This window comes from Ruegeria sp. N11, assembly GCF_056531525.1.
On sequence record NZ_JBQFLX010000027.1, the window covers coordinates 1 to 56,247 of the forward strand.

Here is a 56,247-nt window from a genome sequence, read left to right on the forward strand (position 1 = left end):
GCCACATCATGCTCTGAACATGCGCCCACCTGTGCCTGAAACCTTATTAGAGAAACCTCAATTTAGTGGTGCCGAACGAGGGGGCTAGACAGCCGAATGATAGTCATATTTTGGATCTTGTCGGTATCACCGCCATCATGGCCAACGCCCCGGATCTTGCGGCCGAGGCTAGCGATCCAGAAAGACTAAGGTCAGGATCGGGTCGCTTTGGCGCACGAAATATTTGGGGTGTATCGCAACTGATGCTCGGGAATTACGAAAAGGTTGTCGAAGCTTTTAAAGGAGCGCCCGCTGCCGGTGCGCCTGTAAGTGCTCCTGCTCTCCTATTCCAAGCCGTTGCGCACGATCAGTTGGGACATACCGAAGAAGCTCAACGACTAGTCACTGAAATGCGTAAAACGTGGCCGGAGTTTCCATCTGAGTTTCTCACCGGCAGGATTTTCCACAATGATGACGCAACACGGCAAGCGATACTGGATACTCTGATCAGATACTGATGAAACGCATCGCATCGTTGCCGATGCAAAATTTTCTAGTTTCAGTCGCAGCGCTTTGCTGCGTTGGAAGCCATCGCAGAATGCAAGAGTTGGCAGATCCAGACACACAGTCTGCTTACTACGTATTTCTGTAGTTCGGGCAACGCGCGGCATCGGCCAAAGTGGGCTCTTTACAGACATTCTTCGAATTTTGCTGAGTGTCTGCTCTGCGGACAAAGTCGCCATCGAAGGCTGAACAATCAAGGACTATTTGCAGCCCAGAGGAGACAATCAAAACCGAGTTTTTTCGCTAACCAAATGCTGGAGGTAACCGCGCTTTGCAGTTGCACTTGATGCCGGCGTAGATCGACCTTAGTGCGATCAAGCAAATGTCCCCGAGCCGTGGTCAGACTAGCGACAGAGTTGACGCAGCGCGAGTTTCCGGCCCTGTTCGTTTCTTATGGAACTTGTTTCACGCCCATTCGTTAGAAAAAGTACTTGATTCCAATGTATGGACCATGCTGGTCGACATCATAGGCGAATTCACCGGAACTCAAAGTGTCACTATAGTCTACGCTAAAGTAACGATATCCGAATGTGAGCGCAGCTTTCTCCCACGGCTGATAGTCGAAACCAACGTTTGCGCCAACCTGGAGATCATTTCCACCGGCACCGAACCCGCCAAGTTCCAAAGACGCAATCCCAGTCCATTTCTGGTTTAGCCGCCACATTCCGCGTATTCCGACTACTGGTTCGATCCAGCCCTGATCTCCGCCCAATGTAGGTGGATTTCTCGGTCCCGGGGTAGTTAGGTCAATTTCCTGACGAATGGAGTTGTACCTCAGACCGCCTTGGAGATCGATTGCATATCGCTGGCTCCTGCTACCGTACACGCCATTTGCAACACGGTAAGCCCCCAGCACACCAAACCATTTTTGACGAACGTCGACGTTAATCCCGGCACCGAGAGGGCCAGGCAATGTGGTATCCTGTTCGATCCCCACATAATTCGCATCAACGATGATCCCAAGATCCCCGTTCCAAGCCTCGTACCGGCCGGCTGCCGCGAAATCGAGCACATCCAGGACGTCACCAAGGTCCAGATCCAATTCCGCGGATTGTCCAGCCACGGTTGACGTACCTGTGGTTCTTAGGGGTGTGAACAGATAGAATGAGGCTTCATGCCGCCAGCCTGTTTCGTTTTGACCTGGCGCAGGTAGAGACTGAGCGCGGGAATGCCCGGGCATAGATAATACGCCGGACAGAAATACGAGTGCGCTAATTAATCTGAGATGGAGCATCGGAGTTTCCTTGCATATTGGCGGCGGTTAGTAGTTGAATCTGAGACCTATGCCGGCACCTTGGTCGTAGGGTCTGTCAGCACCAATACCGACCAACACATCTGCGTAGAGGGCAATTCCAGGGCTGAGGTTCTTACCGATCTGGAATTCTGCGGTCGCGGGCCACGCATCATTATCCCAATCGTATGGAGCTTTGATATCTGCTTTGACCCAATACCCGTCACCAAATGGCTGAAGCGCAATAAGGCGCATCGCAGTCTGGCTGACATCGGTCGAACCGTTATATGAAGCAAAGTGCTGGACCAGAGGGATCAGAGTCAGCCCAGTATTAGTGTTTGCAAATGCGAACCCACCAAATGGGGCTATCTGATCCGACCCGGTGCCGATGCCTTCGTCAGGGTCACCAAAATCGAGGATCCACTCCAAACCAAGTGCGGACTTCACGCTCCAGGTGTCATTCAAGGGTTTCTGTGAGGGAAAGTAGATCAGCTTGAAGCTTGTCTTTTCGAACCCGTTGAACCTTTCGCCAGTAGCATTCGTTGAATTGTAGTGGAGCTCGTATTTTAGTTTTAGATCGGGGCGTAACATGTATGCACCATCGACAAAGGCATCCTGACGGTCTGCACCCCGTGCCAAATCGAAGTACTGATATCGAATGTCGGTGTTGTTAACCGCAGCCAATGGATTTGACGCGTTTTCCTCAGCTTCGGAAGCAGAGCCTACCACGACCAGTGCATAGATCAGAGGAACAAGACAATGGAAGTTGCGTAACATCATACACCTGGGAGAAGTTGGATGGTCAGGTTAGACGGCGACAGGTTCTCGCCGCCGTCTACCTTCATCATTGCCAGCTGGAGAAGACTTCTCGGGTCAACTCGCTTTCGGGACGAAGGTTCTCAATACCTTCATACGGCACACCCTTGCCCAGCGGCAGATGCGGGTGTTTTGCAATGGTTTTCTCATGCCGCTTCACCATGTCTTGGAATGATGCACCGGACCATAATGAATACCCGACAAGCGGATGTTCTTCACGTGGGTCGCGATAGACATTGAACACGGGGGCCGCAGCTCCGGGCTGACCGGGGGCCGGCAAATGCATTTTGAACTCTTGCTTCACGACTGAACGCAACACGGGCCCTTCGTACACATAGACGTAGTCGCGACGCGAGTTGCCTTCACCTTCAAGTAGCAGCGCAGTCTGGTCAATGCCGTCGATCACGCGGTCGCGCGGGATGCGGTCAGTTGCGCCTGCGATCCGCGCGAAGGTGGTGAACAGGTCAGATACATGCACGATGTCACCTGCTGCACTACCTGGCTCAATAGCGCCGGGCCAGCGGATGAACGCGTCAGTTCGCACACCGCCTTCAAGGTGCTGCGTCTTGCCGCCGCGATAAATCAACTGGTTCAGACCGGACGTTCCTTCGTAGTGATACATCAAGCCATTGTCAGCCATGATCATGACGACGGTGTTGTTCGCCTTGCCAGTTTCATCCAGCTTAGCCAGAACCTCACCGATCCAGCCGTCCAGAACCTGCAACTTGTCGGCATGAAAGCCACCATTGCGGGAAACGGCTTGATCCGGATAAGCAAAATTCAGCGGATAGAGTGGCCAGTATTGCATAAAGAATGGGTCGTCCTGCGAGGCGAGGCGGTCTAGCTGTTCCAGTGCCTGTCGCTGATAGCGCAGGTTCATTTCTTCGTATTTGGCCTGTGTCCATTCTTCGCCCGGCGCCATGTCGACTTCGCGAGCCAAGCCGCCTACTTCCCCTTCAACGCCGGTTACCAGACCGTAGGGCTTGAATCGCTCATCCAGCTGGAATTGGTTGGACTGACCGGATGGATGGAAGCCAAGCATGTTGTTGGCAACCATAGCATCCCGGGTCATCAGGCTGAGTTGAACCTGCTGATGCAAGGGGAATGCGGCCCAATCAAACCCTTGGTTGTGCGGATAGGCCTGCTCAATATCGCCCTGGTGCCATTTCCCAACATGCGCAGTGTTGTATCCTTCTTCCTTCAGGATCTCGGCAATCGTGACTTCTTCAGCTGCAAGACCTTCGCCAACCAGCGCAACTTTGACCTCTTCAACGCCGGCGCGCACCGGATGACGACCGGTCAACATGGCCGTTCGTGTCGGTGTGCAGGATGGCTCAGTATACATCCTCATCAAGGACATACCTTCGGTGGCAAAGTCGTTGATGTTGGGCGTATCGAAACCGGTGACGTAGTTCATCGTCCGGTTACCCATTTGACCGAAGCTGACATCGTCGATCAGGATATACAGGATATTGGGCGGCTGGCCGCCATTGGCGTCGCGGATCTCGGCAAGTTTCGCCTCAATCTCGGTGTCCTGCGCATCCCATTGCTCTCCAAACTGTGCGCGCAAGAACTCAAACTCTCCATCATGGATGATGGGCGCATCCTGGGCAAAACCCGCGCCAGCCATCAGCACCATGGCTGAGGCATGTTTCAATAATGATCTCATCGGTATCCCTTCCCCTATGGATTACATCTTTCCTGCGCGCCGCAGCGATTGGAGGATTTCATCCCGAAGACCATCCAGGGTATCGCGGATATCGCAGGCGAATTGGTACGAGTGGCTTCCCGGCTCCGAGTTCATTGACAGAAACTCGTCACATAGAAGCTGATAGTCGCGGCAGATCTCATCGAATTCCGTATCCGCGCGCCGTAAATCCGCAATTGCGGTTTGGTGATCGGGAAACAGGGTATCAAAGGCGTAACGTTCCAATTGCGATGACTCATTCGATGGATCAGCAGACTGCCCTGAGTTTTCGCCGAATTCACTTCTCACAAAAGGTTTATCGGGGCATAATACGGTGTAATCTAATGCGTAACTTACTGAAAATATGGATTTAACCAAAGACACATCTACTGCACTGAATGAGGGCGGGTCACCTGTGCCCAAAGATGTTCGGGCGGCACTTCAGCGGCTTGTCAAATCTTCGACCTTCGCGGGTTCGCAGCGATTGCAGGACTTTTTGGTGTATGTGGTCGAAGAATCGCTCAACGGTCGGGCCGATGATATTCGTGCCAAGACCATCGCCATGGATGTTTATGGTGGGACCCCGTCAGAGATGTCGCGCCGTGAAAACGTGGTTCGGGTCGATGCTGGTCGACTGCGTCGCAAGCTTGCCGAATACTATGCCAAAGACGGTCTCGAAGAAGGCACGATATTCGACCTGCCAAAGGGCGGCTATGCACCTGAGATTCTGGTCAGGTCGCCCGAGACGTTTCAGCCTCCTCCGGCTGGGTCGGAAATCAGAGCAAACACTTGGCGTCGCCCGTTCGTTGGAGTTGCCGGCCTCTTCGTTCTAGCCTGTTTTGTCGTTGCTGTTGTGGTGCTATCGAAAAAACTGGCGGATCCAGTCGGTTCGCCAGCCGACGGACTGAGTCGTGACGAGCGCAGCGCCATATTTGATGCATCCCCTATGCGCCTTCAGGCTGTAAATCTGGCCAATACTGGTCGTGATCTAATCTTTCCGGCCTTGGAACCTGCGCGTCTTGACGCGGCCTTAACCATATTCAAGGGGGCAATTGAAAACGACGAAAGCTACTTCGGCGGTCATGCAGGCGCTGCGCAGGTCGCTGCGACAATTGCTGTGCTTACATCAGATGCCGACCTAGCTAAGGAAATGTTGAACTACGCCGACGCTCAGGCAAACAGGGCCATCGAGTTGGCCCCGGAAACGGGGTGGAGTCAGTCCGCAATGGCCTGGGTCAAGTTTGCCAAGGGAAACTGGCCTGAGGCCATAGAATTTGCGCAAAGAGCACGGCGTTTGGCACCGCACGACGTACATGTTTTGGAGTTCGTCTCGCTGGTTCTTCTCTATTCCGGTTCATTTGAACAAGTCGTAGAAATTAGCGAGGACGCACTTTCAAAAATCAAACTAGAGCGGGGTTATGTGTTTCAGAACGCGATGGGGTCAGCAAAGTTCCATATGAAGGACTATGAAGGCGCTGTGTCAGCCTTTGAACGAGTAACGGAAAAAGGCGGCCCTGTCGGACCTGTAACCGTTGCTTACCTAATGGCGTCACATCAGATGTTGGGGAATAAGGCTGAAGCTCAGACTCTATCTGAACAACTGTCACGCGAGTGGCCTGACAGTCGCGTGGGTGCGCTGTTTGAGAAGCTTTTTGCAAATCCGCAATACGGGGAAGACCTTGGTAACGCAATGAGACAGGCCAATTGGAAGCCACCAAGTTAGGAGTTTGAATTCGAATTGCGGCCGCTATTTCTCGCAATGCGGTCGTTCGCTACAACTTGCTTGAACGTCTAATTTGCGGACTTTGCCGCCATTGGCATTATTGCTCCAAAGGGCCGCAGACAGCCCAAAACGGACATTGAAATTCGAGCGTCACAAATCCGGCAGTTCGGACAAATATCCCTTTTAGTTGACTGGTTTGCACGACAACTACCAAAAATTGAACGAGCTCTTTCAACAGTGCAAAGTTATGGGCAATTCGTGCAATCTTATGCGCAAATACCGCGCAAAATTATAGGTGAGCACACACGAATTTCCTGAATGAAATCAAGGGAAGGAATGCAGTGTTATGCGCGTCCCTACATTAGGTGTATACTCGCGCCCAGGGCAACATTGCCCGCAAATTGCCGTTAGGGGTTAAGTGTAGCGATGGTCTGTACCCAGCCCAGAATGGGCAGCTAAATACGGAATATAGCAATTCAGAAAAATTGTGACTTCCAACCAGCGGCTACTCAATTGCAGTGCGAAATGTTGAGGTAAGCCGTTTGTTCAAACCGTAATGAGGTTCGGCTGAAGAACCGTAGTGCAATTCCGCCAATGCAGCGATGTCATTGAAAATCACTACGGAGCCGCCTTCTTCATTCGCGTAAACTAGTAGTTTTTGGCAAAAGGCATCCAAACCAATTGCCGGAAAGCCCGCCATAGCTACGCCACCGGGTGCTGGTCCGCCGAACAGTAAAAGTACCGCCTCCGGCAGGTCCACCCCCAGTTGGGACGCTTCGGTCGCAAAATCGATTTCCCCAAACCACACAGTATCGTCCTGCCCCATCACAGCTGTCCTGAGACGTTCTACTGCCTCTGGTACGCTGAGCAGAGTTTGCAGTTCGATGACCCCATAGTCGGCAAACAATCCGCTGGTTGGCGCTGGTGTTGCATCCAAGTCGTTTAGAACTTCGAGCATCTTGCTCTCAAATGCATTTAACGCTTGGGTGTCATTCAGACCATGCCGCACTTTGAGAAATTGAGAGTCTGTGTAAGCGATCTGTGGGTTACCATCCTGATCGAAGGAAAGTACGCGAAAAGGAAGGTCCAGACCTGCTCGCACGGTCTCTTCCAGAATTGGCGTGTTTATCTCAGGATCAGAAAAAATGAGTACACGAGACGCTGGCATTTCTACGCCTTCGGCTTTGGCCAGTCGCGCGTGATCTATCGATGCGATTGGAGTATCTCCCGCTTTGGCAACGACAGTCTCAACCGCTAAGAAGTTTTCGTCCACCGCAGTCTGGATGGTTGACGATTGTGCCAGAGCGGATGTCGACACAGATGAAGTCGCAACCATCGAGAGAACGAAGAAAAACCTCAGCATTTTACCACTTCCTGTTTCATCGTACTTTTTTCAGCGAAACCGCCGCCAGGGCTGCAAAAGCTATCTCGGCCGCAAGATAAAATAGAAGTATCCCGTTCGGAACTCCATCGATAAGAATGCTTAGTATGCGTCCAACGGCCAGTCCCGACATAAACAAAAATAGAACCCACAGCGCGGGGCGTTGTAATTCTGGTTTCGAAGCGGCCGCCAACCAGAACAATGCGTTTGCCAGGTAAAGACCCATAATCGCTCGGAACACGTGGGTTTGGTTCGTCCCTTCCACCGGAAATCCCAGCAAAACTGGGATCGAACTGCCGGGCATCAGACCGTATGACAACGCAATTGGCACGAGGCCAACGGCAGCAAGCAGAAGGACCAATCTAGCACTCATGGAGGACTCCTTCTCGTAGAGGATTCGCTTTTTTGCGAAATTCCTAGTCGGTTTTTTGGGGCATCCGATGATCCGAGCCGGATGCCCAAACAGCACTCAGAAAGGCATATTTTATGCCTCATTAACCTTCTGAGCGATGACACCTTCGGTTGATGTCTATTCTTCAGCTTAACCTTGGTCGGAAACCAGCTTCCCACTCGGAAGAATTCCTCTAAGGTTTCAAGATGTGCCTTTACCAGACTGGCGCTACTGCTGCTTTCGTTTGACCGAAATAATGCAGCCAGAGTGTTTTGGATGTCGTGCCGGTACATCGCGTGCCATTGCGTCCACGTTTCCGAGGTGCCGCAACGCTCCGTTGTTCAGCAACACGCCTCGCCCAGCATCATACCGGCGCTGTCCAAATCCGCTGGCAACGCATTCCCAGTCTTCCTTGGCCGCCGCGTTGCGGAACCTCGGTAGGTCGTGCGGGTCATGTCGTCCAGGTGTTGCTGCGACGTGATCGTGTTTCTTCGCATTACTTTGGTGGGTTAAATGGTGGGTCACTTGTGTTGTGCCAGGTTGTTGGACAGTACCGGTTGTCGGCCTCGGCTTTGGGCGCATGATTGTCACGACGCCTTGTGGTTTCGGATGTCCTGGGACGGCCACGTGAGTTGCCGTCGGTTTTGGTGTCAACTGTGGAACCTGACCAGGAACCGCCGTGGGAACCTGATTGGGGGTTGCGGTTGGGACAAGCGGTGGTGTCGCTGTAGTACCGCTGGGTTGCGGAACACGGCCGGGCACTGCGACCGGAATCTGGTTTGGTGTTGCAGTCGGGACGAGCGGTGGCACAGCAATTTGACCGGTGGGCTGAGGTGGGACCTGACCAGGAACTGCGACTGGTATTTGGTTTGGTGTTGCGGTGGGCACAAGTGGTGGCACCGCTGTTGGGCCGGTAGGTTGAGGTGGAACCTGGCCAGGGATAGCTATCGGAACTTGATTGGGAGTTGCAGTCGGAACTTGCGGCGGCACCGCGGTAGGACCGGTAGCCAATGGCGGAACCTGATTTGGAACAGCTGTCGGAACCCGGTTTGGTGTCGCGTTTGGTGCCAAAGGCGGAGTTAGGGTCGGCGCTACTACCGGCGTGGGAACCTGACCAGGAACCGCTATTGGTGTCGCAATAGGAACCTGACCGGGAATTGCGTTCGGGACCGCGCCCGGCGCTAGGACTGGAACAGTAACGGAAGTGGGCGTTTGCTGCGTTCCCTTAGGCGGCAACTGATTTGCCACCGGCTGAGTTGGGCCAGTAACTTGATTACCTGCCCCTTGCCCACCAGCCTGCCCGCACCCTTGGCTCGACTGATGTGGGTTCCCTACGCCTCGGCACCATCCGTAGTGATTTCCGCGCGCAACGACCTGCGTGGCGGCCAGTTCAGCAATCAAACAAGCTGCGGTAAGTAAAGCAATGCGGTTCAGTTTCATAACATTCTCACCAACTTGTTGTCAGAGCAAGATATGCGCCAGGATCGCCAGAGTCGGTCAAAGGGCCGTCTCTCAAAGGAACACCGACGTATCCGGATAGGAATAGGTTTTGCTTAAACTCAATGTCCAACCCCAGACCTGTCGATGCCAGTGTAGCATTATCAACTTCAAAACTCGCAGGGTCATTGTTCGAGATGTAACCCACGTCAAAAAAGGCAAAGGGCGTTAGGCGATGAATGCTTTGGGAACTTGGAAAATAGGAGTGAGACACTTCGAAAATCGCGGAAATCCCGGAATCACCATCCACTTCGTCAAAACGATATCCGCGCAAAGCATAACGATCACCAAGGAAGTACTCTTCGACAGAGGGCAGCCGATCTTTTGTGTACTGCCCCCAAATCTCGGCGCGCCAAGCTGTGTTGGGCGACAAGCCCGTTAATGGGCTTTCGTATCCGACGCCGCCTCGTAGATGCCAGAACGAGGAGTCTCCGTCGTCAAAATTCGCGTCTGTCGTGTCGTTGTCATTGTCACCAAAAGATAAGGTTAGCCCCGCTTCCAGAGCTTGTCCCTTTGGATAGTTTTGCCCGTAAAGATATGTAAGGCCAACGACACTTGCGTCACTGGATAGTGGAACGCCACCACTGACGGAATCCGCTTTTGAAAGGCGATAGTCCAGAAGAAGGTATCCGTAGCGGGCCACATCGCGGATCACGGGGTAACCCATCGCGACGGTGAAGTTCTCGCCGTCTATATCGGTTCTTGCAAAGTCCCCCGAGAGGTCGCGCTTCGCGTTTATGTTCCCATAAAAAATCTCGCCGTACAGACCATTACTGTTCAGCGGCGTGCGATAGGTAAGAGCGCCCCATAAAGAGTGTTCATCGTCTTTGTCCCAGTTGTAATTGCCGGAACCTTCAAATCGCAGCAAATCCCCGACGGTCAGCGTTGAATAAAACTCTTGTACGACATAGAAACTGAGCGCTTCTCCAAGCTCACGCGGAGGGTTGTCGAGTGTCGCACTACCGGCTTGTTTTCGCAGGGGCTCTCCCAATACTCTCAGCCGAGCACCAGCCTGATCCGGGTAATCAAGTTCGGTCGACAATTCCAAGTCAGGTATGTCCTCGGCCAGCATCACTGCCCGCTCAAATCGTTTCAGCGTTATGGGATAGGAGGTGGTGAGGGGCTGAAAAATCTTCTCTAGTGTTTGGAACGTGCGAGTATCTACGCCTTCAATTTCGATGGTTTGAATGCGCCCTTCATCAACAATTATGCTCTGCCCATCGGGACCGGGCCAGGCCTCAGCCAAGAAATAACCGTCTTCTCGGTAGATCTGAGTGATCGCTGAGGCGACCTCCAACGCTGTGATGCGCCCTGACCGATTGAAGGCCAACTGACCGGCAAAAGTTAACAGCTCATCCGCATCATACACCGTTACGCCGCTGACCGAGTGCTGGGACGCGATGTCCCAGGTTTGGGCAATGCTACTTCTTGGAACTGATGCAGTGGCCACAAGAGTGCAAATGATCGCAAAAACAACTGAGCTGAATACGCGCATTTTTGACAACCTTAAAGTGACTGAGCATGTTGAAGGCTAATGTTATTATGTGGTTCGCATGTGTGAACCTGACGCTACTCGAATGTATTGATGGGTGATGTTTTTAAGAAACACAGTGAACAGAACGCAGATTTACTTAATATGCCGCACATACGACGGCGCTCAATTACACAACCCGGCTTTTCAACAAGTTAGAGTAGAGAACTAGTAGAACAATCCTCACAATTCCGGTTGCTCAAAAACATAAAGCCGCGATTTCTTGGCATCGTCTGTCAGGATATAGAGAAGCCCTCTGGTCTCATCGAGGGCGATCCCTTCGGGATGTTTAACTTCTTTTTGTTTTCCATCTTCTGTGAACGTCAAACTGATAGACTTTACGGACTTGGACACTGGATTGTAGACGAAGATCTGACGGCTTTTGTCACTCACAATCCAAAGAGAACGCGAGGACCGGGACCATGCCAGGCCACTCAAATCCAGTTCATCATCATCTACACGCTCGGAGATAAAACCTGCATCGCGGGCTAAAGGAATGATCTCAATAATTTCGTCTAGCTCTGGCGATAACACCATTAACAACCTTGGTTGTCCCTCAATGCCAACGAAGACCCGCCCGGATTCCGGGTCAACGGCGATGCCTTCGGGTCCCTTGTTCAATGGGTTGCCGACGAGTAATGCAGCGGCGGTCGGGTAACCTTTAAGAGATGCGAGAGGTATTGTCGTCAGTTGAATGGGGTCAGTTGGGTGAACGACTAGGATTGATCGGTCAGTTTCTTGAAGCACCAAAACAGACCCATCCTTTCGAGGTGCAACACCCTCCAAATCTGATCCTGCCAATGCTGGCAACTTGAAAGAGTTTCCTAATACCCCGTCGACTCCGAGTAGGTGCAGTTTAGGTTCGGCATCACTTACAGACCACAAGAAGCCTTCAGCGTTAGACATTGCCAAACCGGAAGGCTCTGAAAATCCCTCTGATTTGTCTGCCACCTTGAATTTATCGACCAGAACCAAACCAGCACTTTCGGCGTAGGCAAAATCGGTCCAAGGCAAGAAGGCTGCCGCAAACAAGCTGGCCGTAAAAGCGAGTCGTCTAAGTTTGCAGAAACACCGTGAAATTTCAGCTTTTGACGAAAACACTCTGTTTTCTGTCATTGGATTCTCTCGCGCTTGGACCACATCCCTGTATCAGCGTTCGTATCACAGTCCGGATACGATGTCCGAAGAATGCACTGTAATCTCTTTACCTGATCCCGCCTGTTGCGATTGAATTGAATAGGGCACGATGTGCTTTTGTTAAGCGTAAGCCTTTGGCTTGAGCAGGAAGGAAGACAAGTTGAATACGACCCTCACACTTGTGACCGTGTTGTTGATGCTGCTGTTGCCAGGTGCTGCGGTGTCACAAGTCGACCCTGCGACGATGCTGGCCGGGGCTTCGGGGTCAGAAATCGTTATCGAACGCCGGTGGACGCAGTTTCGTGGCAAACAGGAACTGTATTTCTTTACTCTCGATGTGATCGTCACGATCATTCTGGCTGGCTTGATCGTCTATCATCCGGTGAGACGTAAAGCCCGTAGAAGCGTCCGCGACATAGTTATGCCAAGGCTTTTCTTCCTGTATGCGCTTATCGGCATGGCGGTTGGTTTTCTGGTGGTTCAGCACGGGTCAATGATCGGTTTTGTCATATTTGGAATCGGAGCGTTGCTCAGGTTCCGCTCCAATCTCGATGATCCGGTGGACACTGTCGAAATGATAATCGTGACTGTTCTTGGTCTTGCGGTCGGTTTGGGCTTGCCGCTGATGGCCACACTGGTGGCGGTTGTATGTTGGTGTTTCATTTGGCTCGGTGGACGAAACAAGGGTGTGGAAATTTCGCTCAAAGCTTCAGACGAAGAACACTCATTGAACGTCAGCGGCGCCATTGAAGCTATGGCCGCAGACGCTGGCTGGAAGCTGGTCAGAAAACACCACGTCCCCGGAAAGTCTCGCGTCTCATTGCTTTTCATCACCTCGGGAGGGCTTTCAGAAGCCCGGATCGAAGAGATGGTAAACGATCTGGTCCCAGAAAAAGTCGAACTGAAACTCAACCTTTAGTCATTTAACAAGGTCCAAACGTTTCAACACCGCGTTCGGGGATCTGATCTCTTTCGGAAGCGACTTGAAGTTAACCGACCTTTCGAAATCGGGTCCTCGATATACTGCTATCCCAAACTCTCCGTTCGGCTGGAACGTAACATGAGTGAAGCTGTGAGGTGATCTGGCGCTATCGCCAATAAGCCGCCGCGGACCACCTCCCAAACAAGCTTGGGAGACGTAAGCTACACCGTCTTTCCAACCGGGATAGAAGGCATGATGGTGGCCTGACAGATGCAGAACGACACCGCTTTCCAAATAGATTTTTTCAAGTGTCGGATCACCGATGATTTCGCGCTCGCGCTGGATCGCGAAGGGCCAAAGTGGGAGGTGACTGAAAGTGACAATCGGGTCCCCGTCTGCACCCAGTTCCTGTAGCCGGTCCTGCTGATCACCGGATAGCGGGCCCAGTGTCGTTGCATCCAGAGACGCAAACGTAATGCCCTGCATCTCAAATGCGTAGAAGAACGGGTAGTCATCTGAAACCAGGAAATCAACGTCTGGTTTTCTCGGAGTCCATTCCTCTGCGTATATTTTTCTTTCACGCTCGAACCCACGGTAGGCGGAGGCATCATGGTTTCCAGGCGTGACCGCAAATGGAATGCCGGCAGCCTCTAAGGGATCTGATACCGCCTCGTGAAACGCCTTCCACATCTCCCTCACCTGTTTGTCGGACAAGTTGGGAATGCGCTGTCCCGCGACCATATCGCCCGTCGAAATCACCAAATCGGGATCAATCTCGACTATCCGCTTAATCGCCTTGTCGACGCGGGCATCGTATTTCACCGAACCATAGCTGCCGTTCAGATCCGATATGACGATAACATCCAATGCCGCCGCTTTGCAGGCGATCAGAGTGGTCCAAATGAACGCCGCGAAAAGCGTAGAAAGCCTACGGGTCATTACAATCCACTGTCTCTACCTCGGTGTTGTTTCTCAAAAAGAATGCGACAGGATCCAAGTCGAACATCAAATCACCATTAGAACAATTGTCCTGGAGAATGGACGTTGCCAGCTCGGTGTTTTTTACAACTTGTGCAATCTGCCTATCTGACAACCCAAGGCTTTGCGATAGCCAGCCGTAGACGGGACCTTGAGATTGAAGATCACTATTCAAAGCGACCAAGCGCCGATACACGCTTGGAGAGAAGTGCCGCATTTTCTCCAGCATTTGAGTGGATTTCGCGAAGTTGGCATACTCGACACGCCCGCCAGCATCGTTGTCGTTTAGATTGCTGCGACGGATCAATAACGCGTCGGCGGGAACGTCTCCATCGTTTGGCTCATGGTGCTTGGCTTTCTTATGCTTCAGCTTTCCGTCTTCGACCCAATACCAATAGGGTGTGAAGTCTATGTTTCCTACGCGGTCCTGCTGGCTAAAGATGAAATCGAGGAGTACAATCTCGGTAAGTTCTTGCATCCAAAATGCCATCTGTTGGTCGCTGACATCGGGACCGAGATCCTTGTTGATCATCCGGTCTCTTCGACCTTCTCCGACGCCCTCTACAATGGCCTCTGGCAAGGGTTTTGAAGAACGCAAAGCCAAGAAAGCAGGAGTTTCCTGAAAATCGCGGTTCTGACCTTTTCCCCAACCAGATTTACGGGTGCCGTTGATTTCCGAGCCGTATCGATGCCCAGGGCTATCAAGCAGCACACCGAATATTTGCGTTCGATCTGCGGTGAACAGATCGTCGGTTGGCTGGTATGAGTTCGGGTCAGCATCCGCAGCTGCGAAGACCCGCCAGCCTTCGTGGTTCATGCGCCCGCCATGAGAGCCACCAGAAATCGCAAGGCCAGGCTCGGCGACCTCGGAAAAATGCGCCTGGGCGTCCATGCTACGCCAAACGGCGACTGGAACTTTTACAGTCGCGTCGAAATATCTGGAGAAATGATAGTAAAGCAGTGAAGACGTGGAAAAGGTTCCACTGGTGCCTTTTTGGTTCATGGTGGACTTGAATTTAGCCACCCTGTCCTTAGCCAGATCTTTTGCCGCCTTCCCCTCTTTGCAAGCGTTTCTCTCGAATTCAGAACGGTTCCCCACGTAAGGTCCTTCCGAAATATCGTAGACTGCCATTCCTGGGCTGGTGCTCCAGGTTTTTGGGCAAATAGCAATTTCGGAGGCATAGAAATCAATCTCGCAATAGGCCGTTTCTTCCTCAAGATCGCTTTTCTTATACTCGCCCGTTGGAACTTTTTCGATCCGAATACAGCGTTCAGTAACGCCGTTGGGACTATCAAATGTCGTGGCTTCACCGAGAACATCGTCGTTCGCCCACAAGACAGTGGGTGCAATTAAAGCAAATGACCCCAGAAGATTGAACTTCATTTTGATAGTCCTCCCAATATCATTTGGGGCAAATCGCTGCCTGTTGCTCGTTGGAGATCTTCAATTTTGGGTCGACACTGAAGTTGGAAAATTTTGAGTCAATCCACTGGTCGCACCCGCCTGAACAAGGGGCTCCGTTTCGGGCATCATTCCAATATTCCTTGGCCCTTTCTTCTGTCCAACCGCAAAACTGAACGAGCGCCATCGCCGACAATGCACCTGAGGAATGAACGCCCCACATGCAGTGCACCAGAACAGGGCCCTTTCCAGGGTTTTTAATCACCTCGTGTATGGACGCCATGACAGCATCGGGTCGAGAGGATCTGGCGCTCTGATAGTCAAAGGATCCGTTTCCGCAGCTGGTGCGACCGTATTCAGTGTTTTTGCCGAAGTCGGCATAAAACCCGGTTGAAAACCCTTCGCCGCACAGAGTTTCGCGTTGACCTTCACTTAGGCCAGTTCGATCCTTGTCGCCGCCCTTGAAACCGGATCGATACAACACTCCGCTTAAGACTGGGCGAAAGAAAGCGACACCATCAATGCCTCCGTCACCACCCTTTGAAAGCATTTGACTGTTGCTTGGACCGCCATTTCGACTGGTCACGTCAGAATTCGCAGCGGTTGCGAGAACACCAATGAATATGAGGGACGCCAAAAACCGCATGCCAAATCCTTTCTATTCTTGAACCTTTAATGCTCAAACTCTTGCGACCTGATAGTCTCTCGGAAAGGCTAGTTCATGACAACCATATCAAGTGGGCAAATAGCTTTCCGCTGTGAAACTTTAGATGGGCCACACGAGATTGATGATAACGACGACTACGAAGTAGGCTAGAACAACTTTCCAGTTCCATTGGTGCTTGTTTTCTTCGTTGATCACGCCAGCCGATTTCAATGCCAGGTTAGTGATGATTAAGGCGACAACGATGACCGCCGCGTGTGCCAGGTCGAATTGCAAGTTTGGGCTCCTTCTCTTGGATTTGGGATTGATGGAAATTTGTCAGCAGTCACCTGATGGCAGCATAGCTACATCTGAGTACCTTCCCTCAGACGTCGTGATCTGAGCACATGCACCTGTATCCTTGTTAAACCAGTACGAGGTCAGCCCTTCGCTTCGGATGAGTTCAAATCCGAGACTTTGGATGCCCATTTCAGCTTGGCCCGCTCTTGCCCCTTCAAATGGCGAAAGATCGCTAGAGCTGCCCACAGTTGGTGCACTTGCATCCACCGATCCGCCACTCTCTTCGCATGCTGCAAGTGCAGAAATACATACCGCGCCGATCACCATTAGGACATTGGTTCTCATGTGTTTTTCCTGGCTGTTTTGGGAACGTGTTCAAGGGCTTCTGGTCGATCACCTATTCAATTCCGAAAATTACGTTGTAGCCGACGGAAGAGTTGCTGCGATTGATAACCTCCACAACATGATCACCAGATTGCCAAAGCTGCCCTCGATACTCCTTGTCCGCCGACATTAATCCCAACAGTTCAGAACCATCGGGGTTACGAATAACGTAGTCTAAGGAGCCATTTCGCGGAGCAACGCGGACGTAAAGAAACTGTTCGTTTTTTGCCCCGAGAACATATTGCTGTGACGCTCCGGGCGCGAGTTCACCAACGAGTTCGGCGCCGGTGGAACCAGCATCGAATTTGACACGTTGGCTACCAGTAGACCCGGCGGCGCCTGCCATGGCTCCACCGCCATCATCCATCGCTTCGACAACCGACATCTCGCCGATGCTACCATCCTTGTACGCGATGCAGCGCCAAAGTGTTCCGCCTGCGTCTCGTAGCATGACGAGCGTGCCCGCTTCTGAGAACTCTGAGCTTTCAATCGTACCTGATTGACCGTCTGGTCCTCCAACCTGTCGCAAATGATCGATACACGCGTCGTCTGCTTCAGACATTGCAAAAGAAGCCGTGCCTGCGATTGCGAACATCGGTGCGAGGAATTTGAGTACAGGGAATTTCATCAGATGGTCCCTTGCTGGCTGATCCTTAGAGTTTTGTTCCGTACAAAGCGGAACCTCACTTCGCGTCTCGTAACTTTGACAGAAATTCATCGCATGCCTGCGCGCTGCCGACGATCTCGTCCGTCGTTTCAATTCCTTGCAGTGACGCCATTTCGGAATTTACGCGGTTGAGGATCTGATCCGCTTGCTCGGCGGTGATAAGGTTCTCAGCTTGTGCTCCTTTCAATGTGGTGCAGACACCGGCGGACAAGCCTGTCGCAACGCCGACACCCACCGCGGCCCCGCCACCCAAGGTCATCGCCCCAACCACGCCGAGGACGAGCCCGATCACAATTCCCAAGATTACTTTTCCCATGTTTTCCTCCCTTTTGGTGAGAAAGAGTTCAGCCACCACTACTGGCGCAATCTGCGTGCCCATCTGCAAATCAAAACCAGCGCTAACAGGTTGAGCGCCGGAGCAATCGCCGCGAACCACGGCTTGGCGGAATCCGAAAATAAGTCCGCCACAAGTATCCAAGGTAGTCCCAACGGCAGCAGGAACACTCCGGACAAAGGGTCTCGTTCCTGTCCCAACCAGCCAAATGTGCCCGTCAAGAATGCAACCAACGCCAACAGGTACATGACCGCGAATACGATGATGGTGGTTCTACAAACCAAGTCGAGCCTCAGCAGATCAAGCCAGTGCTGCGCAGCCGTTTTCAGCTACGCAGCAGACTGCTCACAATGCGCCTTCGTCGCCAAGGAACTCGATACCAGCTGTCGCGCCATCACTGTAAGCAATGCAATTCCACGGAGCGCGATCCTCGCCAACGCCGACTGTGACCTGTGTTCCCGCCTCGCTAAACGCGGATGAGAGCACCACGACTTGTGAATTGTTCGTTGTGCTGGCTACATCTCGCAAACACGCCTGCTGAGCCGGCGTGAGTTCGGCGGACGCACTGGATGTACTCGTCTCGTCGCAGGCTGCAAGCAATGCGAAACAAGTTGCGCCTGCAATCATCACCATCTTGTTGGACATTTTCTTCTCCCTCTTGTTCCCTTGAAATTAGTGAAATTGGATGGGCTTGTTTGAAGTTCTCGCGTCAGAGCAGGCTATGGAACATACTTCGACCCTGTGATTTCCCTTCCCAACAACTTGTCGCGGGGGGCTTGGTCGGCGGGACGATATTTCGTTGACTATCGGGGCCGACAATAACGTGTGAAGGCCGAATGACGTCACTAGCAAATGCTAGAGCAAACTCTGGACAGAGGGCGAGTACGTTTAGTCTGAGCATCGCGTCCTCCCAGCGCTCAATCATTGTAAAGTGCCTTCCGACCGCCAGCACTCACTCCAGCAGTCGGAAGGGCTCGGCACAGCGAGCAGCAACGACAACAACGGAGGTAAAATAAAGTTGTGTCGAATTCGCATGTTTGAATCTAATTTTTAATAAATCAATATTTTTCCTGCGCGTAAATTTCTCTACGCTCTCGTACGATAGGCCTCTGCGTTCAAACAAAAAAGTAAGTGGGAGCTGCGAGTGTGTTCCCCCGAGCGGCGAAGCAATTTGAGGCCGCACAGAAACAATGAAGGGATTGAAAGATGGGATTTGGTGAAGCCGTTAAGACGTGTTTCTCGAAATACTTCCAGTTTTCCGGTCGGGCGAAACGTTCAGAATACTGGTGGTTCTTCTTGTTTGTAGTTCTCGTGAGTGCTGCTTTAGCTGTGCTGGATACAATCATATTTGGGACTGACCCTGAAACAGGGCAAGGATCTCGGGTCCTGTCCTCTGTTTTCCAACTGACTGTTCTCATACCTATGCTGGCTGCCGGTTGGAGACGGCTGCATGATACAGGACGACCTGGCTGGTACTTGCTGCTGCCGATGGCGCTCAGCATTACAACGCTTTTTGTTATGCTGGGTGGGGTGGCGTTCTTCTCGGTATTGGAGCAAGGGACGGAAAACCCCGATGCATTGCGAGGACCCGCGGCAGTCCTGGGCATGACCGGTATTGTTGTTGTCTCAATACTTCAATTGGTTCTGTCCATTCTGATGATCTGGTGGTTGACACGACCTTCCCAAGAAGGCGCAAACGAATACGGCGCATCTGTTTCTTGACCTGGCTACCCGGGCAATTGGCTGGAATCTCTGCTGAACGACAGTGCGAACTACAACACCATGGAGAGAGAAAATGAGTTTCAAAACGATTTCCACTGGGACGCTGATGGTGGTTATGGCGACTACAGCATCAGCGGAGTGGTCGTTTAGTTCCGGGCCCAATCCCAATGCATTTATTCAATCTGGAAACATGACGCTGGAACTTCAGTGTAACCGTATCCGCTTTGCGCCGGCTGGATATGAGGACAGCCAGGACATTGTGGAGAAGCAGGGGCTTTCCATTCGATTTTTGAAGAACGGCACCACCGAAGTTGGGGCATTTCAAGTTGGCGCAGAAAACGCGGCTTTGCAGATCGTCGACAATTTTCCTGTCGAGGTCAGTTTCAATAGTCAGCAAGACTATGGTTTTGTGCTGGACCAGCTTGCGGTCAATGCATCGGTTAATTTGTCGATGATTGATCAAGATGTCAGCTACGGAATCTTTGACTTGAAGGGTTCCAGCGCGGCAATTCGGTCCCTTCGTTCTGCCTGCGACTCGGATGCTAGCCAAGAGGCCTCATACGAAGCACCCGAAGGCATCGTCTATTGCGGTGGCGGAGGCATAAAACGCGTGATTGAACCCGTAATATTGGATAATCCGGAGGGGGAGTGGGACGCACGTGTAACGGTCAACGGTGAGGCGATAAGAGCTATGACTGCCTACAGTTACTTCGGAAACTCAGAACCACCGGCCGGATTTGTCGTCGCCCTGCTTGGGGAAGACAGGTCCGAGTTTCTGATTTTTAGCGAAGGCTCGGTAAACTGGATGGAGTACGGAGATTACAGATATGATCAATGCAATTGACGCCGCTTTCCAACCGGCTTCCCAAAAAGTGCGCCAGTTAAAAGGTGTGGTTTCCTGGCTTGTTCTGGTTTCGGGTCTAGTTTGGACCTCACCAGCTATCGCGGCTGACGTTTCGCAACTTCCCACCGGTTTGCGGGCAAAGGTTGATCTGGCGGCACAGGCCTGCGCGGATTTCAACGACGGTCAGTTTGACTTAGATTGGGGTGCGGTTGAAAGGGTTGATCTCGACGGAGATCTAAAACGCGACTGGGTTCTGAATGAATCTGGCTTTGCGTGTTCGAGCGCCGCATCTCTTTACTGCGGCACTGGCGGATGCATGTCGCACTTTTGGGTTAGTGAAGAGGTGCACTCCTTGCTAAACCAAGGCTGGACGGTTGTTGACTTTGGACGCCAACGCGTTGTCCTTGCGGACGTCCATGGATCCAATTGCGACGGTATAAACCCGACGCCTTGCGTCACGGCTAGTGTTTGGGATGCCGAAGCCAAGACTTGGCGCTCGTCTGCTGGCGATTGGGAATAAGTTGCATTTGAGAATTGCAGATAAGCCATAGGAACTGGTTTGTTAGATGGGTTCTCTGTGGCACGCAAACTTATGGGCAAATCGTGCAAAGTTATGCGCAAATACCGCGCAGAGTTATGGGCAATCTTCCAAGATTTTCTTCAATGAAATCAATGTTGGGAATGCAGCGTTATGAGCGCACCTACATCATGTGTACACGCGCAGCAGCTTTTGCAGTCATTGGTTTTGATTTTCTCATAACATCTTCCTTGTTGCGTTGCAGATGACCAATATTTGGCAAGCACCAAGAAACAAATCGAGAGACATACTCGGGACACCAATCTTCATTTTTAGGGAGGGTCGGGTTGAGGCTGCGCGTCCAACGGACTCAGCTACTCCTTTTTCGCATACTACCCAGTGAAGCCGTCAAACTTCTTATAAGTACCAATGACACTGCAACACGTTGTCTGCTCGTCTTCGCCCTCTGTAATCAAGACCCGATATTCGAGACCTCGAAGTAGGTATTCACCACACGCAACAAGTGCTCATAATCCCCCTGGACGGCGTCCTCCAGAAAATTCTGAGTTCTGGCTTTCTCGGCTCCGGCTCTTTCGGCTGCGGACTGGCAGCGCGCCAGCACTTGAAAGGCGTTTGCGTTTGTTTTGGGTAGGTCGATGGTTGCCAGTTTTTTCATGTCAAATCCTCATTTAGAATACCGGGCCATCTTTGCAGGTCGAAATTAATCTCAGGTATAAGAATTGCGGATATTGCCCCGATCCAGAGACTGATTGGGATTTAACATAAGTCGCGATTATGCTGCGTTTTCGCTCTCGTCAGCCAATCTCCGCTGCCTTCGGACATCAGTCAGTCGTGAAATCTAGATCAGTTCTAGCGTTGAGCCGAGAACACAAAGTGCTTCTCCGTTCCGTAAGGTCAGCGATGCGCAGGAATCCGGACTTTGCTGTCGGACGTCTAAAATCAGATCCCCTTCTTGTCGGGAATCAAACACAGGTCCAAAAGCAAGATTAACAAATGGGCGGGCGTCGCGCTATTCAGCCACTGCCGCGACCGAGGCGATCCATGCATTTGGCACAAAGGCATCATCCAACGCGGTTTCCGCCACATGGTTCGTATAGTTCGACAGGGTTTTCAACGCTGTGCCGAGGATGACTTCCAGCATAGATCGGCGTGTGTAACCAGCCGTCAGAAACGCCTCGACCTGTGCGTCGCTGGGCCAGCCTCGGCTTTCGTTGATCACGATGGCGAATTTGCGCAGCGCTTCCAATTTGGGGTCGGCGATAGGGCTGCCATCGCGTAACGCTGCGATCACGTCTTCGGGGACACCGGCCATCTGTGAAAGAGTGGTATGGGCGGCCATGCAGTACTTGCACCCGTTCAACCGGTTGTTAGTCATAAGGATGATCTGGCGCTCAGTCTCTGACAGGCTGGTCTTTCCAAAGATGCTGGAAAGTGTCGTATAGCCTTCCAAAATTGCGGGCGCTTCGGCCATGGCCGCATAAAGGTTGGGTACAAAACCATATCCTTTCAGCGATGCTTCCAGAATTGGTTTCGCGGCATCAGGGGCTGAGGCGATTGTATATGTCTCAAAATCAGTCATGTCTGGTTTCCTTTGGGAAGAGTTTTCGACACACGCGAATTGTCATTGCGGACAGGGTGTCTTGGAGAAATGCCGGCCTTTTGGGGAGGGGAGAGGCAGCGGTGGCTCCGACCGGCAAAAGCCACCAAATTCCTCGATCAAAGGCTGCCGACAGGCGTGTGGTGGATGTCTGCCCACTTGGCATGGGCGCCTTGGATCACGGTCTCTTTGTCCTCAAGGTACTTCTTGAAGATTTCCTCATTCACAAAGAGATAGAGCTTGTCGTCCACGATATCGGCATACCGAACATCGCCATCAAGCTTCTTGCCTACATAGACGCCAAAGGCGCAGAACCCGCCGAATTGAGGCAGATGTGCCGTCGGATCCGCCTCGAATGTGGCTTTCGCTGCCTGCGACGCAAAATAGTAGTCCACTCCATCATGGGCCGATGTAAAAGTGGCGTTGCCCATTTCGGGTATTTCGGCTTCAAACATCGATACAGGATCGACGCCATGCATGCCGAGGGGCTGCCCAGTCAAGGTAAGACTGTTCGAAACGTTGTATTCATCGTCAGCCAATGCCGCCGCCGCCAGGGCGAGAGTCAACGCTGTTGTAAGCGCGGGAAATGTAAAGATGCGTGTCATGATATGTCCTTTCAGGATGCTAGGATCAAATTTGAAGATCGATTTGGGTCAGGCCGATTGGCCAATGCGCTCAACCGCGTCGTCGGTCCACCAGACGCCGTTGGCGACCATGCGGAAGTTGATGATGGCGGCGAGATACCCGTCACCTTCAGGCACCTTGGCCCCGGCTGTGGCATCGCGAACGACAGCGACTTCGTAGCCCAGCTCCAGCAGCTCGTAGAGATGCGCCTGCGTACACAGGTTCGCCGACATCCCCGCGAGGATCACCTTGTCGATCTTGCGTTTACGCAATTGCAGGTTCAGGTCATTCTGAGCAGGGCTGTAAACCTTGTGTGGCGAGCAAATGATGGTTTCGCCATCCTCGATGTACTTCTTGTATTGCGGCATCCAGTCGGCACCTGAGCCCTCGAAGTTGTCCAAATTGAGCGGTCCCAGGCGGTCAAACATGCCGATGCTGTGCATCGTCGCTTCCAGAGTGCCCTCGAACTCCCATTTGTGGTCATGTGGGTAGTAATAGTGGGGCGAGATGAAGACCGGCATCCCCGCAGCCTTGGCGGCAATGAAAAGCCGTTCGATATTGTCGACCGTGCCCTGTTCGGTCACGCTTTCGCCAACGACGCCCCACGTCACACCGTCCTCTGACAAAAAATCAATCTGGGGGTCGGTCACCACAAGCGCAGTACGCCCCGGCTCGATGGTCATGTCGATTTGGGGAAGGCCTGGATTTTCCGGGTCAGCATAGTAGGCGCGTGCTTCGTCGGTCGCGGCAAGGGCCTGCCCGCCAGCCACTATTGTTGTACCTGCCGCGGCCGCACCGGCGGCTTGTTGCAAGAGTCGCCGGCGCGCCATATCAACGCGTTCGGGCGTGACGTCGCAAGCGCAGCTTGCTCCATGTTTGTGGTCATGATTGCTCATTGCAAATTTCCTTTGTCTGAGAGGGGCAAATGGGTTTGCTTTACTCGGCAGCGCCCCAGGTGGATCTGACAAAGAAGAAGTTATGCACCACATCGATTGAGGTATCGGCCCGCCCTGCCAAGGTTTTGGCCGAACCTGCCATGTGGTCTTGAGGTGTGTGCCTAGTCGGAGGTCGCTTGCTGCCTGAATCGTGCCGGAGCCTGGCCAACCCAGCGCTTGAAGGCGCGGCTGAACGTGCTCTGTTCCGAAAACCCGGTCATAAAGGCGATCTCGGCTATGGAAGCCTTACCGTCACGGAGCAGGTCACGAGCGAGTGCAACTTGTGCCTGACCAAGAACGTCGCGATAGGTCAGCCCTTCTTCGGCCAACCTGCGGTAAAGAGTGCGCTCGCTCATTCCCATCTCTTGGGCGACATGCGCCGCCTGCGGTGCGCCGTTACTTAGGGCTGGCGTAAGCCGGTGGACAATTGCTTGGCTCAGTGAGGTGTCGTCATCGCGAGAGTTGAACTCCTCATCCAGGTGCTTCGTCATGAAATCTGACAAGCCCGGATCGCCAAGACGATTTTCGCTTTCCAGCATAGCAGGGCGCATAGCAATGGCGTTGTGGTCAGTACCAAATTGCACGGGACAAGCAAAATGCTGGGCGTAACGTTCATGCTCTTGTCGGCACGCATGTTTGAACGCGACATATTCGAGCGACAATCCAGCACCCACAAACCGATACATATTCCGTGCAAAGGCGGCAAGCGCGCATTCGTTGCGCAATTCCAAGGCGGCGCGATGTGGCGTTTGCCCTTCAAATATCCAAAGGACCGGATCGCCGGTTTCGTCAAGTCTGTAAACTGCGGTGTCCGTGACGAGACGAAAGTAACGTTCGATCCGTTGCAAAGATTCCCGCAAGGTGGGAGCTGTCTTTACAGCCAGGCCAAGGACGCCGAGATCATCGGTCGCAATCGCGTTCGCATAGGCCTCAACCAACGCAACCTCATCCGCTTGTTGCGCACGAATCCAATCTATCAAATCGAAATACGCATCATCCGCCAATTGGCCGTCTTGAGCTTCTGGTAAACGCAGCACGACAGCGCCATTCGAAATCAGGGCGCCATCGTCGTTTAGCGTCATCCCGGCGGCGTTGGCCATCGCGCGGGCGAATGCGTAAGTTACACTTGCCATACAGTGAGATTAGCACTGGAAAGCTCTTTCACGCCAGATCGTCCAACCCTGTGATAGGTATAATAAATAGAGACAGCCTCGATCTTCGGGCGCTTGAGGATAAATGCGCCAAACTGATAACACTCGTCATCAGGTTTTCTGAACGGTATCGTCCGAAAGCGAGCGGAAGCATGCAGCCATAGAGGTCATGGTAGATGGGCGAAATTTTCATATCTGTGCTGCTGCCGCTCGCAGTTGTTGTCATCATGTTCTGCCTTGGCCTCGGACTCACAGCGGCTGACTTTCAACGCATTGGACGACGTCCACGGGCCTTTTGCGTCGGCGCTCTCAACCAGATCATTTTGCTGCCTTGCATCGCTTTGATGGTGACTTTTATCTTTGGGATTTCCGCTGAGGCAGCCGTTGGCATCATGATTTTAGCGGCCTGTCCGGGCGGGGCGATCAGTAACATCGTGACCAAGCTTTCGAATTGGGATGTCGCTTTGTCCGTTACTCTTACAGCAGTCTTCAGTCTGACTTGTGTCGTTACCGTACCGCTCATCCTGGGGTTTTCGATGCAGATGTTCATGGGGGCAACTGCGCCCGCTATCGACATTTCTTCGACGGCTTTAGCAATGTTTTTTTTAACAGCTTCACCGATCCTAGCCGGGGTGATCGCGCGATCCTTGGCGCCGCGAATTGTAGCTGCGGTCGAACCAATCTTTAGCAAGGTCTCTATGCTACTTTTTGCGATGGTCATCGGAGGCGCTATCATTTCAAACTGGGTGGTGGTCGCGGATAACTTCCTTAGGCTTGGACCCGCACTTTTTGTTGTAGGTGCGTCACTCACGTTTATTGGCATCATGAGTTCAGGGATGCTCGGATGCACAGACATCGAGGCGAAGACGATTTCAATTGAGACCGGCGTTCAAAACGGAGCTTTGGGAATCGCAATTGCCACTTTGCTGTTGCCTAACACCAATGGGTTAAGCGAATATGCCATACCATCCGCAATTTATAGCGTGGTCTGGATCGTAACGATGTTGCCTGTCTTCGCCCTACTTGCGCGAAGAAGCCCAATTTCATGATCCTGACGCCTATTCTCTAGCTTTGGTTATGCGCTGAGCCAAGCCCCTTCGTTTCCATGCCAGAGCGCCGTCTGGTCAAAGAGCGATCAAGGAGCTCCAAAGCCCGTTGTGGAACGGCCGCTTTGGCGATTTTCCCTGTTGAAGGGAAGAGCTGTTGCTGCCAGTGCGGTGGATCCTGCGTCAGCGAAGGTGTAGACGCCAAGGTCAGTTTTGTCCGCAAGTCGGAATTGCAAAGTCTTGGATTAAGTGTCCGGATTGGGCTGGACCTGCCAAACATGCAAGCCGCGGAGAATGGCCGCATCGAGCCCACTTTGGCCGATGCCGCGCGTTGCCCGAATTACAGAAATGCGCAGAAAGCGAACTTTGCAAAATTCGAAGAACGATCATTGCGAGTCTTTGCCGAGACCTTTTGGAGCAACCGCTATGAAGAACGGGCTGGACAGGCTATTGATCATAACTTGTTGTTCTGTCGAAATCTCGCGCCAGTTGCAGGTCGCGTTGATTTCTAAGTCAGGTGAAGGTTACTGTCCCGAATTGGTTTTCGCGATACTGCAAAGCAGATCAACATGTTGATCCAACCAGTCTTCGTCCAGGGCCTCGTGACGTATGAGCTTGCGAAAATAAGGGGCAGCGACTGCTAGTTCTATAAGCTGTTCAACCGGAACATCCGCGGCGATCTCACCGCGGTCTATTGCGGCTGCAAACACTGCTTCAACACTTGCGAACCTGTCTTTCATGAATTCAGTGATCACCAACCGCGCTTCTTCGTCGGTGGACGCAGCAGCGACCACCTGAGGCGCGATTTGGCCCCATGGTGTGTCATTCAAGGCTCCCATCAGTACGCTGAGTAACCAGCGCAGGTCAGATCGCAGCGGGCCATCGGTTTTGGGCGGTATGTTCGGCGGTGTTGCGACGCGCCTGAATGCTGCATCACGCAGACTGCGCGCATCTGGCCAGTGCCTGTAAAGTGTGCTCCGCGAAATACCCGTTGCCTTTGAAACCGCGCCATGAGTTACGTGCAGTACGCCCTCATCCCTCAGTATCCTTTGCGCCGCATCAAGCGCGGCCTGCCGTGTGGCGATCAGCCTGGGATCTTCTTTCAATCGCCCCTCCTGTAGAACACTTTGTTGCGCTATAGAACATTTTGTTCTATTAATATGATCAGCTAAAAACTAAAGCTCAATACTCAATTCCGCAAACAAGTCTTGTCAAAATGGGAGCGTATCAATGTTCAATGTGGCAGCAACCCCGCTGGCGGTACTCTTATCGATGGGCGCGACAACCGCATTGTCCGAGAGTGGCACCTACGAGCTGGATCCTGGACACAGCCAGGTATTGTTCAGCTACGACCACATCGGGTTCTCAGAAACATTTGGAATGTTCTCAGGTTTTAGTGGCGAGATAGAGTTCAACGAAGATGATCCGTCTGCGTCATCTGTCACAGTGTCTATGCCTGTAAAATCCATGATCACGGGCTGGGATGCCCGTTTGCAACACTTCATGTCCGATGACTTTTTCAGCGCGAGTGACGGTGACGTGGTCATATTCGCCTCAACCAGCATTGAAGTGACCGGGGAAAACACCGCGGATATTTCTGGCGACCTGACCATGAATGGCGTCACCAAACCTGTTGTTCTGGAAACAACGCTTAACAAGTCAGCGCCATACCCGTTTGGTCCAAAAGAGGGCACGCCGACCTTGGGGCTGGCAGCAACGGCGACTATCGTGCGGTCTGAATTCGGACTTGGGGCCTTTGCACCAGCGGTGAGCGACGAAATAGATCTCTTGATCAATATCGAAGCATTAAAGGCTGAGTAATGTGTGCAAGGGCGCTGATACTGCGCTGAGCGCTCATTCTAAACTTTTGACGGGCTGGCAACAAAATGAATGTGTTCTTTAGACTACTGGCGGTTGCTGCGATAGCGGTGGCGTTGACGTGCCCGTTGGCATTCGCACAAGAGCGCTCCTTGCCGGAGCGTACCTCGCCCCGTCCCGAAACGACAAGCGGCGTACCGCATACTCAGATTGGTGTCGAAATTGATGCCGATTTGGCCCGGCTATTGCTGGAGCGAGTTGCGCAATTCCCAGGGGTCACACTTGGCCCGACACGCATATCATTACCTGGCGCGATTGGCTTTCAGCTTGATCCTGACATGTTGTTGTCTCAACCGAACTCTATCGTCGGTGGGTTTGAGTTTGCGCATATGCATACTGATGGCAGCTTGCACGCTTCGCTTCACCCCGCAATGGCGCGGCAGGCAATTGAGGCTGGTTGGGCCGTTGCACACCCTTGGGCCAAGCAACGTCCTGGGTGGAGCGGCTTTGTGATGATATATACACCGACCACACCAGAAGAGTTGGATGTCGTCATCGATTTGGTCGAAAGTTCGTACACCTTCATCACCGGAAACACCTTGGACTAAGCTCGAATTGCGCGAAAGTGTGCGGGGACGCCTGTTTTCTGTCTGAGAGCAGTTTCAGCCACCTTGTTTCTCGCAGTCATTTTTTTCTTAAATTGTCGCCGTGGCGAATGCTCGATACCTTCAAGCCATTCACACTAATGGTAGCTGCCGTCCGTTTGTTAGATTTTGCAAAGCTCGGAGTCGAAGTTCCGCTTCGGGCTGCCATCGGTCACAGATGAGAAGAACTACGGACTGATACCATTAGATTGGATATTTCGAAGTGAACCTTCGTTAGCGACGTGAAATGCGTTAATCATTCACCTTAATTCTAGGTTTCGCCAGCCAATAAGACGTTTTGCTCGGCTGTGTGTTTCAGCGCAAGTTTGGGAACTTGCAGGCTTAGCAAAATGCCCAGGCACAAGTTTTGGTCACAAAAATCTATTCGTCTGTTAATTTTGGTTCAGAGGAATTGGTTTAGCTAAAAGGATCACATCGACTGATGAAGCGGAAAATTGCTGCGATCCTAAGCCTCGATGTCGTCGATTATACCAAGCGCATGTCAGAGGATGCTGAGACCACGCTGAACACTCTACAACGCATTTTGGACGATGTGATCAGACCGTTGGTCCATGAAAACAAAGGACGAATATTCAAGCTGATGGGAGATGGTGCTTTGGTTGAGTTTGTTGCAGCCACAGACTCAATTAATGCTGCCAGCCAGATTTTCAATCAGATGAGAGATGAAGACGTAACACTTCGAGGAGGTCTCCACGTTGGCGACGTAATGCCAAATGGCACAGACTTGTTCGGAGAGGCCGTGAATGTTGCGTCGCGCCTTCAGTCCAGCGCGCATATTGGAAGTTGTCTCGTCAGCAAGACAGCTGCTGAAGTTGCGGGAACTTCGCTGGCGGTTGCTTTGCGACCAGAAAGCTCGATACGGTTGAAGGGAATTCCAAATCCAGTGGAAGCCTACTCTATTGATTTAGATGGTGACAAAAGACGCGCAAAGAACAAGCTGCTGGCTAGCTCTCAAGACGTCCGCTTTGCAAAATCAAAAGACGGTACAACGCTTGCCTGGACATCCACTGGAAGTGGTAGAAAGTTACTGGTCACACCAAACTGGCTTAGGCATCTGGAATACGATTGGACGATGAACACCATCGCCGGGTGGTTGCCGCTGCTTTCTGAAAATCACTGCCTTTATCGGTTTGATGGTAGAAACAATGGCTTGTCCCAGAGGGGCGTGCAGGATGTGTCTTTGAATCGGATCGTCGAAGATGTTGAGGCCGTACTGGACGCAGCCGGGATCGAAAAAGTTCCACTGTTTGGCATATCTTTTGGGGCAACCATTGCCGCGGCTTTTGCCGCAAATAATCCTGACCGTGTTTCGGGGTTGGTTCTACTCGGTGGATTTGCACAAGGACTCGCGGTGCGTTCACAGCCCGGAATTGCCGCGCTTGGGCAAGCAATGATGGATATGAGCCTTGAAGGCTGGAACGATGAATACCCTTCTGCAAGAGACTTGATGGCGCAATCATTTGCTCCAACCGCAAGTCCGCATGACCAGCGCACTTATGCAGAATTTATGAAAGTGGCAATGGACCATCAGGATTGGCTCAAGATTGGACCACTGGTCGCAGGGGTCGACGTAACCGATCTACTTCTGCGGATCACCTGTCCGGCTCTGGTTATGCACGCTAATCGAGACAGGATGCACAGTGTTGAACAAGGTAGGATTTTCGCCTCCGGCATCCAGAAGGCGCGCTTTATTGGCCTTGAGACAGCAAACAATACGATGCCAGAGTATGATCCTGCCTGGCCTAAAGCCCTAGTGGAAATAGAGCGTTTTTTGAATTCAATTTGAGCAGTGTACGTTGTTCATCGCCAAAACTTTATTGTTCGAAGGTAAGAGGATGCCGTGCGCCCTTCGATTTTCGATACTGGAATTTAAAAACTCTAGGCTTCTCGTCATCGACCGCTTTGTCCTGATCTCGGAAATTGCAAAGTCTTGTTGCGAATGTCCGGTTTGGGCTGGTTGCGATCAACCATGCTTATCGTAAAGACTGGTAGTACATGGTTCCGCAGAGCAGTGTTGGGGAAATACTTATCCGGGACGCTTTGGTTCCTAGCAGGAGAGGCGCTTAGAAGAAGCGCGCACTACTACAACAACAGTCGCCATAGACTTCTTATGTTAAACTTTGGGTAATGGCGGCAGGTAAGCTGTACTAGCGGTCTGGGTCTGTATCGAGTTTGCCCCAGAGATCATCAACCAGATCTGAGAAGCCATCATTCGAGGCCTCCTTGGGCAGTAGACCAGCTCTTCGCCGGCATTCGACCTCGGCCATTAGTTCCTCCTCTGTTGCTGTCTCAACCACATCACATCGAAGAGCTTCAATCTCGTCCGCTGTCCACGACTCAAATTTGTCAGCGTAGAAGCCCAGGGAATACGGCTCGTCATCAGAAATCTGCTTGATCACAGCATTCCAATCTTCGCTTTGGTTCGCTTCCTTTTCGACCCTCTCATCTAGTTCGCGGATTGACTTGCGGATCATCGGCAGCAGCTCTGCCTCAACGCTTTCTTCGCCCGCGCCGGTCCCCGCAAGCCAAAGGTCTGCGATCTTGCGGACGAGCCTCCAGACCGTCTGATTTCGAGGGTGGCCTTTAATCCGGCCGCTGAGACCTTTTTCTTGAATGCCAAACCGCTCGGCAGCACGTTCGTTCATCCAGATATTGTAATCGGACACGTCCGCGAGTTCTGAATCGTTCTCAGCCACAGCTCGGGCGACCTCTTGATCACCAACATAGACAACCACATTCAACATCCCGCTACCCCTTCCTTCGCCGGTTCATCACTCGGTCCAGGTGGCTGTAGTCCAGATCTCGCATGATCCTTTGCACTCGCTCTGGATCGACTTCGCGATCTTTTCCAGCGGTGTAGACGATGTGTCTGACGTAGATCGCCAACGCGACAATGATCACAGCGGATAAGATCAAGCTGAAATGCTCGTCCCCCATCACTAAGTCTTCTTCCTTGGGTCTTCGATCCCGAGGTCGTCGAACACGTTGCCGCTGCCATCAGTGATCTCGACATCATCGTCGTCAGTCACTAGATTCCAGTTGTTCTCTTTGACCCATTCATCCCGCCATTTGGGCGCATCGGTCGGACGCTGTGCAAAATCGGCGATTTGCTCAAAAATCATTTTGCGCAACGCAAGCCAGACCTCCGGGCCCTCTTTGCGACGAGCTTGCAACTCTGCGATCAAGTCATCCAGAGGAACATCCTGTAACGGGCGCCCGAAGATCTCTTCTTCTGAAAAATCATCTGTCATCACTCAACATCCTCGACACTGGTCGTCAAGACTATGATCTTGTTTGGTTTTACAGTGATCTCCTTTCCTTCAATCTCTCGAAGTTTGCCGTTCACCAAAGTCTCGCAGATTACGAAAATTGGGATTTCCTCTTCTGTAGTCTCGTTACTCATCTGCCTTACCCTTCGGCTCAGCAATCTTGCGTGCCCGGATCTCATCTGCGCTGATCGGCTTGGTTAGTTTTGCTCGACCGGCCGCGATTTCAGCTTCCAATAGCTTCAGCAAACGCATCGTCTCTTCGTCCACCTCAACGTCGTCGTCATCACCCATCAGACTTCTCCCGAGTACAGTAACAGTGAGAACAGAGCACTTGAGACCCGTCGGCTGTCCGAACGATGTCACCAACGTGGCCACACTCTTCACATGTCACACCGCATCGAAATTCCATCCAGTCAGCGTACTCCTGAATGAGATCGTGGTATCGACTGAAACCGATGCAAATCTTGCCATGGAGAAATACAAAAGTCTTGATCTGACCAAACTTCAGCGGCAGCATTGACCTGTATCTTTCGAAAAATGGAGATACCGGTTGCAAGACCTTGTAAGTCTCATTCCATTTAGCGTCTCGAGTTATTTTTGATGATACGTTCCTCACCTGAACTGCTGGCAGTTTCGAGGCGTTGGTATGAAATACTCAGAACCAAGAAGAATACTGACGAATTACGGAACTATCTCTCGAAATCAGATGAACTAAGGTTCGTTGGGACAGGCGAAGGTGAGTTCTGGAGCGGGCAAGCAGTTCGCGATGGGGTTAGCGGATTTTTTGCGGAGATCCCGGCTCCCGTCGTTTTCGAAGAAGTTGAAGCTGAGGCCTTCGAAAACGGAGAAACGGGATGGTCGTCCTTCGTCCACAAGATTCAGTTTGTCGGCTTTGATGAAGCCGTCTTCTACCGCACCGTTCTGATTTTTGTCCTGGAGGGAGCAGCCTGGAAGATCATCAATCGCCACGCTTCGGTGCCAACTCCAAATATTGAACTCGTGGGTAAACAGCAGCTGGCCATCCAAAAACTGGTTGATGCTGCGCGCGAAGATGGACCCGAGCTGATCCAAACCGAAGGTTTGGCTTCAGTACTTTTCACTGATGTGGAGGGCAGCACAACGTTGGCGGAGGCGTTGGGCGATCAGCGTTGGTCGGTGCTGATCGAAAACCACTTCCAAGTCTTGGCGGCGATCATTGAAAAGTATCATGGCCAGTTCGTGAAATCCCTTGGAGACGGAACGTTGTCCGTCTTTCCGTCCGCGAAGGAAGCGCTAACGGCCGCTGTCAAGATTCAGAAGGCTATTGCATCGGCTTCCGAGGAGCCGTCTTTCGGTGTCCGGATTGGAATTCACACTGGTGATGTCGTGCAATCTCGTGGAGATTTTTTTGGCACTGTGGTCAACAAAGCTTCACGCATAACCACGGTTGGTGCGGCAGGCGAGATACTCGTTTCAGATGCGACTCGCGCCATGGTCGGAGGACGAACCGATTTCTCATTTTCTGAAATAGAACCCAGACTTCTGAAAGGTCTACGCGGTCACCACGTCTTGTATCGTTTGGAGTGGCAAGATTGAGTATTTCGGTTGCCTCAACGCCGACAGATCACACAGATACCCCGCAGAGCTCAGTCGCAAAAGTCTTGCGGTACGCGCTACAGCTCACATCGCCAGCAATTCCTGATGAATTGCGACCATTGCCCGGGTGTCGTGCGTGCGATACGTCACAAGATCAGCATATACCTTAGGGCTGCAAGCGCAGAGGGAGAATTGAATTTGATGTGTCCTTGAAGTGAATTAGACTAAGAGCCAATTGTTCAGATAGCTCATTAAGAGGACATCATGGCAGCTCCTTTAGTCCAAAACTGGGAACTGACAGCCGCCGTAAAGGATATAGCCGACTGGCTGGTTCAACAGGGCTTGGAGAATGCGCCCGTGGAGCTCTGGCTTGAAGCATTCTGCAACCGTCTTGTTTCAGCAGGAATTCCGCTTCAAAGAGCAAACATCACTGTTCGCGCTCATCATCCTGAGATTGGGACTGTCGCTTTTCGCTGGCACAGGGATGGCGGTCATGAGCGAGAGAACTTTGTCCGAAGAACGGATGCGCCCGAGGAATACGTTCTAAGCCCAATTTACTATCTTTTGGCAAACAACGTTGAAGAGATCAGACAAGATCTGACAGTCGAAGAACCCGAGCTCAACTTTCCGATCTTCGACGAACTTCGCGAGCGCGGTGCAACTGACTACTTCGCTGTTAAACGGTTTTTCCTTATTCAGGACAATACTACGCCAGTCGATCCAATGCAGGCCTATGAAGGTGCTATAATCTCGTTGACAACCGACGCGAGCGGGGGCTTCACAAGCGAGCAACTTGATGGTTTGCGTCAACTGATATCTCCACTTTGTCTGACGCTGAAATGTGGGGCCAACCGATTGATGGCTGAAGACATTACAGCCGCATATCTGGGCAAAGACGCCAGTAGGCGCGTTCTTTCCGGGGACATCACCCGAGGTTCATCGGAAACTATTTCAGCGGTGATTTGGTATTTTGACCTGCAAGGATTTACCAAATTGTCAGAGGCGCTTCCCGGGGACTCAATCATAGAATTGCTAAACGACTACTTCGCGGAAGCTGTTGACGTAGTCGAACGCAATGGCGGTAACGTTCTTAAGTTCATGGGAGATGGTATGCTTGCCATCTTCGATATCAATCAAGTTTCGGACGCTCGCCGCGTCGCAATTCACGCGGCCGCGGAGTTGCGAAATACCTTTGAGGAACTCAACCAACGACGGCAAGCTGATGGTTTGCCAACGACCAGCTTCACTCTTTCGTTGCACGCAGGCGATGTTCTTTACGGCAATATTGGCGGTAGGTCTCGCTTGGATTTCACAGTGGTCGGCCCAGCGGTAAATACAACTTCGCGCATTTTAGGCATGTGCAGCGCGCTTGATCAGAACATTGTGGTTTCCGATAAGGTGGCGGGCGACTTGGTGGGCTCCATTCCAAGTCTTGTTTCCCTGGGGCAATACAGATTGCGCGGTGTTGCTGAAAGACAGGAGCTGTTCACGATAGACTAACTGCCGCTATTTGGAAGCTGCCGCAATGGGGTGTTGACCTGCGTCAAAGCAAAGGTATCCGGATTGCTACTAGGTTGGTTTGCACATGGAACAGAACTGTTGGATCAAGCACCCGCGCAGAGCGGCATTCTTGGTCATAGTGATTGCATTGTCAGGGTGCATGGGCAGGCACCACCAAGGCAATTGGCGTGGCCACGGCTTAGAAGGATGCTATGGACCTCACCACGACGTTGATCGCGAGGTCCATTGCCGAGCGCTCGAGTGAACTTGAGCCATACGCGACGCAACACACAAAACGTTTGGCGACCAGTGTTTTTTGGATTGAGATTTAGACCTTGTATCGAAACTGCCCGTTTGATGCTCAGTCCGGTAACATTGAAAAGTTTCGCCTTGGCACAATATCTTTGTAGTCCCATGAGGAAGCGGAGAAGAGACCAATGAAACGACGCGAATTTTTACTAGCGGGTACGGCAGCAGTGTTAGCCACTCCTTCCGTCGGTCAAGAAGCCCCACTCATCAAAGTCTACAAGACGCCAACCTGCGGCTGTTGTTCCGCGTGGGTAGATCACCTGATTTCCGCAGGATTTCGCGCCGATACGCTAGACATGGAACAGGAGCAGCTGTGGTCGCTTAAAGAACAAATGAAAATCTCAGATGAGCTTTCCAGTTGCCACACTGCAATTATTGGGGACTATTTTGTCGAAGGTCATGTCCCGGCAGTAGATATCTATCGACTTTTGTCCGAACATCCTGAAGGCCTCGGCCTAACAGTTCCAGGCATGCCGATGGGTTCACCCGGCATGGATTTTTCAGACGAACGAGAACCTTATGAAACCTTGCTCGTTGGTCTGGATGGAACAACGAGTGTGTTTGCTCGACATAGCTGAGAGATTGGATGAAGGGCAATCAGATTTCCCAGCTCCATGTCCAACATTAGTTTGCGCTGATTTCAAAAGGATTCAGCTGCAACCGTTGTGTTTTTTCCACATGGTAGGGTCGTGGCCTTCGGGCACATTGGAGCACGGGTCGTTCGCATACCCTCTTAGAATGCTGTATTGCTGGATTTGATCTGCGCTCAACAGCGGTGTTGTTTGCAGGTGCCGGGACAGATGAACCAGTCGTAATTCGGCCCTGGCCGTTTCTGCCGCTTTAACAAGTTTGTTTAACTCGGCTAAGTCAAGCTGGTCACCGGCAAACGCTTCGCTCAACGCCGCTTCGGCCTCAATAAACCGCTCGCCTGCGACGATTGCCTGTTTGCGCATTTCAGAATGGATCGTGCCAATTCTTTCCACCTGATCCTTCGAAAGTCCAAGTTCATCTTGCAATTCGAGCAAGTGTGCTGGGCCTGGTTTGCCATTCAGCTCCGCTGGTAAAGCAAAACCCCAACCTCCGCCGCGCCGCAGCTCTTCTAGATCGGTCTCAGATAAGCTTTTGATGGTCCTGGATTGCAGACCGGCGTATGGCGTGACTTCAGCGTCGTGAGTGTGACTTTGCGCGAGCGCTACTTGAGAGTATTGGATCGTACAGAGCGCCGTTACAATCAGAAACTTAGGCATAAACTTAATCATGGAGTCTCCATTCTGGCTCACCCAAATGCCTTCTTCCATACAGTACTTCTGCCCGGCGCAGCGACATTCCTGCTCCTCTTTGACCAGTACGTTGTTCCGGATTCACGTGTATTCTAGGCCGTTGAGACAATAACCTCTGCTTCGATTTCAATTGGGAAGTTGATTGGTAGGCCTGCCACCCCGACCGCCGTACGTGAATGGCGGCCAATCTCTTCTCCAAAGACGTCAATGATCAAATCCGTGAAACCGTTGAGAACCGTAGGCGTATCGCTGAAGCCAGATTTGCAATTTATCATCCCATGAACTCGGCACCACCCCGTTATTCGGTTTAGACTGCCAAGTTCGCGCTTTAGACTGCCGAGAATAGAAAGCCCGACTTTGCGTGCTGAGGCGTAGCCCTCTTCCACAGACACATTTTCTCCGACTGCTCCAAATGGCGCGGCCGGAGTACCGTCTATTTCTTGTGGTCCATGACCAGATACGAACGCCCGGTCGCCCCGAACGTTAATCCACGGAAATGGCAACACCATACCAACAGGCAATTTTAGCGGCGCAGGTAAAATGATGTTGTGGTCTACCAATCGCTGTTCAGCGTCGATCATGGTACTCTCCCTCGCAGAACTTGCATGGATCTTACCATAAACCATGCCCAAAGTCGGTCTCGACCACCAAACTTTGCAAGGTCCGCTTCGTCCACATTTGAGTCATCTGGCGAAACCGCGGCGAACGGCTGTTGTTGGTTAGGGCAAACCCTGGCCGCGTTCGCGGGCATGAATGACCGCTCATCGTGGTTACGGGTCATCCGGCAAAAAGTCTCAGATGGCCGAGACGGTCCCGAAGCGGCAATCTTTACTAAGAAAGCGAGGTCCTAAGCAGGAAGCTCTCCGCCAGACTGAAGCCATCGCGCGTCGGCTTCCGGAAGCAACTCTGCAAGACGTTTGTGAAACGCAAGAAGGTCTTCGTCTGAAAGCTTGCCCTCCCACTTGCGACTGCTTGCGCTATCGAAGAAGGCTGACGGGTCTTTAAAGGTTGTGGACCGTTGTGTTTCTTCCTTAGCACTCGCGCGTGCATTGGCTTGCATGTTCTCGAACTGCATACTTTCCGCAATTGCGGCCAGCATTTCATCGCCAATTTTCAAACCAAGTACGGAAGCGAGCTTTCTAGTATGAGAGAGCAAATCGCGCCGCATATCGGCGTAATGGAAAATGTGTATGTTGGGATGTTGGATGTTTGACTTGAAGGACTTGAAGTGATGAACGATGGCCTCAAGGGTGATCCCATCGGCCATCTCCTCTCGAACGGTCTCACCAAGAAAAAGGGCGAATGAAGCTGTCGGCTCATCCGGGAACCTGTCTTGGATCAGGTCTTCCTTCAGGTTTGCCACATGTCGGCGCATCGAAAAATGTGCGTCGATTGGGTGTCTGAACACCGCGATGTAGGTGCAATCTGGATCGAAAGGAATGCCGTCAAAAGGCGTATGGGTCTTGATGCATCTTCTGTGGCTTTGAGCTTCGAACATTCGAGCTATGGGGAGTTGATCTCGAAACGCAGGGTCGAGCCAAACCAACAGGTCATCCATGACCTTGTCCATACCTGGCTTTTCAAACAAGAGCGACAGCACAAGGGCTTGCGTCCATGTTGTTCCGCACTTTGGCGGTGTTGCAACAATCACATCTCCTTGGCGCAGCGCGAACATGTCCCAAATCCGATTGTCGGTGAGACGTGTTCTGTACTCGAATGCCTTCCTTGAAGACGCCCGTATCGTCATTCTGATTTCCGCCAATGGACCCTTAATGAAACGATAGCAAGCATGCGGCGCTGAACCTAGAATTTTGATGGCACCCGAGTAGGAAGGCCTTTCAAAGTGCCAAGCGAAAACCTTGCATTCGCGGCTAGAAGCTCGTTTTGCCCTCAAGGCAGTCATACGCGGCACCTTGCTCCAGTGCCTGTGCTGCGGTGTAAAGTCGAAATTACAAAGTTCGGTTTTTCGAGGTCCGCTTCTGCCTAATTTACCCAAAAGCAAAAAGCTTGCGTGTCGTTATTCGGTCACTGATGTTCATTGAATATTGATCGCGATTTATGCGCGAAACCCCTAATATCCCTTTGACACTCCTTCACAATGGATACGCGGGAGGATTTTGTTTGGAGCGGTACTTGGCTGCCATACTCGTGGCTGATGTTGTTGGCTATAGCGCGCTTGTCAGTGCTAACGAGGAAGCCGCATTGCACACATATAGGGGCCACTTTAGGGCGCTGGAGCCGCATGTCGGCCTGAATGGCGGACGCCTATTCAAAAGAACCGGTGACGGTTTTCTTGCAGAGTTTTCCTCGGTTGTAGATGCGCTGGCATGTGCGGAAACGATGCAACGTCAGATGGCTGAGCGGAACGGGGCGCGCGGGCAAAGTCCGGAAATGCAATTCCGTATGGGAATTCACGCGGGCGATGTTTTTGATGACGACGGTGATGTTCTTGGTGACGGCGTCAACATCGCGGCCCGGCTGGAAAGTCTTGCTCCTCCCGGAGGGATCATCGTTTCAGGTCGGGTTTACGAAGACCTTGTGGGTAAGGTGGATGTATCGTTCACCGAATTGGGGCCGCAATATCTAAAGAATATCACACGCCCTGTAACTGCTTACTCGGTACAAACAGCATTTGCTACTGAATCCCCGATAATTCAATCTCGCCCAGGCAAGCCTTCGGTGGCCGTATTGGCGTTTGACAATCTGTCGCCTGACGCTGAACAGGATTACTTTGCAGAAGGTATAGCCGAAGATATAATCACCAGCTTGTCCAGAGTGCCCTGGATATTCGTGGTCGCCCGAAACTCCTCTTTTTCTTACAAAGGGCTTTCGGTTGATGTGCGTCGTATCGGCCGAGAGCTTGGTGTCCGCTATATATTGGAAGGGTCCGTTCGCGGCGCTGGTGACCGGTTGCGTGTCACGGGTCAGCTGATTGATGCGGAAACCGGGTCTCATGTTTGGGCGGATCGATACGATGGCAAGCTCGATGATGTTTTTGAGCTTCAGGACCAGATTACCGAGGCTGTCGTTGCTTCGATTGCGCCAGGTATCCGACAAGCTGAAATAGACCGTGCTGCTCACAAGCGCCCTGACACCCTTGGAGCCTATGATCACTTCCTACGTGCGCAGTCCTTGATCTACAGGTTCAATTTCACTGAAGCAGACGACCATTTGTCAAAAGCTCTTTCACTCTCAAGTGAGTACCCATTGGCAAGCGCTCTTCGAGGCTGGATCCGCACTTTGCTATGGAACCCGGATACGCGTCCAAACGAGGCCCGATTTGATTGCGCAATTCAGCTGGCAAATGAGGCTCTGGCGGCATCACATCTTGACCTAGAGGCGCAAGCATATGCCGGTTACGTACTCGCGTTTCTGTCGGAGGATACAGAGTACGGTTTGTCACTTGTGGATCAAGTCGTCGAGAGAAGCCCAAATTGCGTTTCAGCCTGGGGATCCAGTTGCGTACTGCATGGCCTGATGGGTGAAGCGCAGGTGGCACAAGCTCATGCCAGGGAGGCGCTCCGACTTAACCCGAATGACCCACTAAACTACCGGGTCCACATGGGTATCAGCCTGTCGCAAATCGCGGAAGGGAACTGGCGCGATCTAAGAGAAACTGCCCAAAAAATGCGTGCATTTCATAATACTGTGACTGTCTTTCGCCTGAACGAACTTGTGGCGGAAATGGCTCTCGGCAATGGGAGCCGAGCTAGAGAGCTCGCAGGTATTCACATGTCGCGGGAACCCGATTTTAGCGTTTCAATGTTCCGGCATATGCGCGCTCGTATCTCTATCGCAAAACCAGAAATCTATGACGCCTACTATAAAATGCTGGCAGCCGCAGGCATTCCTGATTGACGACACCAGTTGTAGACCAGCGGCAAGTCATAGCAAGTATGCAACATGTGGAAACATATTTTTTGCCGCTGGAAGAATGCCCAATTTGGTCTGCGAACAGTCGTTGAAGTGAATAGCGGCGAGCGGCAATCGAACCTTCGCGGCGCTCGGCGTGAACGATTGCTCTGCGTATATAGCTACCATTACCTTCAAGGAAAGTTTCGAGATGGAGGTGCTCTCGCATGTTAGAACTGTTGAACGCTGCGATATGGCTTCAATGGAAATCGAGCCGATCAGTAGATCATGAGCCGGGGACACTGGAAATCTAGAAAAAACGACCGACCGATCTGGACTCCGAGCGGTCGGTCGCTGTGCAGCCTCGCTAACGTCTTATGGGCGCCCGCATTGGGCTCGATGTTGTCATTTTCTCAAACGCTAGGAATGTTCTCTTTGCGGATAAAGCAGAAATCGCTCGATCACTAAAACACTACAGGCGGCTTAGCCAAAGGTCCCCAAGTTTCAGGGTCTGGTAGACCGACACTTGACCATGCTTCTTGCAAAACTCTGGAGTCTGAAGATCTTGTCCGCGGCAAATCATCCAAAATATCAAACCAAGGCATTTTGCTTTCTATTCCGGAGTGGACTGAAGGAGCAAAGTTTTCTGGTTGGTCGAGGCTCGAAGTATGCAGGACCAGATAGGCCGTTTCTCGTGGCTTCACGAGCTTATAAGTTAGGCTTGCCCCGCATCTGGCACAAAAGCCACGATTTGCTATCGGCGTAGTTGCGAAGTATCGAGGTTCCTCGGTGAGAAATCGAACAGCAGAAGCAGGAAAGGCCGCCCATGCATTAACTGCTGAACCAGAAAATTTTCTGCAACAACTACAATGGCAATACCCTGTGCTTATGGCGGGTGCGTTTATTTCATACCGGACCAACCCACAGATGCAGCCACCTGTCACTAAGGTTTTGGCCAATTCATCTTCATCAAAATCCAGAAAACCCCCTTCCTCTCCGGGTTCTGAAACGGTCATGTAGACATGTATTGGAGTATCAGTGCTCTTGAGTCTTTTGTGACCGCAATCCGCCAGCGGAAGATCTATCTTGCCCGCTATTTGCGCCATTACTTCTCCTGAAACCGCGATTCCACCTGGTTCCGCTATTGCCTCAAGCCGTGCGGCAGTATTTACGCCGTCTCCGAGAATATCGTCGCCGTGTACAACGACATCACCGAGCGAAACTCCGACGCGTAAAATGAGTGGGTCGTCACTGTTCGATTGGCGTGCTTCGCGCGCACACGCTCGCTGAATGTTGATTGCACAATTGACCGCCTCAAAGACACTCGAGAACTCAGCCAAAAACCCATCGCCAGTGGACTTAAAAACACGACCCCGGTTTGCTTCCACCTGCATGCCGATGATTTCACGTTCTAGTCGAACCAACTTAGCTAATGTTCCGCTTTCATCGCGTGATACCAATCCTGCGAAACCGACTATATCGGTGGCCAGAATGGCCGCTAATTTGCGTTCCATCTCCGTTGCTCCGAGCTAAAAATCTCCAATTGGTGCCTGCTTACTTTAGCATAAAATCGGTCGGAGCGAGCCACGGTGGCTGAGGTGTTAATTTCCAACTTTGAAAGACCGTTCAGGGCTGCGAGCGGTCAATCATGCTCATCGCAGAAAATGGCAGCGCTGAGCCCAAAGCCGAAAGAATCCTACTCTTGACGAGCTCGTACCTCGGCCGCCCGACGAACTGCGAGTACCGCTGTGGCGTAGTCTCCCAAAGAAATCCCTCTGAAAGCGAATGCAGCCGGTTTCTCGCTAAAAGTGGTATCGACTGCTCCCGAGACAATTTCCGTCAAATCTCCAGTTACTTGATGATATGGCAGCATTGGTTTGTCGCTTTCAGATTCCTGTTTTCGGTCGTCAACAATAACAGTTTTGAAGGCGGTCATACCCTCTGGAAGCCACGGAATACAGGCATCTGTAATGGCGGCGAAGGCAGTCGGCTTTAGCCATCGGGCATCCAGAAAAGGTTCGGTGGAATAGTCCAAAGTTATTGATGTCACTACCAGATCGGCATCACGCAAGGCGTCCTTGGCATTGGCGGCTGTTTGGGCCTCGAGGCCCATGTCCCGAGCCCGGCGACAAAGCTTGTCGACATTCGCTTTGCCACGTCCGAACACACGAATGCTTTTCAAGGGGAAAACCTCGGAAAACGCAACCAAATGGGAGTGAGCTTGCACGCCGGCCCCAACAAAAGCCATTGTCTCAGCAGTAGGATCAGCAAGTCGACGCGCCGCAACAACTGACATCGCCGCTGTTCTGACAGCCGTTACCCAATTTGCCCCTAAGACGGCTCGGAGAACTCCGGTTTGCCCGTCCATAACCATGATTGCACCGTTAATCGAAGGGAGCCCCTTGTCCGGATTATTTGGACACACCGTTACCTGTTTGGTCACGATGAACCCATCATTTCCCACCGCCAAGGTCGACATTGCGTACCGCCCGTCTCCGGGTAATATGGCTGTCTTAGGGGACGTATGAAGCTGCTTTCCCGCCTTGGCTATCAGCGCAGATTCAATCGCGTCAGCAACTTCCGAAGGTTTGATACCTAAACCTTCCAAGTCCTCGTTAGAAAGATAAGTTATTTTGCTTTCAGAAGTCATCTTAGCGCCGCTCCGCTTTACATTCCGGCTTCCCGATTAGGCTATCAAATAGCGTGTTAGCAAAAACTTTGGGTGTCTAGATCGGGACTTCACTCGAGTACAATATTCGTTGCATTGGGATTTCCGTTTTGACGCTTTCGGTCTCAAGTTGTCTCAAACCAGTTAAGTTTGAAAATTGTATGCTCTCCTTCGAGACCTTTGAGCGGAACCGTCATTTGCTCGACAAACTGAAACTCCTGTGATCCACCCACCATGATCCGTGTGGCGTCTGAGACCCGGATGTCACTTGGTGCTGCCAGGGCGGCTATACGTGCTGCTTTGTTGACAACGGTCCCGAAGTGATCAGCATCAGAAGTTATCACTTCGCCTGTATGCAAGCCGATGCGAACCCGCAACTTTGGCTCGTTAGGTTCCGCCGCGTTTGCCTGTTGAATATTCTGAGCTGCCAGCAATGCGGCCCTTGCAGAATCAAAAGACGACATCACCCCGTCTCCCAGTGATTTAACCGTACGTCCACCATTCCCAACGATCTGCGTTTCTACCAGTCGCAGATGTCTTCCGAGGGCGTCGCTCCAAAGCGTATCGCCTATAGCCTCAGCGATTTTTGTGCTGTCTGCGATATCGGTGAACATGATGGTCGCTATACCACTTTGGCCGAGTTCGTGGGGTGTGGAGAGGGCGGCATCAAGCAGTTCCTCAAAGCCTCTGGCCTCATACCCAAATCCCTCTACGTTATTGACCGGTAGGGAATTGTGAACGTGCACAATTTTCCAGGATCCTTTGTCGAGTTTCAGAATGACCGTAGAACGCAGGTGCGCGATCTGTCCTGTTTCAATACCCTCAATGCTAGCTTCCCATTCGACCCAACCGAGTGATCCGCATTCAAATCCTCTCAGGTCTTTTGGGTGCCACTTGAACCGTGGCACCTCACCGATGTATTGCTCCATACCGCGACGCAGTGCATCGCCCTTCCAGGCCTCGCCGTGTGCTGAGCCAAAGTATGACAGGGCAGCGTCGTCAGAAAATAGATGTGCCACCGTCTCACCATCGCCCCGACCGTAGGCGTTGATCCATCGTGCCACTATAGCGGCGAGTTCCGAAGAGGGGCTGATCGTATCTTTCATGCCAAAACCGTCGCGTCGATAGCAAGAAAACTCCTTCGAAAAATATGACCTTCGCACGTCCAGTTTCTATTGAAGCGTATCATGGCATAACCTTTCTCGAAATCTCGATTTCTGAGGTCCTGTAAGTGTAGGCCAAGCCGGGGCGGCCATAAAGACAACCCGTTTCAATACCAAACTGATAACAAAAGCGCTTCACGTCTACTTCTTCCAACCCACCGCGAAAGAGCCTGCAACACCCAAACCAGTGTTCATACAAACAATTGCTTGGAACTGAGGTGCCCGGATCGGTTTTGATCCAAAACAAGGCTTTGAGTCTTTTGAGACACTAAACTCTGCGCCAGAAACCCTGTTTCAGGTGAAACGCTATGACCAAAAACCTATCGGTTTTTCTTATTTTGGCTGGTTTAGTAATTGCTGGTGCGTTGCTGTATGTCGTTGTTGCCGAGGATGGCAATGAATTACCGGTCGGATTTGTGAAAGGGAACGGGCGGGTTGAAGCGGAACAAGTCGAAATAGCACCAACTAATGCAGGTCGGGTTGCGACGGTAACGGCAACAGAGGGCAGTATGGTTGCAGCCGGTCAAATCCTGGCTGAAATGGACATAGACGAGCTATCTGCGGCCCTGGACCGGGCTAAAGCCGAAGTAGCCTTGGCAAATCAGACAAGGGCCGAAGCAGAAGCGCTCGTTGTGCAACGCGAAAGCGAACAGCGCAGGGCCGAGCAAGAGCTTGATCGTGCCACGGCGTTGCTGGCAGGTCAAAATATCTCCAAAACTATTTTTGAAGATCGCGATACCACTCATAAGGTTGCCACAGCAGTATTGGGCGCCGCCAAAGCCCGAGTTGCAACCGCAGAAAGCCGTATTGCTGCCGCTGAGGCGGAAGTACGCAGGATCGAAGCACAGATTGAAGACAGCGCTTTAGTGGCACCTTTGCCCGGCCGCGTGCTTTACCGGCTTGCAGTACCCGGAGAGGTCGTTGGCGCAGGCGAACCAATCCTGACTATTCTTGGCCTTGAGAATGTTTACATGGAAGTTTTTCTTCCGGCGCGTGAAGCCGGACTTTTGCCCATTGGAGCTGAGGCTCGCATCGTGCTCGACGCATTGCCGGAATATGCGATACCTGCATACGTGAGCTTTGTTTCTCCCGAGGCACAATTCACCCCCAAACAGGTCGAGACCCTGGATGAGCGAGAGCAACTGGTTTTTCGCGTTCGCGTCCGTATCCCAATAGACTTGGTTGAAAGTCGGATTGAGCACGTCAAAACCGGTCTGCGCGGTGTCGCGGTGATCCGGCTGAACCCAGCCGCTGCTTGGCCTGAGGCGCTTGAACAACGCATCCCAGAAGAGCTGTTCGAATGAGAGTAGAGGATGACGCTTGCGATATTCACATTTCAGGTGTTACGCACCGTTATCGCAAGCATGTCGCATTGGATTCTGTTTCGTTAGAACTGCCAGGCGGCCAGCTCGTTGGCATTGTCGGGCCAGATGGGGTGGGAAAGTCTACACTGCTTGGTTTGATCACCGGCGCAAAGAAACTGCAATCCGGCAATATCGACGTTTTAGGCGGCCCGATTGGCGATTCTGGTCATCGACACAGCATTTGCCCAGCCATCGCGTTCATGCCGCAAGGGCTGGGTCGAAACCTGTATCCGGAGCTGTCTGTACGCGAGAACCTTGAGTTCTTCTCAGGTCTCTTTGCTCAAGGGCATTCAGAGCGGGATGACCGTATCGCAGCGCTATTGGCTGCGACAGGGCTTGCGCAGTTTGAAGACCGTCTGATGGGCAAGCTCTCGGGTGGGATGAAGCAAAAACTAGGTCTTTGCTGTGCGTTAATCCATGACCCCAAACTTTTGGTTTTGGATGAGCCAACGACCGGGGTCGACCCGTTGTCGCGTCGGCAGTTCTGGGCTTTGATTGATGCAATCCGAGCAAAAAGCCCCGAACTGTCGGTATTGGTTTCAACGGCGTACATGGAAGAAGCCGACGGTTTTGACCGGATTGTCGCGATGGACGCGGGTCAAGTCATCTTTCATGGGAAGCCCGCCGAATTGAAAGGGAGTGATGACGACCTCGAAATTGCATATCGGCGTCTGAGAGCACGGGAGTTGCCTGTCGAACCGGCGGGGAAAAACAAAACGAATGGGAAGATCGAAGCAAGCCCAGTGATAGTTGCGCGTGGACTGACACGACGCTTTGGTGATTTCACGGCCGTAGACAACGTCGACTTCACAATCAATCGCGGAGAGATATTCGGGTTTCTAGGATCAAACGGTTGCGGCAAGTCCACGACAATGAAGATGTTGACTGGCTTGTTACCATCCAGCTCAGGTGAAGCACTGCTGTTTGGCAACCCTGTCGATGCATATGACCGAAAAATGAGGCGTGAAATAGGCTACATGAGCCAGGCCTTTTCCTTGTATGGCGAGTTGTCGGTCTATCAGAACCTACAATTGCATGCGCGGATATTTGCGATTGCAGACCGTGAACAACGTGTTTCGGAACTCACTGAGCGCTTTGGGCTCGAGGAGCACCGGCATACGTTGGCGACGGCACTGCCCTTAGGGATCAAACAGCGACTGTCGCTAGCCGTAGCAGTGATCCACCGTCCGCGGGTGCTAATACTCGACGAACCAACATCCGGTGTGGACCCAGAGGCGCGCGATTCCTTCTGGGACTTGCTGATTGAGCTCTCTCGAAACGAGTCGGTTACAATCTTTGTGTCCACTCATTTCATGGGTGAGGCAGAACGCTGTGATCGCGTTTCATTTATGCATGCTGGTAGAGTTCTAGCGGAAGGTACTCCGGCTGAACTGATCGCTGTTGAAGGGGCGGAAAACCTTGAAGACGCCTTCATTTCGATATTGGAAGCAGCAGAAAAACCAGTCTCTGTTGTCGCGCCAGAGGTGGGTTTTAGGACCAAATCCCACGCCGGGGGAGGAGCGTTTTCTCGTGTATTGGCATATGCGCGGCGCGAAACCGTTGAAGTAGCTCGCGACCCGGTGCGTCTGGCTTTCGCGTTTCTGGGTTCTGCTATTCTAATGTTAGTTTTTTGCTTTGGAATTACGCTGGATATCGATGAGCTTGAATTCGCTGTACTTGACCTTTCTCAGGGGCCGGAGAGTCGTGCTTATTCGGCTGAATTCGCCGGATCGTCCTACTTTAAAGCCACATCGCCGCTGCAAAGCGCCAGCGAAGGGCGCGACCGTCTAGTGGCAGGTGAGGTCTCTCTGGTTGTTGAGTTACCACCTGACTTTGACCGAAAGATGAGTACGGGTGAACCGACCCAGATACTTGCAACTGTAGACGGTGCTATACCATTTAAGGGTGAGACGGTTGAAGGTTATGTTTCCGGATTGCACCAATCATTTCTCGCGGAGTATGCCCTTAACAATGGCATAAGCCAGATAGATATCGCCAGGATCGAACCCCGGTTTCGCTACAATCAGAGCTTTGAGAGCATCGCCGCGATGGCTCCAGCAATGCCTGCTATCCTACTGACTATGTTGCCAGCTGTTTTGACTGCCGTAAGCGTAGCAAGGGAACGAGAGCTGGGGTCAGTTGTCAATTTCTACGTGACACCAACCACGCGGCTTGAATTTCTAGTCGGCAAACAAATTCCGTACATTTTGATCGCCTACGCAAATTTTCTGCTTTTGGCCGGAATGACCGTTTTTCTTTTCGGGGTGCCGTTAAAAGGAAATCCTTTCCCTTTAGCTGTTGGTGCCCTTCTTTACGTATGGGCAACGACATCCTACGGGCTGTTGATCGCTACGATGACATCCAGTCAGGTGGCCGCGACATTTGCAACTGCCATCGCCTCAGTTGTCCCAACAATCCAGTTCTCAGGCCTGTTGCAACCTGTTTCAACGCTTGAAGGAGGCGCACAAGTGGTGGGCTCTCTTTGGCCTTCCTCATACTTCTTACACCTGAACGTTGGTGCCTTCACTAAAGGTTTGGGTTGGGAGGCCCTTGCGCCAGACATTCTGGCCCTCGCCTTCTTCGGACCAGTTCTTACACTGATCGCAGCCCTATGTCTTCGAGCGCAGGAGAAGTGAATGCAGCGTTTCTACGGCATATTCTGGCTAGGCTTGAAGGAAGTGATGAGCCTGCGCCGTGATTGGGTGATGATGGCATTGTTGGTTTGGTCTTTCACGCTGGCCCCGATCATGGAAGCAACCGGAGTGGCAAGTTCTGTAAACAATGCCTCGATAGCGTTTGCGGATGAAGACGACTCGCTACTTTCTCGAGCACTTGCCACAGCGTTTTTCCCACCAGAGTTCCAACCGGTCGTCCAAATCGAACCCGGAAAAGGACCTGCCTACATGGACGCTGGGCGCTTTATTTTCGTTGTGGCTGTGCCCCCCGGATTCGAGAAGGACCTGCGCGCGGGGCGCAGTCCGGAGATTCAAGTTCTTATTGACGCAACCGCTATGGAACAAGCCGGAATTGGTGCAAACTACATCACCAGTATCTTGAGCGCTGAAATACATCGCTATGCAATTGGTATCGATCTAGTAGATGCTCCCTCAATCAGTGTCATTCTAAGAAGCGCCTTCAACCCAAACAGAGACACCGTACGTTTTGCTGGTATCGTTGCTTTGATCGGCCAGATCATGTGGCTCACAACTATATTGACCGGAGCGGCAATGATTAGAGAGCGAGAGCACGGGACTATTGAACATCTCCTTGCCATGCCTCTTGCTCCATTTGACATTGCCATTGCCAAGATTTGGGCGAATGCAGCAGTGGTTTTGGTCGCGGCTGGTCTTTCTCTAACCTTTGTGATGCAGGGTTCTCTGGGCATTAGTATCGCTGGATCCAAGATGTTGTTTTTGGTTGGCACGGCGTTGTTTCTTTTTACTGCGACGGCGCTTGGGGTGCTTCTGGCAACCATTGCACGCTCTATGGCGCAGTTCGCGCTTCTGGTCATGTTGATTGTGCTGCCAATGCTAATGCTGTCGGGTGGAGAGACCCCAATTGAAGGACAGCCGGCGTGGTTGCAGGCAGGCACTTTGGTTCTGCCGTCACGCCATTACATGTCAGCAAGTCAGGCCATTGTTTTTAAAGGCGCTGGTATTGAGACTGTCTGGCCGGAATTCGTTTGGATGACGTTGTTAGGAGTTGCTTTGTTACTAATGAGCCTACGGCTTTTTCGGCGTTCTCTTGCTCAGATTGGCTAGCGCTCCAATCTGTTGGCTGTGACAGATTGGAGCGCTAGCTGATCTGCCTTAGAAGACAGTTTGGAAATCTGCTCGGCAGAGGTCAGGGCATCAGCGATTGTCTAAGCGTTAGCTTCACTATCTATAGTCATATTCGCATTCAAATCGCCGACGGCTGGATTGCGGTGCAATCGAAGTTTTAAAGGGCCATAGTCGCAAAATCAAAGGGTTGTACTGAAATTGCCGCTTCCTTCTGCATCAAACGGGCAAGTCCAAGGCGTTCAAGCGACAAAAATCTCCGCCCGTTTCCGCTCCCCAACAGGTACTAGCGGTTCGATTGCAATTTAGAGCGACGAGATGGCCTTGATCACTGCTTTTCGGCTCTGAACAGCGCCGGTTTGTAGATACTCCATTGCTTTGAGAGCAGCTTCATGGGCTTGGACAGATGACCCGCCAACGCAATCTTCTACTACGCGGCAGAAGTAGTCTGATTGGTGGCCATCGACGAATGTGTAGTGCACACAAACATCTGTCAGCCCGCCGCACAACAAAAGTGTGTCTACCTTTAAACCGCGCAGCAGGATTTCGAAATCGGTGCCAAAAAATGCAGAATACCGTCGCTTCGGTACGATGTAGTCACCTTTGCGATATCCCATCTCATCTTTTGCAACTTCCGTTCTTGGATCACCTTCGAGGCAGTGTATGTCTTCGTCACCATCCAGTTCACGGCCGAAGTCTATCCTATCGGGACGATGGACTTCTTGGATGAAAATGACTGGCACTTTACTCTCATGCGCGGCGTCAACCAAATTACGCGCAGCGATCATGCGCTCTTTGTAGCCCGGCATGTTGTCGATGGAGCGTACTTCGCTATCATCAATAAACGTGCTCTTTTGAATGTCGATTACGATTAGGGCAGGTCTACCCTCGATCAGTTTCCTGGCTTGTTTGGTTTTAGTTGTCATGTTCGACCTCTAATTTGGCAGGTCGTCCTGAAAAAAACGCCCTTGCTTGGCCGGGTCGTCCCAGCGGGCAGATCAAACTTGACTAAATGTGCAAGTGATTACGGTCAAGGGTGTGCTGCGTTGTTGTGGAATGAAAAGCATGTGTTCGCGCCTGGGGCAACATTGCCCGCAAAGCTGCCGCTAGATGTGAGCGCAGAGAGAGTCTGCGCCGAGCGCAGATTGAGCAATGGTGCGAGCAAGACCGACGGCGGCTATACAACTTGACCCATCGTTCATAGTGTAAATGCATGAACAGATTTCGAAATGCCCAACCCTATGATGCAATTCGATGCTTTGAGATCGAGACTGATGCCTATGAAGGCGACGAAGCGGCTACCCTCGAAAAGATAGCAAAGAGAATCGAGGTCTATCCCGATGGTTTCCTCATTCTTGAAATCGAAGGCGAGATTGTTGGCTTTGTGAATTGCGGATGTGCGTACAACGTTGAAATGTCTGACGAGGAATTCAAAGAACTTGTAGGGCATGACCCCGGCGCGCCAAATGTCGTTATTATGTCTGTCGTCGTGGATCCGGCGCATCAAGGAAAAGGCCTATCGCGGGCATTGATGACTGAATTCGTCGGCCGCATGAGAAAAATGGGCAAATCCGCGATCTACCTTATGTGCAAAGAGCATCACGTTCCGCTTTATCAGAGATTTGGGTACAACTATCTTCGTCCATCAACCTCTGATCATGGAGGAATGACTTGGCACGAAATGTCTATGGAAACATGAACCGTTGGTTGAGCCACGGTGAGTGGACATTCAAGGCCGACCAAGCCGCGCTACATTGAAAGGGATTTGCCGCGACCTCGCGATTGAGTTGTGTTGTTCGGTTTGGGTTGAATTATACCAGTCAGAATGCACTTTTGATTGAGTTTTGATGCGTTAAAGTTGATCGTATTACGCTACGACAATCGAATTTTGAACGTGTATAGTGAACCGTGCAAACTTATGGGCAAATCGTGCAAACTTATGCGCAAATGCTGCGCAAAATTATGGGCGAAGACCCCAAGATTTTCTGAATAAAATCAATGTTAGGAATGCAGCGTTATGCGCGTCCCTACAGTAGACGCATCCGGCTTCACAGAGCTCGATGAGATCGAGTGTTTGGTTTGCTACTTCTTCAGCGGCCAGAGCCGTCGACAGGTCGATTGGAGACGCAGCCAGAACCTGTTGTGGCCATGATCGCGCAGGATGAATGGGCGCACTCCAGATGTGTGGCTTGTTATCGATCACCCTCAAAACTGCGATCTCAATCGGGTAAAAGCTGTCTTGGACGGCGACGATCCTTAAGTCGCAGAATAGGGGGCTGACTGTTGGTTCCGGGAGGCCAAGGTCTTGATAGACGCTACCAGACCCTTCTGTGATTTTGTCTTTTTCGGTCACTTTGGCCACTTATTCTCTTTAATCCAGATGTCTGTCCATTCTGCGGGTCCATCAGCTGGAGCAGCGTCCACGATGTGCTCTTGTACAGTCGTCAGAAGTGCTAGCCATGCATCTGAACCTTCTTTCAGCCGTGCTTTCAGCTCATAAATCAGGTCATCAAGAGGGATCGACTCCAACGGACGTCCAAAGGTCTCCTCATCGGAAAACTCATCACTCATCGAAGGGATTCCAATCGCCTTGCTCATGACAATGCGCGCACAGGGCAGTTGCCTTATGCTTCTTCGGTACGATACCCCCGACATGACCACATCTTGCACATGTGCGCTTGCTGTCCAGTACGAGACGTTTGAGCGGGAGACCCAGGCATTGATCGTACCGACGGAAGATGATCTGGATTGAACCGTCTGAGCCCGTCGTCACATCCGAGATCTGCACTTGAATCGGAGTCTCACAGTTCGCTCGAACCAGATGCTCCGCCTCTGCGAGGAACTAGCCAAGCAAGACCAGCCTGCCAGGACCAATGCTCGGCAATAGCGATGTCGTTTCAGCGCTCACCAGGTCTGGAAAGCGATCAGCGACGTTGAGCTTAAGATCTGTCGGCCATTTCGCTTCAGCTCCTTCAAATCTGTCTTCGAGGTAGATGTTGTAGCACCAGCAGCAAAGCGTCGTCAGATACTGAACGTCGGCATCTGGCATTGTTGCGTGTGATCTTCCTACAGTGCAATTTGAAACTGGCGGTCCGTTTCGAGCAAACTCACAATGCCGGACAATACTTTTATTCTATCTTCTTCTTTCCGACAAGAATTGCATGTTCCCGCTCTATAACCTTTTCCCAATCGCCTCGCGCTTTCAGACCGGTCGAGGAGTCACCCATCAGCGAAGTAACCATCAATCTTCCACGCGCTTTCGCCTCTTCTTTCGAAAACCCGGCCTGTTCAAACATCCAGGCGGCGAACTGGAATCGTTTGCCGATGGTTCTTTGATACGCCTCTCTTACTTTCTCATCGGTATTCGCCCACACTGAGACAGCGTGATCTGGCAAGGCGGCGTTCTCTTCTATGACCTTTTTCATAAGAAGAAGAATGCGGTCTTCCGGGGGACCGCCAAATGTCTTTGCCTGTGCGATCACTTTGTCAGTCAGTTCCTGCTCCCAATATCTGAGAACCTCATCCAAAAGCTCACGGACGTTCTTGAAATGCCAGTAAAAGCTGCCGCTTGTCAGGTTCAGTCGCTTTGCCATTGGCACGACCTTTACTGCGGAAACGCCGCCCTCATTGAGTACGTTGTACGCTAGCAATATCCAGTCTTCTTTGGTCGCGGCGTTTTTTGGTGAGTTGCGAGTGATAGATTCTGACATTCAGATTACAGCATTCTTTATTTGACATAGAGCAGTCTATGGACTTACCGTAGAGATGTCTATGGTGAACGAGAGGCTCACGGTTTCGTGTTCTCTTACGAGGCTTCGCTTTGAAGGGGGGATCAATGAATAACTTAATGAAAACCGCAGCCGGTACATTGATTGCATTAGGCGTGACACTGGCTGGCACTGCCACGGCCCAAAACGCCTTGCCGACGGGTCGGAGTGCCACTGAAATCGAAAACGGTGTATATCCCGCGTCTTACTTTCCTAACACTGAAATCCTCGGCGAGGATGAAATGCGTATCACGGCATTGGGGACGGGTATGCCTAACCAAACCAAGGCAGCAGTTTCGATTTCGTTTTATGTTGAACTGGGGAATGGAGACGTTTTCCTGTTTGACGTGGGCACGGGTGCAACTGGAAACTTGTTTTCGTTGCGACCGGATTTTGCAAAAATCGACAAGGTCTTCTTCAGCCATTTGCATGTCGACCACGTTGGAGATTTCATGGGCCTCCACGTTGGGGGGTGGCTTTCAGGCAGATATACCCCGCTCCGCATCTTCGGCCCGTCCGGATCAGAAGATGAACTGGGCACTAAAGCCTATGTTGATGGCATGTCCAAAGCTTACGCCTGGGACTTGGCCACGCGAACGGGCGCGCTGCCGGATGACGGCGCCAAGCTTGAAGTCACTGAATTCGATTACATGCAGGAAAACGAGATCGTTTTTCAGGAGAACGACGTCACGATCCGGTCCTGGCCTGCTATCCACAGCTTAGATGGCTCGGTAAGTTATTCTCTGGAATGGAATGGACTGAAATACGTCTTTGGCGGAGATACTTACCCAAACAAATGGTATGTAGAATATGCCAAAGGTGCGGACATCGCTTCTCACGAGGCGTTTCTTCCACCTGATGCTTTGGCCCCGTATTTTGGCTGGGACATGAAACAGGCGACGTATGTAGCTACGCGCGTTCATACCGAACCTGCGGCGTTTGGCAAAGTCATGTCTGCGGTCGAGCCGCGTATGGCCCTCGGATATCACTCTGTTCTTTCACCAGAAAATTATCAGGCGATTTTGGAAGGCGTCCGTTCGACTTACGATGGGCCTCTGACGCTCGCGCGAGATCTACAGGTGATCAACGTGACCAAGGACCAGATCGTTGTTCGGGAAGCGAGTGTTGATGACTATGCGTTGCCACCCGCTGTGAGCGATGAGTACATCAATGCCCCGCGTTCAAAAGAAAAAGAGCCGTCCGACAAAGTCAATGCGGGAAAATGGGAGGGTTACACGCCACCGCCAATGCCGGATAACTAACCTTCAGGGGTGAACAAAATTCCGATTTGGCAGTATCTTTACCGAGTATTCCTGACGCTGAGCCTGATGGCCTCAGGTGCACAGGTCGTTTCGGCGGATGTCGTTCTGACAAACGGGTCAGAAGTTGCCCCCAATATTGCTGTCTTTCATGTCAAAGATGATGCCGTCTACGTCGACCTTGAGATCTATGTCGAAGATATTCCGTTGTTTGCGGATATGTTGCCAATAGGATGGTCATCAGATTTCGTCGGGGGTGAGCCGGAGGCTGAACAAGAAACCAATCAAGGTTATGCGCAAGCCGAAAGCCGTGCGCTTTCGATTGTTGGGAGCGACGAACGGACCCTAAACGCTGAAATCAGAAAGATAGAATACCGAACGCGCAAAGATAGGGCCTCGCCGCTTGCAGGTCAGCGCGATCCATTCTCGGGTCAAATAGTTCCCAGCCCGCCAAAAGATTCGCGTGTTCTCTTCGTCGAACTGTTCTTTCCGTTTCAAAACTCAGTTCCCAAGGAGCTGACTATAGTGCCTCCATCGCGGGATGGAGAACCACTGGTGACTATTGGGATGCAGGTTTTTGACCGTGAGGTTCCGGTCACGGATTTCAGTTTTTTGTCAAAGCCGGCAGAGTTAAAGATTCACTGGCCTGATCCGTGGGATAGCCGCTTTTCTGCTGAAAGCCTGAATCGAAAAGCTCAGGACGGGACGTCCACCTTTCTTTACATCGAACCTCGTGAAGTTCGGCATGAAACGCGGATCCGCTTGCGTGAACTGGCGCCTTGGATTGGTGAAACTTTCGAAGTGGGGCAAACGCTTTCACCACAGCGTAGCGCCTTGATCGTAAACTGGGCGGCGTCCTTTTTGGCTTCTCGTAACCCGGTGTCAATTGATGGCAAATTAGTGCAACCGTCAAACGCTACAGCAAAACTCTTGGAGCTCACATCGCAGGGTTTTCAGGTTGTCCAGCCCGGAAAGCAAGTGTCCGTGAACAATGCGTTTATCGGAGCCATCCTGTCTTTCTCTTCGTCGGACCTTCCCGATCAGGTGACGGTCACATGGGATATGTTTGACGAGGAAAATTCCCGCGTTGCGACCATTTCAAACGATATCGCCGGGCCATTCTTTGGAGCTTTGACACCAGCAGACCCTCAGTTTCATTGGCAGAACCACTTGCTCAAATACGAAAGAGCATCTGTTACTCAGATTCCAGTTGAGCAGCAGACACGGCAGAACCCGGCAATGACTTTGATCTCCGGGATGATCAGTGCCGCCTCACTTGGCTTTTTCCTGCTGAGCAAGGGCAAAGTTGCAAAGCGTGCCAGTTGCGTGACTATGATTGCCGCTGCTTCGGCAACGTTTGTATTTTCGGGATATTTGCCAGTATTACTCTGGAATAAGCCCGAGCCCCCTGAGCAGCAGGTTGCGGAAGACATACTGCGCTTGATGGTCGAAAACTTGACCACGGTGACGCTGGAAACTTCGCCGGCAGCAAGAAAGGCAGAGCTGGCCCACATTGTAACGGCAGCATCTCTTGGCGACATCGCAACAGAGGTAGAACGTGGCCTCGCAATCCGAACGCCAGGTGGCAGTCTTGCTACGGTTACTGATATAAGAGACCTGAGTTTAGAGCGCGTTGACCCGACCCTCAAACCGGGTGGATTTAGCACTCTGGCCAAATGGACAGTGAAAGCCCAAGGCGGTCATTGGGGGCACGCCCATATGCGCGCCGTTACGTTTCGGGTGCTGGCCGAGGTGATACCTGAGTCAGGGCAATGGAAGCTGGATGGATTGACTGTAATCGAGGCTCGCGATCCAAATGCATAGGTGTTTAAGACCAAAGTTTTTTGCTTTCGGAGCTCTGTTTGTCGGTGTGTTTTTGTTACTGACGCCGTCAGCCTCGGCCCATTTTCTGCTTAACCTCAACGTTCGAATTTCCCATGTCGAGCATTCCGAAG

The 56,247-nt window shown here is 51.9% G+C and carries 56 protein-coding genes; 21 read left to right on the forward strand and 35 right to left on the reverse strand.

Annotation, left to right across the window (positions count from 1 at the left end; genetic code table 11):
* Positions 1 to 137 precede the first annotated feature (137 nt).
* Positions 138 to 497 (forward strand): tetratricopeptide repeat protein, encoded by a 360-nt coding sequence (locus ACR0J8_RS21530; protein ID WP_480892217.1) that lies wholly within the window; start codon positions 138 to 140, stop codon positions 495 to 497.
* 464 nt (positions 498 to 961) lie between these two features.
* On the opposite strand, the gene ACR0J8_RS21535 is transcribed toward ACR0J8_RS21530, so the two are convergent.
* The 4 genes from ACR0J8_RS21535 to ACR0J8_RS21550 form a co-directional block, all read right to left on the reverse strand.
* The gene (locus ACR0J8_RS21535; protein WP_480892220.1) at positions 962 to 1,585 is read right to left on the reverse strand and encodes a hypothetical protein; all 624 of its coding nucleotides are present in this window, start codon (positions 1,583 to 1,585) and stop codon (positions 962 to 964) included.
* 219 nt (positions 1,586 to 1,804) lie between these two features.
* Positions 1,805 to 2,551, reverse strand: a complete 747-nt coding sequence (locus tag ACR0J8_RS21540; RefSeq protein ID WP_170806687.1) for a hypothetical protein — start codon at positions 2,549 to 2,551, stop codon at positions 1,805 to 1,807.
* 67 nt (positions 2,552 to 2,618) lie between these two features.
* Positions 2,619 to 4,259, reverse strand: coding sequence for a sulfatase-like hydrolase/transferase (locus tag ACR0J8_RS21545; protein ID WP_010443743.1), 1,641 nt, complete (start codon positions 4,257 to 4,259; stop codon positions 2,619 to 2,621).
* Between the two features lie 21 nt (positions 4,260 to 4,280).
* On the reverse strand, positions 4,281 to 4,523 hold the full coding sequence (locus ACR0J8_RS21550; protein ID WP_029622278.1) for a hypothetical protein: 243 nt from the start codon (positions 4,521 to 4,523) through the stop codon (positions 4,281 to 4,283).
* Positions 4,524 to 4,761: 238 nt separating this feature from the next.
* Between ACR0J8_RS21550 and ACR0J8_RS21555 the strand changes: the two genes are divergently transcribed.
* A complete protein-coding gene (locus ACR0J8_RS21555) occupies positions 4,762 to 6,000 on the forward strand; it encodes a tetratricopeptide repeat protein (RefSeq protein ID WP_480892224.1) in 1,239 nt (412 codons plus the stop codon).
* A 505-nt stretch (positions 6,001 to 6,505) separates the two neighbouring features.
* Here ACR0J8_RS21555 and ACR0J8_RS21560 read toward each other — a convergent pair.
* The 4 genes from ACR0J8_RS21560 to ACR0J8_RS21575 all read right to left on the reverse strand — a co-directional run bounded on the left by ACR0J8_RS21560 (position 6,506) and on the right by ACR0J8_RS21575 (position 11,916).
* Complete coding sequence (locus ACR0J8_RS21560; protein WP_170520090.1) at positions 6,506 to 7,363, reverse strand: DUF302 domain-containing protein; 858 nt, start codon at positions 7,361 to 7,363, stop codon at positions 6,506 to 6,508.
* Positions 7,364 to 7,379: 16 nt separating this feature from the next.
* Positions 7,380 to 7,742, reverse strand: a complete 363-nt coding sequence (locus ACR0J8_RS21565; protein ID WP_480536490.1) for a DUF4345 domain-containing protein — start codon at positions 7,740 to 7,742, stop codon at positions 7,380 to 7,382.
* Positions 7,743 to 9,219: 1,477 nt separating this feature from the next.
* Positions 9,220 to 10,764, reverse strand: a complete 1,545-nt coding sequence (locus ACR0J8_RS21570; protein ID WP_480892227.1) for a ShlB/FhaC/HecB family hemolysin secretion/activation protein — start codon at positions 10,762 to 10,764, stop codon at positions 9,220 to 9,222.
* Positions 10,765 to 10,983: 219 nt separating this feature from the next.
* Positions 10,984 to 11,916, reverse strand: coding sequence for an SdiA-regulated domain-containing protein (locus ACR0J8_RS21575; RefSeq protein ID WP_170520097.1), 933 nt, complete (start codon positions 11,914 to 11,916; stop codon positions 10,984 to 10,986).
* A gap of 181 nt (positions 11,917 to 12,097) precedes the next feature.
* Between ACR0J8_RS21575 and ACR0J8_RS21580 the strand changes: the two genes are divergently transcribed.
* Complete coding sequence (locus tag ACR0J8_RS21580; RefSeq protein ID WP_480892230.1) at positions 12,098 to 12,856, forward strand: DUF4956 domain-containing protein; 759 nt, start codon at positions 12,098 to 12,100, stop codon at positions 12,854 to 12,856.
* Here the strand turns inward: ACR0J8_RS21580 and ACR0J8_RS21585 are convergent, their stop codons facing one another.
* From ACR0J8_RS21585 to ACR0J8_RS21620, 8 genes are all read right to left on the reverse strand, one after another.
* Positions 12,857 to 13,798 carry a metallophosphoesterase gene (locus ACR0J8_RS21585; RefSeq protein WP_170617077.1) on the reverse strand — a complete coding sequence of 314 codons (942 nt, stop codon included), beginning with the start codon at positions 13,796 to 13,798 and terminating at the stop codon, positions 12,857 to 12,859. It lies immediately after the preceding gene.
* Positions 13,788 to 15,221 carry a hypothetical protein gene (locus ACR0J8_RS21590; RefSeq protein WP_480665951.1) on the reverse strand — a complete coding sequence of 478 codons (1,434 nt, stop codon included), beginning with the start codon at positions 15,219 to 15,221 and terminating at the stop codon, positions 13,788 to 13,790. Before ACR0J8_RS21590 ends, ACR0J8_RS21585 begins: the two co-directional genes overlap by 11 nt.
* A 19-nt stretch (positions 15,222 to 15,240) precedes the next feature.
* Positions 15,241 to 15,885 carry a protein-tyrosine phosphatase family protein gene (locus ACR0J8_RS21595; RefSeq protein ID WP_170418739.1) on the reverse strand — a complete coding sequence of 215 codons (645 nt, stop codon included), beginning with the start codon at positions 15,883 to 15,885 and terminating at the stop codon, positions 15,241 to 15,243.
* 120 nt (positions 15,886 to 16,005) lie between these two features.
* Positions 16,006 to 16,179 carry a hypothetical protein gene (locus ACR0J8_RS21600; RefSeq protein ID WP_157054209.1) on the reverse strand — a complete coding sequence of 58 codons (174 nt, stop codon included), beginning with the start codon at positions 16,177 to 16,179 and terminating at the stop codon, positions 16,006 to 16,008.
* A gap of 42 nt (positions 16,180 to 16,221) precedes the next feature.
* On the reverse strand, positions 16,222 to 16,527 hold the full coding sequence (locus tag ACR0J8_RS21605) for a hypothetical protein (protein WP_170418736.1): 306 nt from the start codon (positions 16,525 to 16,527) through the stop codon (positions 16,222 to 16,224).
* Positions 16,528 to 16,579: 52 nt separating this feature from the next.
* The gene (locus ACR0J8_RS21610) at positions 16,580 to 17,194 is read right to left on the reverse strand and encodes a hypothetical protein (protein ID WP_170624503.1); all 615 of its coding nucleotides are present in this window, start codon (positions 17,192 to 17,194) and stop codon (positions 16,580 to 16,582) included.
* A 55-nt stretch (positions 17,195 to 17,249) separates the two neighbouring features.
* Positions 17,250 to 17,612 (reverse strand): hypothetical protein, encoded by a 363-nt coding sequence (locus ACR0J8_RS21615; protein ID WP_170470484.1) that lies wholly within the window; start codon positions 17,610 to 17,612, stop codon positions 17,250 to 17,252.
* Positions 17,613 to 17,912: 300 nt separating this feature from the next.
* A complete protein-coding gene (locus tag ACR0J8_RS21620; RefSeq protein ID WP_170617435.1) occupies positions 17,913 to 18,212 on the reverse strand; it encodes a hypothetical protein in 300 nt (99 codons plus the stop codon).
* 561 nt (positions 18,213 to 18,773) lie between these two features.
* Between ACR0J8_RS21620 and ACR0J8_RS21625 the strand changes: the two genes are divergently transcribed.
* From ACR0J8_RS21625 to ACR0J8_RS21635, 3 genes are all read left to right on the forward strand, one after another.
* A complete protein-coding gene (locus ACR0J8_RS21625; protein ID WP_480892237.1) occupies positions 18,774 to 19,289 on the forward strand; it encodes a DUF805 domain-containing protein in 516 nt (171 codons plus the stop codon).
* A gap of 73 nt (positions 19,290 to 19,362) precedes the next feature.
* Positions 19,363 to 20,133 (forward strand): hypothetical protein, encoded by a 771-nt coding sequence (locus ACR0J8_RS21630; RefSeq protein ID WP_480892240.1) that lies wholly within the window; start codon positions 19,363 to 19,365, stop codon positions 20,131 to 20,133.
* Positions 20,117 to 20,653 (forward strand): hypothetical protein, encoded by a 537-nt coding sequence (locus ACR0J8_RS21635; RefSeq protein WP_480527451.1) that lies wholly within the window; start codon positions 20,117 to 20,119, stop codon positions 20,651 to 20,653. The genes ACR0J8_RS21630 and ACR0J8_RS21635 overlap by 17 nt, the downstream gene beginning before the upstream one ends.
* A 469-nt stretch (positions 20,654 to 21,122) precedes the next feature.
* On the opposite strand, the gene ACR0J8_RS21640 is transcribed toward ACR0J8_RS21635, so the two are convergent.
* The 5 genes from ACR0J8_RS21640 to ACR0J8_RS21660 form a co-directional block, all read right to left on the reverse strand.
* A complete protein-coding gene (locus ACR0J8_RS21640) occupies positions 21,123 to 21,326 on the reverse strand; it encodes a hypothetical protein (RefSeq protein ID WP_480527450.1) in 204 nt (67 codons plus the stop codon).
* Between the two features lie 354 nt (positions 21,327 to 21,680).
* Entirely contained in the window at positions 21,681 to 22,250 is a 570-nt protein-coding gene (locus ACR0J8_RS21645) for a carboxymuconolactone decarboxylase family protein (protein ID WP_142639617.1), read from the reverse strand.
* Between the two features lie 137 nt (positions 22,251 to 22,387).
* On the reverse strand, positions 22,388 to 22,873 hold the full coding sequence (locus tag ACR0J8_RS21650; RefSeq protein WP_170790462.1) for a YHS domain-containing (seleno)protein: 486 nt from the start codon (positions 22,871 to 22,873) through the stop codon (positions 22,388 to 22,390).
* 48 nt (positions 22,874 to 22,921) lie between these two features.
* The gene (locus tag ACR0J8_RS21655) at positions 22,922 to 23,788 is read right to left on the reverse strand and encodes a cysteine hydrolase family protein (protein WP_058282012.1); all 867 of its coding nucleotides are present in this window, start codon (positions 23,786 to 23,788) and stop codon (positions 22,922 to 22,924) included.
* A 161-nt stretch (positions 23,789 to 23,949) separates the two neighbouring features.
* A complete protein-coding gene (locus ACR0J8_RS21660; protein ID WP_237217123.1) occupies positions 23,950 to 24,927 on the reverse strand; it encodes an AraC family transcriptional regulator in 978 nt (325 codons plus the stop codon).
* A 227-nt stretch (positions 24,928 to 25,154) separates the two neighbouring features.
* On the opposite strand from ACR0J8_RS21660, the gene ACR0J8_RS21665 reads away from it, so the two are divergent.
* A complete protein-coding gene (locus ACR0J8_RS21665) occupies positions 25,155 to 26,027 on the forward strand; it encodes a bile acid:sodium symporter family protein (RefSeq protein WP_480527447.1) in 873 nt (290 codons plus the stop codon).
* 56 nt (positions 26,028 to 26,083) lie between these two features.
* On the forward strand, positions 26,084 to 26,536 hold the full coding sequence (locus ACR0J8_RS21670) for a hypothetical protein (protein ID WP_480892247.1): 453 nt from the start codon (positions 26,084 to 26,086) through the stop codon (positions 26,534 to 26,536).
* 12 nt (positions 26,537 to 26,548) lie between these two features.
* Here the strand turns inward: ACR0J8_RS21670 and ACR0J8_RS21675 are convergent, their stop codons facing one another.
* Positions 26,549 to 27,130, reverse strand: coding sequence for a TetR/AcrR family transcriptional regulator (locus tag ACR0J8_RS21675; RefSeq protein ID WP_480892249.1), 582 nt, complete (start codon positions 27,128 to 27,130; stop codon positions 26,549 to 26,551).
* 124 nt (positions 27,131 to 27,254) lie between these two features.
* Here ACR0J8_RS21675 and ACR0J8_RS21680 point away from each other — a divergent pair, with 124 nt between their 5' ends.
* The 3 genes from ACR0J8_RS21680 to ACR0J8_RS21690 all read left to right on the forward strand — a co-directional run bounded on the left by ACR0J8_RS21680 (position 27,255) and on the right by ACR0J8_RS21690 (position 30,293).
* Positions 27,255 to 27,845, forward strand: a complete 591-nt coding sequence (locus tag ACR0J8_RS21680; RefSeq protein WP_480892251.1) for a YceI family protein — start codon at positions 27,255 to 27,257, stop codon at positions 27,843 to 27,845.
* Positions 27,846 to 27,994: 149 nt separating this feature from the next.
* Positions 27,995 to 28,450: a luciferase domain-containing protein gene (locus ACR0J8_RS21685; protein WP_480527439.1), complete on the forward strand. Its 456-nt coding sequence runs from the start codon at positions 27,995 to 27,997 to the stop codon at positions 28,448 to 28,450.
* Between the two features lie 478 nt (positions 28,451 to 28,928).
* The gene (locus tag ACR0J8_RS21690; protein WP_480527437.1) at positions 28,929 to 30,293 is read left to right on the forward strand and encodes an alpha/beta fold hydrolase; all 1,365 of its coding nucleotides are present in this window, start codon (positions 28,929 to 28,931) and stop codon (positions 30,291 to 30,293) included.
* A 361-nt stretch (positions 30,294 to 30,654) separates the two neighbouring features.
* On the opposite strand, the gene ACR0J8_RS21695 is transcribed toward ACR0J8_RS21690, so the two are convergent.
* The 3 genes from ACR0J8_RS21695 to ACR0J8_RS21705 form a co-directional block, all read right to left on the reverse strand.
* Entirely contained in the window at positions 30,655 to 31,251 is a 597-nt protein-coding gene (locus tag ACR0J8_RS21695; protein WP_480892255.1) for a hypothetical protein, read from the reverse strand.
* 195 nt (positions 31,252 to 31,446) lie between these two features.
* Positions 31,447 to 31,758, reverse strand: coding sequence for a hypothetical protein (locus ACR0J8_RS21700; RefSeq protein ID WP_480892257.1), 312 nt, complete (start codon positions 31,756 to 31,758; stop codon positions 31,447 to 31,449).
* Between the two features lie 144 nt (positions 31,759 to 31,902).
* Positions 31,903 to 32,067: a hypothetical protein gene (locus tag ACR0J8_RS21705; RefSeq protein ID WP_010443179.1), complete on the reverse strand. Its 165-nt coding sequence runs from the start codon at positions 32,065 to 32,067 to the stop codon at positions 31,903 to 31,905.
* 309 nt (positions 32,068 to 32,376) lie between these two features.
* On the opposite strand from ACR0J8_RS21705, the gene ACR0J8_RS21710 reads away from it, so the two are divergent.
* From ACR0J8_RS21710 to ACR0J8_RS21720, 3 genes are all read left to right on the forward strand, one after another.
* Positions 32,377 to 33,351 (forward strand): adenylate/guanylate cyclase domain-containing protein, encoded by a 975-nt coding sequence (locus ACR0J8_RS21710; protein ID WP_480892259.1) that lies wholly within the window; start codon positions 32,377 to 32,379, stop codon positions 33,349 to 33,351.
* Between the two features lie 264 nt (positions 33,352 to 33,615).
* Positions 33,616 to 34,851, forward strand: coding sequence for an adenylate/guanylate cyclase domain-containing protein (locus ACR0J8_RS21715; RefSeq protein ID WP_480892262.1), 1,236 nt, complete (start codon positions 33,616 to 33,618; stop codon positions 34,849 to 34,851).
* A gap of 437 nt (positions 34,852 to 35,288) precedes the next feature.
* Positions 35,289 to 35,738 (forward strand): DUF411 domain-containing protein, encoded by a 450-nt coding sequence (locus ACR0J8_RS21720; protein ID WP_480892264.1) that lies wholly within the window; start codon positions 35,289 to 35,291, stop codon positions 35,736 to 35,738.
* 72 nt (positions 35,739 to 35,810) lie between these two features.
* On the opposite strand, the gene ACR0J8_RS21725 is transcribed toward ACR0J8_RS21720, so the two are convergent.
* The 3 genes from ACR0J8_RS21725 to ACR0J8_RS21735 form a co-directional block, all read right to left on the reverse strand.
* Entirely contained in the window at positions 35,811 to 36,458 is a 648-nt protein-coding gene (locus ACR0J8_RS21725) for a Spy/CpxP family protein refolding chaperone (RefSeq protein ID WP_480892266.1), read from the reverse strand.
* Positions 36,459 to 36,532: 74 nt separating this feature from the next.
* Positions 36,533 to 37,021, reverse strand: coding sequence for a RidA family protein (locus ACR0J8_RS21730; protein ID WP_480892269.1), 489 nt, complete (start codon positions 37,019 to 37,021; stop codon positions 36,533 to 36,535).
* Positions 37,022 to 37,287: 266 nt separating this feature from the next.
* Entirely contained in the window at positions 37,288 to 38,115 is an 828-nt protein-coding gene (locus tag ACR0J8_RS21735) for a sulfotransferase domain-containing protein (RefSeq protein WP_480892272.1), read from the reverse strand.
* Positions 38,116 to 38,573: 458 nt separating this feature from the next.
* Between ACR0J8_RS21735 and ACR0J8_RS21740 the strand changes: the two genes are divergently transcribed.
* Positions 38,574 to 40,298 (forward strand): adenylate/guanylate cyclase domain-containing protein, encoded by a 1,725-nt coding sequence (locus ACR0J8_RS21740; protein WP_480892275.1) that lies wholly within the window; start codon positions 38,574 to 38,576, stop codon positions 40,296 to 40,298.
* Positions 40,299 to 40,756: 458 nt separating this feature from the next.
* Here the strand turns inward: ACR0J8_RS21740 and ACR0J8_RS21745 are convergent, their stop codons facing one another.
* The 3 genes from ACR0J8_RS21745 to ACR0J8_RS21755 all read right to left on the reverse strand — a co-directional run bounded on the left by ACR0J8_RS21745 (position 40,757) and on the right by ACR0J8_RS21755 (position 44,066).
* Positions 40,757 to 41,806 carry a GFA family protein gene (locus ACR0J8_RS21745; protein ID WP_170458412.1) on the reverse strand — a complete coding sequence of 350 codons (1,050 nt, stop codon included), beginning with the start codon at positions 41,804 to 41,806 and terminating at the stop codon, positions 40,757 to 40,759.
* 182 nt (positions 41,807 to 41,988) lie between these two features.
* Positions 41,989 to 42,942 carry an ornithine cyclodeaminase family protein gene (locus tag ACR0J8_RS21750; RefSeq protein ID WP_480892279.1) on the reverse strand — a complete coding sequence of 318 codons (954 nt, stop codon included), beginning with the start codon at positions 42,940 to 42,942 and terminating at the stop codon, positions 41,989 to 41,991.
* 143 nt (positions 42,943 to 43,085) lie between these two features.
* The gene (locus ACR0J8_RS21755) at positions 43,086 to 44,066 is read right to left on the reverse strand and encodes a nuclear transport factor 2 family protein (protein WP_480892282.1); all 981 of its coding nucleotides are present in this window, start codon (positions 44,064 to 44,066) and stop codon (positions 43,086 to 43,088) included.
* A gap of 365 nt (positions 44,067 to 44,431) precedes the next feature.
* On the opposite strand from ACR0J8_RS21755, the gene ACR0J8_RS21760 reads away from it, so the two are divergent.
* The 3 genes from ACR0J8_RS21760 to ACR0J8_RS21770 are packed head-to-tail and all read left to right on the forward strand — an operon-like array spanning position 44,432 to position 49,248.
* Positions 44,432 to 45,427 (forward strand): HlyD family secretion protein, encoded by a 996-nt coding sequence (locus ACR0J8_RS21760; RefSeq protein ID WP_480892285.1) that lies wholly within the window; start codon positions 44,432 to 44,434, stop codon positions 45,425 to 45,427.
* On the forward strand, positions 45,424 to 48,123 hold the full coding sequence (gene rbbA, locus ACR0J8_RS21765) for a ribosome-associated ATPase/putative transporter RbbA (protein WP_480892288.1): 2,700 nt from the start codon (positions 45,424 to 45,426) through the stop codon (positions 48,121 to 48,123). Before ACR0J8_RS21760 ends, rbbA begins: the two co-directional genes overlap by 4 nt.
* On the forward strand, positions 48,124 to 49,248 hold the full coding sequence (locus tag ACR0J8_RS21770) for an ABC transporter permease (protein ID WP_480892290.1): 1,125 nt from the start codon (positions 48,124 to 48,126) through the stop codon (positions 49,246 to 49,248).
* 323 nt (positions 49,249 to 49,571) lie between these two features.
* Here the strand turns inward: ACR0J8_RS21770 and ACR0J8_RS21775 are convergent, their stop codons facing one another.
* On the reverse strand, positions 49,572 to 50,192 hold the full coding sequence (locus ACR0J8_RS21775) for a cysteine hydrolase family protein (protein WP_480892293.1): 621 nt from the start codon (positions 50,190 to 50,192) through the stop codon (positions 49,572 to 49,574).
* 287 nt (positions 50,193 to 50,479) lie between these two features.
* Here ACR0J8_RS21775 and ACR0J8_RS21780 point away from each other — a divergent pair, with 287 nt between their 5' ends.
* Positions 50,480 to 50,965, forward strand: a complete 486-nt coding sequence (locus ACR0J8_RS21780) for a GNAT family N-acetyltransferase (protein WP_480892296.1) — start codon at positions 50,480 to 50,482, stop codon at positions 50,963 to 50,965.
* Positions 50,966 to 51,615: 650 nt separating this feature from the next.
* Here the strand turns inward: ACR0J8_RS21780 and ACR0J8_RS21785 are convergent.
* The 3 genes from ACR0J8_RS21785 to ACR0J8_RS21795 all read right to left on the reverse strand — a co-directional run bounded on the left by ACR0J8_RS21785 (position 51,616) and on the right by ACR0J8_RS21795 (position 52,976).
* Positions 51,616 to 51,864 carry a hypothetical protein gene (locus ACR0J8_RS21785; protein WP_480892298.1) on the reverse strand — a complete coding sequence of 83 codons (249 nt, stop codon included), beginning with the start codon at positions 51,862 to 51,864 and terminating at the stop codon, positions 51,616 to 51,618.
* 244 nt (positions 51,865 to 52,108) lie between these two features.
* Positions 52,109 to 52,315: a hypothetical protein gene (locus ACR0J8_RS21790; RefSeq protein ID WP_480892301.1), complete on the reverse strand. Its 207-nt coding sequence runs from the start codon at positions 52,313 to 52,315 to the stop codon at positions 52,109 to 52,111.
* Between the two features lie 79 nt (positions 52,316 to 52,394).
* Complete coding sequence (locus tag ACR0J8_RS21795; protein ID WP_480527847.1) at positions 52,395 to 52,976, reverse strand: TetR/AcrR family transcriptional regulator; 582 nt, start codon at positions 52,974 to 52,976, stop codon at positions 52,395 to 52,397.
* Between the two features lie 125 nt (positions 52,977 to 53,101).
* Between ACR0J8_RS21795 and gntH the strand changes: the two genes are divergently transcribed.
* Positions 53,102 to 54,295 (forward strand): guanitoxin biosynthesis MBL fold metallo-hydrolase GntH, encoded by a 1,194-nt coding sequence (gene gntH, locus ACR0J8_RS21800; protein WP_480892304.1) that lies wholly within the window; start codon positions 53,102 to 53,104, stop codon positions 54,293 to 54,295.
* A 9-nt stretch (positions 54,296 to 54,304) separates the two neighbouring features.
* Positions 54,305 to 56,116 (forward strand): hypothetical protein, encoded by a 1,812-nt coding sequence (locus ACR0J8_RS21805; protein WP_480527844.1) that lies wholly within the window; start codon positions 54,305 to 54,307, stop codon positions 56,114 to 56,116.
* Positions 56,117 to 56,247: the final 131 nt, after the last annotated feature.

Excerpts from the sequence above, each read along its gene's own strand:
- ACR0J8_RS21530 (WP_480892217.1), top strand. The coding sequence starts at position 138 with ATGGCCAACGCCCCGGATCTTGCGGCCGAGGCTAGCGATCCAGAAAGA.
- ACR0J8_RS21540 (WP_170806687.1), bottom strand. The coding sequence starts at position 2,551 with ATGTTACGCAACTTCCATTGTCTTGTTCCTCTGATCTATGCACTGGTC.
- ACR0J8_RS21545 (WP_010443743.1), bottom strand. The coding sequence starts at position 4,259 with ATGAGATCATTATTGAAACATGCCTCAGCCATGGTGCTGATGGCTGGC.
- ACR0J8_RS21560 (WP_170520090.1), bottom strand. The coding sequence starts at position 7,363 with ATGCTGAGGTTTTTCTTCGTTCTCTCGATGGTTGCGACTTCATCTGTG.
- ACR0J8_RS21570 (WP_480892227.1), bottom strand. The coding sequence starts at position 10,764 with ATGCGCGTATTCAGCTCAGTTGTTTTTGCGATCATTTGCACTCTTGTG.
- ACR0J8_RS21575 (WP_170520097.1), bottom strand. The coding sequence starts at position 11,916 with ATGACAGAAAACAGAGTGTTTTCGTCAAAAGCTGAAATTTCACGGTGT.
- ACR0J8_RS21585 (WP_170617077.1), bottom strand. The coding sequence starts at position 13,798 with ATGACCCGTAGGCTTTCTACGCTTTTCGCGGCGTTCATTTGGACCACT.
- ACR0J8_RS21590 (WP_480665951.1), bottom strand. The coding sequence starts at position 15,221 with ATGAAGTTCAATCTTCTGGGGTCATTTGCTTTAATTGCACCCACTGTC.
- ACR0J8_RS21595 (WP_170418739.1), bottom strand. The coding sequence starts at position 15,885 with ATGCGGTTTTTGGCGTCCCTCATATTCATTGGTGTTCTCGCAACCGCT.
- ACR0J8_RS21605 (WP_170418736.1), bottom strand. The coding sequence starts at position 16,527 with ATGAGAACCAATGTCCTAATGGTGATCGGCGCGGTATGTATTTCTGCA.
- ACR0J8_RS21610 (WP_170624503.1), bottom strand. The coding sequence starts at position 17,194 with ATGAAATTCCCTGTACTCAAATTCCTCGCACCGATGTTCGCAATCGCA.
- ACR0J8_RS21615 (WP_170470484.1), bottom strand. The coding sequence starts at position 17,612 with ATGGGCACGCAGATTGCGCCAGTAGTGGTGGCTGAACTCTTTCTCACC.
- ACR0J8_RS21620 (WP_170617435.1), bottom strand. The coding sequence starts at position 18,212 with ATGTCCAACAAGATGGTGATGATTGCAGGCGCAACTTGTTTCGCATTG.
- ACR0J8_RS21625 (WP_480892237.1), top strand. The coding sequence starts at position 18,774 with ATGGGATTTGGTGAAGCCGTTAAGACGTGTTTCTCGAAATACTTCCAG.
- ACR0J8_RS21630 (WP_480892240.1), top strand. The coding sequence starts at position 19,363 with ATGAGTTTCAAAACGATTTCCACTGGGACGCTGATGGTGGTTATGGCG.
- ACR0J8_RS21635 (WP_480527451.1), top strand. The coding sequence starts at position 20,117 with ATGATCAATGCAATTGACGCCGCTTTCCAACCGGCTTCCCAAAAAGTG.
- ACR0J8_RS21640 (WP_480527450.1), bottom strand. The coding sequence starts at position 21,326 with ATGAAAAAACTGGCAACCATCGACCTACCCAAAACAAACGCAAACGCC.
- ACR0J8_RS21645 (WP_142639617.1), bottom strand. The coding sequence starts at position 22,250 with ATGACTGATTTTGAGACATATACAATCGCCTCAGCCCCTGATGCCGCG.
- ACR0J8_RS21650 (WP_170790462.1), bottom strand. The coding sequence starts at position 22,873 with ATGACACGCATCTTTACATTTCCCGCGCTTACAACAGCGTTGACTCTC.
- ACR0J8_RS21655 (WP_058282012.1), bottom strand. The coding sequence starts at position 23,788 with ATGAGCAATCATGACCACAAACATGGAGCAAGCTGCGCTTGCGACGTC.
- ACR0J8_RS21660 (WP_237217123.1), bottom strand. The coding sequence starts at position 24,927 with ATGGCCAACGCCGCCGGGATGACGCTAAACGACGATGGCGCCCTGATT.
- ACR0J8_RS21665 (WP_480527447.1), top strand. The coding sequence starts at position 25,155 with ATGGGCGAAATTTTCATATCTGTGCTGCTGCCGCTCGCAGTTGTTGTC.
- ACR0J8_RS21670 (WP_480892247.1), top strand. The coding sequence starts at position 26,084 with ATGCCAGAGCGCCGTCTGGTCAAAGAGCGATCAAGGAGCTCCAAAGCC.
- ACR0J8_RS21680 (WP_480892251.1), top strand. The coding sequence starts at position 27,255 with ATGTTCAATGTGGCAGCAACCCCGCTGGCGGTACTCTTATCGATGGGC.
- ACR0J8_RS21690 (WP_480527437.1), top strand. The coding sequence starts at position 28,929 with ATGAAGCGGAAAATTGCTGCGATCCTAAGCCTCGATGTCGTCGATTAT.
- ACR0J8_RS21695 (WP_480892255.1), bottom strand. The coding sequence starts at position 31,251 with ATGTTGAATGTGGTTGTCTATGTTGGTGATCAAGAGGTCGCCCGAGCT.
- ACR0J8_RS21700 (WP_480892257.1), bottom strand. The coding sequence starts at position 31,758 with ATGACAGATGATTTTTCAGAAGAAGAGATCTTCGGGCGCCCGTTACAG.
- ACR0J8_RS21705 (WP_010443179.1), bottom strand. The coding sequence starts at position 32,067 with ATGGGTGATGACGACGACGTTGAGGTGGACGAAGAGACGATGCGTTTG.
- ACR0J8_RS21710 (WP_480892259.1), top strand. The coding sequence starts at position 32,377 with ATGATACGTTCCTCACCTGAACTGCTGGCAGTTTCGAGGCGTTGGTAT.
- ACR0J8_RS21715 (WP_480892262.1), top strand. The coding sequence starts at position 33,616 with ATGGCAGCTCCTTTAGTCCAAAACTGGGAACTGACAGCCGCCGTAAAG.
- ACR0J8_RS21720 (WP_480892264.1), top strand. The coding sequence starts at position 35,289 with ATGAAACGACGCGAATTTTTACTAGCGGGTACGGCAGCAGTGTTAGCC.
- ACR0J8_RS21725 (WP_480892266.1), bottom strand. The coding sequence starts at position 36,458 with ATGGAAGAAGGCATTTGGGTGAGCCAGAATGGAGACTCCATGATTAAG.
- ACR0J8_RS21730 (WP_480892269.1), bottom strand. The coding sequence starts at position 37,021 with ATGATCGACGCTGAACAGCGATTGGTAGACCACAACATCATTTTACCT.
- ACR0J8_RS21735 (WP_480892272.1), bottom strand. The coding sequence starts at position 38,115 with ATGTTCGCGCTGCGCCAAGGAGATGTGATTGTTGCAACACCGCCAAAG.
- ACR0J8_RS21745 (WP_170458412.1), bottom strand. The coding sequence starts at position 41,806 with ATGGAACGCAAATTAGCGGCCATTCTGGCCACCGATATAGTCGGTTTC.
- ACR0J8_RS21750 (WP_480892279.1), bottom strand. The coding sequence starts at position 42,942 with ATGACTTCTGAAAGCAAAATAACTTATCTTTCTAACGAGGACTTGGAA.
- ACR0J8_RS21755 (WP_480892282.1), bottom strand. The coding sequence starts at position 44,066 with ATGAAAGATACGATCAGCCCCTCTTCGGAACTCGCCGCTATAGTGGCA.
- ACR0J8_RS21760 (WP_480892285.1), top strand. The coding sequence starts at position 44,432 with ATGACCAAAAACCTATCGGTTTTTCTTATTTTGGCTGGTTTAGTAATT.
- rbbA (WP_480892288.1), top strand. The coding sequence starts at position 45,424 with ATGAGAGTAGAGGATGACGCTTGCGATATTCACATTTCAGGTGTTACG.
- ACR0J8_RS21770 (WP_480892290.1), top strand. The coding sequence starts at position 48,124 with ATGCAGCGTTTCTACGGCATATTCTGGCTAGGCTTGAAGGAAGTGATG.
- ACR0J8_RS21775 (WP_480892293.1), bottom strand. The coding sequence starts at position 50,192 with ATGACAACTAAAACCAAACAAGCCAGGAAACTGATCGAGGGTAGACCT.
- ACR0J8_RS21780 (WP_480892296.1), top strand. The coding sequence starts at position 50,480 with ATGAACAGATTTCGAAATGCCCAACCCTATGATGCAATTCGATGCTTT.
- ACR0J8_RS21785 (WP_480892298.1), bottom strand. The coding sequence starts at position 51,864 with ATGAGCAAGGCGATTGGAATCCCTTCGATGAGTGATGAGTTTTCCGAT.
- ACR0J8_RS21790 (WP_480892301.1), bottom strand. The coding sequence starts at position 52,315 with ATGCCAGATGCCGACGTTCAGTATCTGACGACGCTTTGCTGCTGGTGC.
- ACR0J8_RS21795 (WP_480527847.1), bottom strand. The coding sequence starts at position 52,976 with ATGTCAGAATCTATCACTCGCAACTCACCAAAAAACGCCGCGACCAAA.
- gntH (WP_480892304.1), top strand. The coding sequence starts at position 53,102 with ATGAATAACTTAATGAAAACCGCAGCCGGTACATTGATTGCATTAGGC.